This window comes from Pseudoscardovia suis, from assembly GCF_002797875.1.
GTDB classification, from domain to species: Bacteria; Actinomycetota; Actinomycetes; order Actinomycetales; family Bifidobacteriaceae; genus Pseudoscardovia; species Pseudoscardovia suis.
Window position 1 is genome coordinate 115,344 of the sequence record NZ_PGFC01000005.1, and the last position, 57,671, is coordinate 173,014.

The 57,671-nt window shown below is 57.9% G+C and carries 41 protein-coding genes and 2 pseudogenes (2 of these 43 cut by a window edge); 22 read left to right on the forward strand and 21 right to left on the reverse strand.

Going from position 1 to position 57,671, the window contains the following annotated elements; all coding sequences use genetic code 11:
- Together CLV65_RS06725 and trxB are read left to right on the forward strand one after the other, a co-directional pair.
- Positions 1-567 carry the final stretch of a protein kinase family protein gene (locus CLV65_RS06725; RefSeq protein ID WP_094690411.1) on the forward strand. The gene continues 1,995 nt to the left of window position 1, outside the view, so only the last 567 of its 2,562 coding nucleotides appear in the window; its start codon lies off the left edge, out of view; its stop codon occupies positions 565-567.
- Between the two features lie 698 nt (positions 568-1,265).
- The gene (gene trxB, locus CLV65_RS06730; RefSeq protein WP_094690410.1) at positions 1,266-2,408 is read left to right on the forward strand and encodes a thioredoxin-disulfide reductase; all 1,143 of its coding nucleotides are present in this window, start codon (positions 1,266-1,268) and stop codon (positions 2,406-2,408) included.
- 2,063 nt (positions 2,409-4,471) lie between these two features.
- Here trxB and CLV65_RS06735 read toward each other — a convergent pair.
- The 4 genes from CLV65_RS06735 to CLV65_RS06750 form a co-directional block, all read right to left on the reverse strand.
- A complete protein-coding gene (locus CLV65_RS06735; protein ID WP_425319301.1) occupies positions 4,472-6,370 on the reverse strand; it encodes an ABC transporter ATP-binding protein in 1,899 nt (632 codons plus the stop codon).
- Positions 6,371-6,464: 94 nt separating this feature from the next.
- Positions 6,465-8,360, reverse strand: a complete 1,896-nt coding sequence (locus tag CLV65_RS06740; RefSeq protein WP_094690408.1) for an ABC transporter ATP-binding protein — start codon at positions 8,358-8,360, stop codon at positions 6,465-6,467.
- Complete coding sequence (locus CLV65_RS06745) at positions 8,357-9,160, reverse strand: MarR family winged helix-turn-helix transcriptional regulator (protein ID WP_157847243.1); 804 nt, start codon at positions 9,158-9,160, stop codon at positions 8,357-8,359. Before CLV65_RS06745 ends, CLV65_RS06740 begins: the two co-directional genes overlap by 4 nt.
- Positions 9,161-9,626: 466 nt before the next feature.
- Positions 9,627-9,992: a winged helix-turn-helix transcriptional regulator gene (locus CLV65_RS06750; RefSeq protein ID WP_094690406.1), complete on the reverse strand. Its 366-nt coding sequence runs from the start codon at positions 9,990-9,992 to the stop codon at positions 9,627-9,629.
- A gap of 210 nt (positions 9,993-10,202) precedes the next feature.
- Here CLV65_RS06750 and CLV65_RS06755 point away from each other — a divergent pair, with 210 nt between their 5' ends.
- On the forward strand, positions 10,203-10,778 hold the full coding sequence (locus CLV65_RS06755; protein WP_094690405.1) for an NADPH-dependent F420 reductase: 576 nt from the start codon (positions 10,203-10,205) through the stop codon (positions 10,776-10,778).
- A 344-nt stretch (positions 10,779-11,122) separates the two neighbouring features.
- Here CLV65_RS06755 and CLV65_RS06760 read toward each other — a convergent pair whose 3' ends face one another.
- From CLV65_RS06760 to rpmH, 8 genes are all read right to left on the reverse strand, one after another.
- The gene (locus CLV65_RS06760; protein WP_244902349.1) at positions 11,123-12,250 is read right to left on the reverse strand and encodes a ParB/RepB/Spo0J family partition protein; all 1,128 of its coding nucleotides are present in this window, start codon (positions 12,248-12,250) and stop codon (positions 11,123-11,125) included.
- A 418-nt stretch (positions 12,251-12,668) separates the two neighbouring features.
- On the reverse strand, positions 12,669-13,640 hold the full coding sequence (locus CLV65_RS06765) for a ParA family protein (protein WP_094690403.1): 972 nt from the start codon (positions 13,638-13,640) through the stop codon (positions 12,669-12,671).
- A 637-nt stretch (positions 13,641-14,277) separates the two neighbouring features.
- Positions 14,278-14,940 carry a 16S rRNA (guanine(527)-N(7))-methyltransferase RsmG gene (gene rsmG / locus CLV65_RS06770; protein ID WP_094690480.1) on the reverse strand — a complete coding sequence of 221 codons (663 nt, stop codon included), beginning with the start codon at positions 14,938-14,940 and terminating at the stop codon, positions 14,278-14,280.
- A 942-nt stretch (positions 14,941-15,882) separates the two neighbouring features.
- On the reverse strand, positions 15,883-16,635 hold the full coding sequence (locus tag CLV65_RS09215) for a Jag family protein (protein ID WP_094690402.1): 753 nt from the start codon (positions 16,633-16,635) through the stop codon (positions 15,883-15,885).
- Between the two features lie 155 nt (positions 16,636-16,790).
- Complete coding sequence (yidC, locus tag CLV65_RS06780; protein WP_094690401.1) at positions 16,791-17,786, reverse strand: membrane protein insertase YidC; 996 nt, start codon at positions 17,784-17,786, stop codon at positions 16,791-16,793.
- A complete protein-coding gene (gene yidD / locus CLV65_RS06785; RefSeq protein WP_211278386.1) occupies positions 17,783-18,145 on the reverse strand; it encodes a membrane protein insertion efficiency factor YidD in 363 nt (120 codons plus the stop codon). Before yidD ends, yidC begins: the two co-directional genes overlap by 4 nt.
- Before the next feature lie 49 nt (positions 18,146-18,194).
- On the reverse strand, positions 18,195-18,602 hold the full coding sequence (gene rnpA / locus CLV65_RS06790; RefSeq protein ID WP_094690400.1) for a ribonuclease P protein component: 408 nt from the start codon (positions 18,600-18,602) through the stop codon (positions 18,195-18,197).
- Positions 18,603-18,621: 19 nt separating this feature from the next.
- Positions 18,622-18,756: a 50S ribosomal protein L34 gene (gene rpmH, locus CLV65_RS06795; RefSeq protein WP_094690399.1), complete on the reverse strand. Its 135-nt coding sequence runs from the start codon at positions 18,754-18,756 to the stop codon at positions 18,622-18,624.
- 528 nt (positions 18,757-19,284) lie between these two features.
- On the opposite strand from rpmH, the gene dnaA reads away from it, so the two are divergent.
- The 8 genes from dnaA to CLV65_RS06835 all read left to right on the forward strand — a co-directional run bounded on the left by dnaA (position 19,285) and on the right by CLV65_RS06835 (position 33,053).
- A complete protein-coding gene (gene dnaA / locus CLV65_RS06800) occupies positions 19,285-21,378 on the forward strand; it encodes a chromosomal replication initiator protein DnaA (protein ID WP_094690398.1) in 2,094 nt (697 codons plus the stop codon).
- Between the two features lie 1,022 nt (positions 21,379-22,400).
- Positions 22,401-23,525 (forward strand): DNA polymerase III subunit beta, encoded by a 1,125-nt coding sequence (dnaN, locus tag CLV65_RS06805; RefSeq protein ID WP_094690397.1) that lies wholly within the window; start codon positions 22,401-22,403, stop codon positions 23,523-23,525.
- Between the two features lie 21 nt (positions 23,526-23,546).
- Positions 23,547-24,782 (forward strand): DNA replication/repair protein RecF, encoded by a 1,236-nt coding sequence (gene recF, locus CLV65_RS06810; protein ID WP_094690396.1) that lies wholly within the window; start codon positions 23,547-23,549, stop codon positions 24,780-24,782.
- On the forward strand, positions 24,766-25,299 hold the full coding sequence (locus tag CLV65_RS06815; protein ID WP_157847244.1) for a DciA family protein: 534 nt from the start codon (positions 24,766-24,768) through the stop codon (positions 25,297-25,299). Before recF ends, CLV65_RS06815 begins: the two co-directional genes overlap by 17 nt.
- A gap of 346 nt (positions 25,300-25,645) precedes the next feature.
- Complete coding sequence (gene gyrB, locus CLV65_RS06820) at positions 25,646-27,805, forward strand: DNA topoisomerase (ATP-hydrolyzing) subunit B (protein WP_094690478.1); 2,160 nt, start codon at positions 25,646-25,648, stop codon at positions 27,803-27,805.
- A gap of 168 nt (positions 27,806-27,973) precedes the next feature.
- Complete coding sequence (gene gyrA / locus CLV65_RS06825) at positions 27,974-30,760, forward strand: DNA gyrase subunit A (protein WP_094690394.1); 2,787 nt, start codon at positions 27,974-27,976, stop codon at positions 30,758-30,760.
- A 149-nt stretch (positions 30,761-30,909) separates the two neighbouring features.
- On the forward strand, positions 30,910-31,680 hold the full coding sequence (locus CLV65_RS06830; protein ID WP_157847245.1) for a DUF3566 domain-containing protein: 771 nt from the start codon (positions 30,910-30,912) through the stop codon (positions 31,678-31,680).
- Positions 31,681-31,721: 41 nt separating this feature from the next.
- A complete protein-coding gene (locus tag CLV65_RS06835) occupies positions 31,722-33,053 on the forward strand; it encodes an alpha/beta hydrolase (RefSeq protein ID WP_094690392.1) in 1,332 nt (443 codons plus the stop codon).
- 116 nt (positions 33,054-33,169) lie between these two features.
- Here CLV65_RS06835 and trhA read toward each other — a convergent pair whose 3' ends face one another.
- From trhA to CLV65_RS06850, 3 genes are all read right to left on the reverse strand, one after another.
- The gene (gene trhA, locus CLV65_RS06840; protein ID WP_244569062.1) at positions 33,170-34,228 is read right to left on the reverse strand and encodes a PAQR family membrane homeostasis protein TrhA; all 1,059 of its coding nucleotides are present in this window, start codon (positions 34,226-34,228) and stop codon (positions 33,170-33,172) included.
- Positions 34,229-34,599: 371 nt separating this feature from the next.
- Positions 34,600-35,919 carry an O-acetylhomoserine aminocarboxypropyltransferase/cysteine synthase family protein gene (locus tag CLV65_RS06845; RefSeq protein ID WP_094690391.1) on the reverse strand — a complete coding sequence of 440 codons (1,320 nt, stop codon included), beginning with the start codon at positions 35,917-35,919 and terminating at the stop codon, positions 34,600-34,602.
- Positions 35,920-36,138: 219 nt separating this feature from the next.
- Positions 36,139-36,444, reverse strand: a complete 306-nt coding sequence (locus tag CLV65_RS06850) for a YhbY family RNA-binding protein (RefSeq protein ID WP_094690390.1) — start codon at positions 36,442-36,444, stop codon at positions 36,139-36,141.
- 502 nt (positions 36,445-36,946) lie between these two features.
- On the opposite strand from CLV65_RS06850, the gene CLV65_RS06855 reads away from it, so the two are divergent.
- Entirely contained in the window at positions 36,947-38,437 is a 1,491-nt protein-coding gene (locus CLV65_RS06855) for an amino acid permease (protein WP_094690389.1), read from the forward strand.
- Between the two features lie 159 nt (positions 38,438-38,596).
- Here the strand turns inward: CLV65_RS06855 and CLV65_RS06860 are convergent, their stop codons facing one another.
- Positions 38,597-39,694, reverse strand: a complete 1,098-nt coding sequence (locus CLV65_RS06860) for an alpha/beta fold hydrolase (protein WP_157847246.1) — start codon at positions 39,692-39,694, stop codon at positions 38,597-38,599.
- Positions 39,695-40,002: 308 nt separating this feature from the next.
- On the opposite strand from CLV65_RS06860, the gene CLV65_RS06865 reads away from it, so the two are divergent.
- The 8 genes and pseudogenes from CLV65_RS06865 to pknB all read left to right on the forward strand — a co-directional run bounded on the left by CLV65_RS06865 (position 40,003) and on the right by pknB (position 50,758).
- Positions 40,003-40,584 (forward strand): NUDIX hydrolase, encoded by a 582-nt coding sequence (locus CLV65_RS06865; RefSeq protein ID WP_157847247.1) that lies wholly within the window; start codon positions 40,003-40,005, stop codon positions 40,582-40,584.
- Positions 40,585-40,765: 181 nt separating this feature from the next.
- On the forward strand, positions 40,766-41,485 hold the full coding sequence (locus CLV65_RS06870; protein ID WP_094690386.1) for an FHA domain-containing protein: 720 nt from the start codon (positions 40,766-40,768) through the stop codon (positions 41,483-41,485).
- Positions 41,486-41,522: 37 nt separating this feature from the next.
- Positions 41,523-42,083, forward strand: coding sequence for an FHA domain-containing protein FhaB/FipA (locus CLV65_RS06875; RefSeq protein ID WP_094690385.1), 561 nt, complete (start codon positions 41,523-41,525; stop codon positions 42,081-42,083).
- A 9-nt stretch (positions 42,084-42,092) separates the two neighbouring features.
- Positions 42,093-43,748: pseudogene (locus CLV65_RS08755) on the forward strand (PP2C family protein-serine/threonine phosphatase); the annotation flags it as partial.
- A gap of 260 nt (positions 43,749-44,008) precedes the next feature.
- Positions 44,009-45,652, forward strand: a complete 1,644-nt coding sequence (locus CLV65_RS06885; protein ID WP_094690476.1) for an FtsW/RodA/SpoVE family cell cycle protein — start codon at positions 44,009-44,011, stop codon at positions 45,650-45,652.
- A complete protein-coding gene (locus CLV65_RS06890) occupies positions 45,649-47,115 on the forward strand; it encodes a peptidoglycan D,D-transpeptidase FtsI family protein (protein ID WP_094690383.1) in 1,467 nt (488 codons plus the stop codon). Before CLV65_RS06885 ends, CLV65_RS06890 begins: the two co-directional genes overlap by 4 nt.
- Positions 47,112-47,951 (forward strand): annotated as a pseudogene (locus CLV65_RS06895) (serine/threonine-protein kinase); the annotation flags it as partial. The gene CLV65_RS06890 and the pseudogene CLV65_RS06895, both read left to right, overlap by 4 nt.
- Positions 47,952-48,646: 695 nt before the next feature.
- Positions 48,647-50,758 carry a Stk1 family PASTA domain-containing Ser/Thr kinase gene (gene pknB / locus CLV65_RS06900; protein WP_094690382.1) on the forward strand — a complete coding sequence of 704 codons (2,112 nt, stop codon included), beginning with the start codon at positions 48,647-48,649 and terminating at the stop codon, positions 50,756-50,758.
- A 155-nt stretch (positions 50,759-50,913) separates the two neighbouring features.
- Here the strand turns inward: pknB and CLV65_RS06905 are convergent, their stop codons facing one another.
- From CLV65_RS06905 to CLV65_RS06915, 3 genes are all read right to left on the reverse strand, one after another.
- A complete protein-coding gene (locus tag CLV65_RS06905) occupies positions 50,914-51,579 on the reverse strand; it encodes an anthranilate synthase component II (protein WP_094690381.1) in 666 nt (221 codons plus the stop codon).
- A gap of 186 nt (positions 51,580-51,765) precedes the next feature.
- On the reverse strand, positions 51,766-52,914 hold the full coding sequence (locus tag CLV65_RS06910) for a class E sortase (RefSeq protein WP_094690380.1): 1,149 nt from the start codon (positions 52,912-52,914) through the stop codon (positions 51,766-51,768).
- Positions 52,915-53,017: 103 nt separating this feature from the next.
- On the reverse strand, positions 53,018-54,070 hold the full coding sequence (locus CLV65_RS06915) for a DUF881 domain-containing protein (protein WP_244569060.1): 1,053 nt from the start codon (positions 54,068-54,070) through the stop codon (positions 53,018-53,020).
- Between the two features lie 56 nt (positions 54,071-54,126).
- On the opposite strand from CLV65_RS06915, the gene crgA reads away from it, so the two are divergent.
- Positions 54,127-54,717 (forward strand): cell division protein CrgA, encoded by a 591-nt coding sequence (gene crgA / locus CLV65_RS06920; protein WP_094690379.1) that lies wholly within the window; start codon positions 54,127-54,129, stop codon positions 54,715-54,717.
- Positions 54,718-54,926: 209 nt separating this feature from the next.
- On the opposite strand, the gene CLV65_RS06925 is transcribed toward crgA, so the two are convergent.
- Positions 54,927-55,163, reverse strand: a complete 237-nt coding sequence (locus CLV65_RS06925) for a hypothetical protein (protein ID WP_094690378.1) — start codon at positions 55,161-55,163, stop codon at positions 54,927-54,929.
- A 325-nt stretch (positions 55,164-55,488) separates the two neighbouring features.
- Here CLV65_RS06925 and CLV65_RS06930 point away from each other — a divergent pair, with 325 nt between their 5' ends.
- Complete coding sequence (locus CLV65_RS06930; protein WP_157847248.1) at positions 55,489-56,226, forward strand: rhomboid family intramembrane serine protease; 738 nt, start codon at positions 55,489-55,491, stop codon at positions 56,224-56,226.
- 783 nt (positions 56,227-57,009) lie between these two features.
- Here the strand turns inward: CLV65_RS06930 and CLV65_RS06935 are convergent.
- Positions 57,010-57,671, reverse strand: the 3' end of a protein-coding gene (locus CLV65_RS06935) for a glycogen/starch/alpha-glucan phosphorylase (RefSeq protein ID WP_094690376.1). 1,804 nt of this gene lie beyond the right edge of the window; 662 of the gene's 2,466 nt are visible here — the last part of the coding sequence; its start codon lies off the right edge, out of view; its stop codon occupies positions 57,010-57,012.

Genomic DNA, 57,671 nt, shown 5'->3' on the forward strand with positions numbered 1-57,671 from the left:
AAAGGAGGACGTCGCGTCGCAATCATCTCACTCATTATCGTGCTGGTGCTTATTGTGGCGTTGACGGTATCGGCGATTTCTGGTGCGTTCCAAAACATTCTGCTCAACAAGAACGACCACTCCACGTGGCCTTCTGATCTGGCGGCCGCCACGTCATCAACTGCCACTGAGTCGGAATCCTCGTCGAGCAGCAGCGCATCATCATCCAGCGCCACGCCCAGTCCGACCAATACCACGCCTTACACCGTCACGAGCATTAATTTCGTGAGCAATCCCAATGGTTTGAAGGGATATGCGTTCCCTGTGACGCTCTCGCAAGAGGAGCCGGTTTCGCGCATCGTCATTTCATCGCCTTCTTCAGGCGGCACGCTCTCGATTTACGCAAATTCCGACGCCAGCAATCCGCAAAACGGCGCGGCTGTGGGAAGCGCATCATTCGATTCCAGCGGCACCACCACGGTGACGCTTACGAAGACAACCAATATGTCGAAGTTCGTCATCTGGGTCAATAGCTCCGATATGCCTACGAATGGTACGCTGCGTATCAACAATGTGACCGCATACTGATGTAAATGTAACGCGATTTGTATATCGCGGTATCAACAAACACTGGCGCCCATACTGTAGTTAACGGTATGGGCGCCAGTGTTTATGGACGTGTTGGCGCTACGCCGTGCCGCAGACCCACGAAATCCAGTGATTCAGCATCTGATACTTCAAACACCATCCTATGGGAAACCGCTAGGACTTCCTGCGCCAACACCGTACCGTCGAGCCCCGATACTTCAAACCACACCCAAGGAAACTCGGCACATTCATCCGCCGCGATACTCAGCTGTCTGACTGCCTAGCATCCGATACTTCAATCTACATTCCATGGGAATCCACCACAATTATCTTTACTGGCACCAGACTGGCGGTCTACCCTACTGCTGATACCCTGATCCACATTCCATGGATACCTCACTGACACGATTTCCATACCTCAAACTACATGTTGACTGATTCTTCATTCGTACCTATGCAGCCCTGCGCATTCTTTGGATCCTTGCCCGCCACGGCTTTCATGCACCGAGATGCCAGTACCCGAATCTCCAATTCTCGATGAAAAACTCAGGGCGCCACGTGCAGTCCGTACAGTACCCTCAACACTTTCTGAGGGTGACCGCTCAGACACCGGTCACAAGACCCCACAATGACAACGGTTCCTCTGTGAGCGCAACACGGTATGCAATAATGAAGCAAACAATCGTCCCGGAGGTCATATGGCTGGCAATCTGTTCGCTTCTCACAGTCAATCAGGCATCTCGCTCTCAGGCGCAAACAGCCAACGGATATCATTCAAACCCGCTCAGGGCGTTAGTCTCGCCACGACGGGACTTTCCTTGACTTCACCTGCTCGAGACGCTTCTCAGGCATCCGCCTCGGTGTCTCCTCAGACGCCTTCTCAAGCGAACGAAACGTATGATGTCGTTATCATAGGTTCCGGTCCTGCAGGCTACACCGCTGCCATTTATCTGGGACGCGCTGGTTATCGACCGCATATTTTTGGCGGGGAGCTCTCACCTGGAGGCCAGCTCACCACAACCACTGAAGTCGAGAACTTCCCAGGTTTTCCCGATGGCATCCAAGGACCTGAACTCATGGATCGCATGAAACAACAGGCTCTCCGTTTTGGAGCCACCATCGAAAACGTCGATGTGACAACGTTGGCGCGTGATTCTGATTCTGGCTCAAACTCAACTCCTGACAGCTTCATAATCAACACCAGCACTGGCGCCGCTCATCGCAGCAAGGCGGTGATTGTGAGCACTGGTTCGCATCATCGCACGCTTGGCGTACCAGGTGAAAAGGAATATTCCGGGCATGGTGTGAGCTACTGCGCGACCTGCGATGGATTCTTCTTCAAAGACAAGCCGATCGCCGTCATCGGCGGTGGAGACTCCGCACTTACCGAAGCGCTGTTTTTGGCGAAGTTTGGCTCCCATGTCACGATTGTGCATCGCCGCGATGCATTCAGAGCTTCCCAATCCCTTGTCGATAAGGTGATGGCGAATCCAAAGATTTCTGTGGAATGGAGCAGTGTCACAAAGCAAATCAATGGTGACGGCACGGCAGCTACAAGCATCACATTGGAACGGGTGGATTCGGAAAACACACGTGAACTTGCAGCCAACGGCATTTTTGTAGCCATTGGAACCGAGCCCAATTCCGCCTTCCTTAATGGTGTGGTTAATACCGATTCACACGGCTATATCACTGTGGATGGCGCTTCAACCCGTACTTCGTTGCCTGGCGTCTTCGCAGCAGGTGATGTCGTCGATCCGATTTACCAGCAAGCCATTTCAGCTGCAGGAATGGGATGCCGCGCCGCCCTCGATGCCCAAGATTGGCTTGAATCCCTGTGACGCTTGTTATGCAGTGACCACAAAACAACTACACAGTAACTACACAGTGGCGATGTTTCACGTGAAACATCGCCACTGTTGCATTCTGCTTTTGTGCACTATCTGATAGCCGACAATCACAATAACCACCTCACAGAAATGCTTCCCGGACTTCACTCCCACAGCAGCTCATGATGTTTCACGTGAAACATCACGGCGCTAAAGATCAGAGCGCCAAAGATCAGAACTCACACCAACACCTAGGCACCTCCACTTCCCACAATCCTCATATTCCCTATTACGCGCACCAATTCCTCCAATGTTTCACGTGAAACATCGCCACTTTTGCATTCTGCTTTTGTGCACTATCCGATGCGATGTCCGACCACCACCCAGCGACCACCTGGCAGATAACCACCCTGCAGATAACCACCTTGCAGAAATGCTCCCCAGGCTTCATTCCCACAACAGCACCTAGGCACGTCCGCTTCCCGCGATCTCCATATTTCCTATTACGCGCGCCAATTCCTCCAATGTTTCACGTGAAACATCGCCACTTTTGCATTCTGCTTTTGTGCACTATCCGATGCGATGTCCGACCACCACAGCAACCACCTCTGGATAAGCATCCTGCGGATAACCACCTTGCAGAAATGCTTCCCTGCTTCATTCCCACAACAATTCGTGATGTTTCACGTGAAACATCACCGCGTAAAGGTCGGATCTCACCCCGGCACGCCTGCTTCCCGCAATCCGCATATCCCTTATTACGCGCGCCAATTCCTCCGATGTTTCACGCGAAACATCGATGTGTAATCCACCCCCAACGCCGAAGAATGCAACACGAAAAGTACACGGAACACCGCTCAGCCGCTGACGCATCATGAATCACAGCGTCACAAACTATCACGGTGATCAACATCGCAAGCAACGATAGGCGCGACATTCGGCAATGTTTCACGTGAAACATCGACGTGTAATCAACTTCCCCAACGTCGAGAGCTGCTGCATAAAACGCACGCGACATGCCTTCCCGATAGGCTGCCGCTTCACGGGCATCTTTACGCCAACAGCCTTCCTGATATCACGCACCGCAAGCAAAGATAGAGGTCTCCTTCAGCGATGTTTCACGTGAAACATCGCTGGGATCAAATATCAGGACTATCTTTCCCCGCTATTCCCCGCGCCAATCCAAGCCACAGCACTTTCGACGAAGAAACAGCACTGCCGAATAACGCGACATTACCCCAGCCTATCTTTATGCAATCCCACATTACCGCAGCCCCATCCGCACTCCCATCAGCTGATATCTCATGCGAACATCGCCTGTTATCGAAGCCAACACCACCGTTCTACTCAACCCCGCTAGAAGCCCTCCCCCTCGTTATAAACGACTGTCACAAAAACCTTCGATAGCTCTGCCCGATCGTCAATGTTTCACGTGAAACATCTTATTGTTGACCTCCATTCCTCTGCCCCATCGTCGACAGGATTTCATCCCCAGCCGCCGCTCACATCCCACATCCCACATCCCACATCCCACATCCCACATCCCACATCCCACATCCAGCGTCCAATGTTTCACGTGAAACATCGCTCACTCTTGAAGCTCACACCACAGCCCCACCCATCTCGATCGCGCTACTTCGTTTTGACCTTGACGCTCCACGCCTTCGACATGCCCCTTCCTTGGTCACCAATGTTTCACGTGAAACCTCTCATTGTTGGCCGCCACTCCTCTGCCCCATCTTCGCCAGGATTTCACTCCACACCCTCGCATCTCACACCCAGTGTCCAATGTTTCACGTGAAACATCTCATCTTTACCCACGCACCCCTCTCACCCCGCGCCTTCACATTTTCCAATGTTTCACGGAAACACCGGTTCTTCCCCAAGAATGCAAAAGGGCGGCGGCATCACCCCGGAAGGTGACACCGCCGCCCATGCCAGGCAACGCCCAGGCTGACACTGCCGGCAAGCAGCCCATACCGGCACCGCCCGCGCGAGCAACGCACCAGCCGCGTTAGCGTCAGCTGACTCGCCGAGCACATCTCAGCGAGCGCCAGCAAACGCTGAACCAGGCATCACGCCACGAGAGACGCGAACTGGCTGTTATACAGGTTCGCATAGAACCCATTAGCATCAAGCAGCTGCTCGTGCGTACCACGCTCGATGATCTCGCCGTGATTCATCACAAGAATCTGGTCAGCATTGCGAATCGTGCTGAGCCGGTGAGCAATCACGATGCTGGTACGCCCCTGCGAGAGCTTATCCATAGCAATCTGGATAAGCTCCTCGGTGCGAGTATCAACAGATGAGGTAGCCTCGTCGAGAATCAGAATCGGCGCATCCTGCACCATCGCTCGGGCAATGGTCAACAACTGCTTCTGCCCGGCCGACAAGGCAGCCTTGTCATCCAGCACAGTGTCATATCCATTGGGCAGAGATTCGATGAACTTATCAAGGCCCACTGCCTTGCAGGCATTGCGCACCTGCTCGTCGGTCACGCCTTGCTTGTCGTAGATGACGTTTTCTTTGACCGTGCCTTGGAACACCCAGGTGTCTTGAAGCACCATGGCGAATTGCTTATGCACTTCGCTCCGCGGAATCTCAGTGGTCGGCACACCATCGATGCGAATCTGACCTCCATCGAGCTCATAGAAACGCATGAGCAAATTCACCATCGTCGTCTTGCCAGCGCCAGTCGGCCCCACAAGAGCGATCTTCTGCCCCGCAGATGCATGGGCGGTGAAATCGCGAATGATGGGCTTGCCAGGCTTATAGCTGAAGTCCACATGGTCGAAGTCGACATCGCCGCGCGCACGATCACCCAACGCATCGCTCTCATGCGCATGGCCTGCTGCGGCCTCGATTTCAGCGCGCTTCTGAGCGAAAGTTCCCTGGGCGTCGGTGCTCATCTCCTGCTGCTCCAAGAAGCCGAAGACGCGTTCCGACGCAGCCGCGCAACGCTGCAGATTTTGCAATGCCTGCGCGAACTGTGCAAGGGGCTGCGTGAACAGTCGGATGTACATCATGAACGCCACGATCACACCGAACTCGATTTTGCCATCCATCGCCAAGGCAGCGCCGACAACGCACACCGCCACGTAACCCAGGTTGCCGATGAACGTCATGAGAGGCATCATCAGGCCCGACAGGAACTGGGACTTCCATCCCGACTGATACAGGCTGTCGTTGTATTTCTCAAACTGCCTGATTGAATCAGCCTCACCGGAATACGCCTTGACGATCACGTGTCCGGCATACATTTCTTCCACGTGACCGTTGGTCTGGCCGAGGGCGACCTGCTGCTGCGTGAAGTACTTCTGCGACACCATCATGATCACTGACATCAGAATCATGCCGATGACGCTCACGCCGATTGCGGTGAGGGTCATCGTGACATTGTTGGCGAACATCATGATGAGCGCGCCAATGAACAGCGTGACCGACGTGACCAAAGCGCCCAGCGACTGACCAAGCGTCTGGCCAATGGCATCCACATCATTGGTGATGAGACTCAGCACATCGCCATTGCTTGTGTTGTCGAAGTAGCGAAGCGGCAACCTATTGATTTTCTTCGACACATCATCGCGCAGCGACTGAGCGGCTTTCTGGCTGACAGTCGCCATGATCCAGCTCTGCATATAGCTAAGCAGCGCGTAACCCGCATAGAGCGCAATCAGCGTGAAGGCGATACGATTCACAGCGGCGAAATCAATGCTTCGAAGCACCGGCTTGCCTTCCACGATGGCGGGCAGGCCGTTGACGATTTCGTTCGTGATGTCTTTGATTTTGTTCGGACCAATGATCTGGCACACGGTGCCGACAGCGCCGAGCACCACAGCCACCACCACCGCAGGTACATACTTCTTGCAGTAGGCGATGAGTTTGTTCATCGTGGCTTTGAAATCCTGCGGCTTCTCCACCACTCCCCCGCGCATGGGCCCATGCCCACCAGGACGACGTGTCCCTCGGGGCATCGGCCGCGATTGCGACCTTGACTGAGATTGAGTTTCAGACATTTCCAACGTTCCTTTCACATGTTCGCGATATTTCGCGAGAGCGTCCACACACTCAGGACGCGAGTTCGGCTTCCGTCAGCTGACTCTCAGCGATCTGACGGTACACATCGCAGTTCTTCAACAGTTCCTTATGCGTGCCCTTGCCAACCACTCGACCTTGATCAAGCACAACGATCTGGTCGGCATCCATGATGGTGCCGATTCGCTGGGCGACAATGAGCTTCGTGGAATCATGAGCCTGCTTCGCCAAAGCCTGGCGCACATCATGGTCGGTCTGGAAATCAAGCGCCGAGAACGAATCATCGAAAACAAGAATCTCGGGATGACGCCATACTGCGCGTGCGATGGACAGACGCTGCTTCTGACCTCCGGAAATATTCGTGCCGCCTTGGGCGATGGAAGCGTCGTACGTACCATCCATGCGCGTGACAAAATCATCTGCCTGTGCAACGTCGACCGCCTGGCGCACATCATCCATTTGCGCATCGGTCAGCGCCCTGGCAGAGGCGGCCGACATGCGCATCTTCTGGACTTCCTTCAGACCTTGCGCAGTGGAGGTATCAATGAGCTTGACATCGCTCGCCCTCTCGCCCGCGATCGTCTTGCCGTTCTGGCTTCGGTCGCCGAACGCGACATTCGAGGCAACCGTGCCCTTGAACATCACCGCCTGCTGCGGCACATAACCGATTTTGTCGCGCAGCGACTGCACGTCGTAATCGCGCACATCCACGCCGTCCACCAGCACAGCGCCATCGGTCACGTCATACATACGCGGCACCAGGTTCACCAACGTGGTCTTGCCGGAACCGGTGGAACCAATGAAAGCCACGGTCTGGCCCTTCTGCGCAGTGAAGCTCACGTGCTCGAGCATTGGTTCGCGGGAATCCGGATACGCAAAGCTCACGTCGCGGAATTCCACCTGCCCGCGAATCGGTTCGCCACTAGCATCGTTCACACCATCGCGGCGAGCGCCGTCCGTGATGCGCGGCGTGGTGTCGAGCACCTCCAGGATTCGCTTGGCGGAAACGTCAGCACGTGGCCACAGCACGAACACCATGCTCATCATCAGGAAGCTCATGATGATCTGGATTGCGTAGCTGGAGAACACAACCATGTTCGAGAAAAGCGTGAGCTTGTCCATGAGCCCCGCAGCATCGATGAGATACGCGCCGATCCAATAAATCGCCAGCGTCAGGCCATTCATCACCGTGTTCATCAATGGCATCATGATGGACATTGCGCGGTTCGTATACAGCTGCGTGTTGGTGAGGTCGTCATTGGCTTTGTCGAATTTCTTCTGCTGGTAGTTCTCGGCATTGTATGCACGCACCACTCGCAAACCGGTGAGGTTTTCGCGGGCAACACGGTTGATGTTGTCGGTGAGCGTCTGCATGCTGCGGAATTTCGGCATGACCTTGACCATGATGATTCCCACCGCTCCCAGCACAAGCACGGTCGAGACCGCGGTGGCGATGGACCAGTCAACGCCCTTACCGGCAATCTTGACGATTGCCCATACCGCCATGATCGGTGATTGCACGAGCATCAGCAAACCCATGGTGATGAACTGCTGGATTTGCGTCACGTCGTTGGTTGATCGCGTGATGAGGCTGGCGGTCGAGAATTTGCCGATTTCTTCAAGCCCGAAGGATTCCACGCGGCGGAATTCAAGCGAGCGCAGCCTCTGTGTGAATGACGCCGCCACGCGTGCCGTGATGAATCCCACCGCCACCGTGGTGATCATTGCTGCGAATGCAACGCCGAGCATCTTGCCGCCGGCAACCCACACATCATGCATTTTGCTGCCAGGGGTTTCCACAAGCGTCGTGATGTCTGCCATGTAATCGGGAAGCTTGAGCTGCAGGTAGACGCCCGCCACAATGAATATCAATCCTAGGAATAGTTGGAACCACTCGGATTTCGAGAGGTATTTGCAAATTTTGATCACGATTCGTTGCCTTTCTGATCGTCGGATTCGACCACTGGTTCAGCTGCAGTTGTTGTCGTTTCTGCGGGTGCCACAGATTCCGAGGATGCTGCAAAAGTCGGGGATGGTTTGGATTCCGAAGAAGCCTTGGATGTTGAGCCGGCCGCGGTTGCCGAAGACGCCGCGGAGGATTGCGCGCTCCCCTCTGTTATGAATTCCTGATACCGCTGTGCAAAAAGCGCAGCCACGTCTTTTTCTTCGGGGAATGGTTTGCATGGCCGCAGCAGGCTCAGATACGACATGAATTCTGCAAGCAACTGCAAGAAGCGCTCGGTATCTTCATCACCCATGTGGTCGAATACCCATGCTGTGCACGCATCAATCATCTTGCGATGCTCTTCGATGGCTTCTGTTCCGGAATCGGTGAGCGACACCAGCACCCTGCGGCGATTGCTTGGATCGATTGTACGCACAATCCAGCCTTTGCGCTCCAGGGCGCTGAGGATTGCAGAGATTCGACCAGGCGTATTGCCAGTGTTTTCGGCAAGCTTGCTTGGCGTCAGTTGCGCACCATCGGTCAGCTGTCGCATCACCGCCACTTCACCGCGTCGGCTGATGGAAACGTGTTCCATCGCCATCGGCCGGCACTTGCGCATAATGCGGAATATGAGTTCCACATCTTCTTGTCGAGCCAATAAACGTTCTCCTTCCGTATTCCGTTCGCCAGATTCGATCTTTGAGGTCTCGGGTTGCATCGACACCATGGGATGAAGTCCGGGAAGCGCCGTGACCGCGACCGCAACAGTCTGTGCAACGACCACCAGTAATGACTAGCCGCAGAGTTGCGGATATCTGATTGCCGATACCAGTGGCGGTATCAATAAGTCGACGGGCAGTAACCAGGTCAGTGGAAACCACAGCACCTGATAACCAAGAAGCCGAGGCCTCAAGACGATTGGTAAGACTGCTGGCGATTCCGCCAAAGGAAATGATTTTTAACGTTTATTATTCATAGTATGAATTATTTTCAGTGTCAAATCTAAATACTGAAAATAACTGAGCAAGTCAAAAACTAAGGCAAACAAAGCATAAACGTGACAAGCCCACACCGCGCGCGAACCATTCCCCACCGCGCGCCAAACCGCCCCTAGACAGCGCATGCCGCCCCGTCACCCCAGGACCACAGGCATGCCCGCACAACAAAACATCAACAACCCCACTGCCCAAACTCACTGACGGCACCACTGTATCCGTCACCCAAGGCCGTAGTTGCCACCGCCCACCAATTCACGCCTGCCGAGCAGCCATCAAACTATCGAGGGCCACATACAGGGAATCCAGCAGACGACGACTCTCCGACGCAACCTTCTTCCCGGGTGCCGTCAGGGAATATTCACCGCTTTTTTCATCATGCAGCATCAGGCCATCGTCGACCAACGCCCGAAGGGTCATCGAAAGCATGCGATCGCTGATTCCCCCGATGCGATCCGAGAACTGTCCAAAGTGCATGTTCCCGTCAAGCAACGCAACAAGGACCAGGATGCTCCATCGTTTCGTCACGTCGTTAAGGAGTTTGCGGGACAGACACTGTGCGGAAAAGACATCAAAATGATGCGGATTGGCATAGTCCTCGGTTGTCTGGGTTTCTGGCATGTTCTTAATTGTAACCGCAACACGCCGATTGTACTTACATGATGTTAGTGATATATTGAACTCAACGCTTACAAATTGTTAGCCCTTCTGGCTGAATTGAGTATCACGCCACATTCGTCGTGTGATTGATTCGATACTGGCAGATTCAGAAGATCAGCAATCTGAGAGCGACAGCAACCGAATCAGCACCCCACAATTAAGGAGCACAATATGTCTGCTGTGACCATTTTCGGCAAGGGCAACATGGGTACCGCCATCAAGAGCGTTTTCGAGGATGCCGGCGCCACCATTCAGGCCCTTGATTCCCACGACGAGAATCCAACCATCCAGGGTGACATCGTTGTGCTCGCTGTGCCGTATCCCGCGCTGGCTTCCATCGCCAAGCAGTATGGCGATCAGCTTGCAGGCAAGACGGTCGTTGACATCACGAATCCGTTGGATTTCTCCACCTTCGATTCGCTTGTCGTGCCGGCCGACTCCTCCGCAGCTGCCGAGCTTCAGAAGCTGCTTCCCCAGTCCCACGTGCTCAAGGCATTCAATACCGTGTTTGCCGCCAACATCGCCTCCAAGAAGACTGGCGACGCGCAGTCCACCGTGCTCGTTGCCGGCGATGACGCAAACGCAAAGGACGCATTCATCGACCTGGTTAAGGCCGGCGGACTCAACGCCATCGACGCAGGAACCCTGAAGCGTGCTCGCGAACTCGAAGCTGTAGGATTCCTGCAGCTCGCCCTCGCCGTCCAGAAGAAGATCAGCTTCACCGCAGGCTTCGCAATCTATCAGTGAGCTTATAGTGTGAGCGGAGCCTATCGGTGAACGCAACTTACCGGTAAGCACAACTTTTACCGGTAAGCACAAGCACCTTCGTGCTTCTGTCTTTGGTTGCCAATAACGGCAAACCGTCAATACAAAGGCAACCTCAATACAAAGGCAACCTCAATATCTAGACAGAACGATAGAAGCGTCAGATTAGACGAGCCGAAGACTTAGCAGCCACCCACACATAGCAATCACCCATAAATAGCAATCACCTATAAATACTGATGGCAGGCGCCAGCACTATGGCGCCTGCCATCATCATTTATGAGATCTTTCCTGTCTATAGACCTGACTCAGGTCATGTCAAGTTGTCACACCCAGCCATTGTCGGAGCCGGCACCCGACTCATCTTGCGCACCTATGAGATTCATGATGCGCGCAAGATCCTCTTCCGACGAGAAGGTGATTTCAATCTTGCCTTTCTTGCGGGTACCGCGAATATCGACCTTCGTCTCGAAGCGATCTTCCAGGCGCTTGAGCTCATCGGACCCTTGCCAAATAGAAGGCTTCGCCTGACGGTGTTGCTTGGTCTCGGCGCCGTTCTTCATCGCCACGATTTCTTCAGTGCTGCGCACTGACAATCCTTCAGCAATGATGCGATTCGCCAACGGCTCCATCTGCTTGACATCAGTCAGCGCCAGCAATGCGCGGGCATGGCCTGCCGATAACACACCTGCCGCGACTTTCTTCTGCACAGTTGCAGGAAGCTGAAGCAAGCGCAGCGTGTTCGTGATTTGAGAACGAGACTTTGATACCGACTGGGCCAACTCCGCCTGGGTGATGTGGAAGTCATCAATCATCTGCTGATAGGCAGCTGCCTCTTCCAACGGGTTCAATGCCACACGATGCAGATTCTCCAACACCGCGTCACGAAGCATATCCTCGTCAGACGTGGTGCGAATCAATGCAGGAATGGCGTCGATGCCGGCGATCTTGGCAGCGCGCAGCCGACGCTCCCCCATGATTAATTCATAAGGGGCTGTCCAGTTTTCACGCTTGCGCACTACAACCGGTTCGAGCACGCCGACTTCCTTGATGGAATCCGCAAGTTCGCGCAGCTCATCCTCGTCGAAGATGGTGCGGGGCTGATGCTCGTTCGGCGCGATGCTATCAAGCGGAAGCTCGGTGTAATACGCACCGTCCAACGGCTTGAATTCATCCTCAGCTGCAGGCGATGATGAATGCACTGCCACCTGATCATCTTGCCCAGATGCAGCTTGTTCGTTATCGGCCGATTCGCCCTCTGCGGTTCCGACGTGAGACGCATCGGTAACCGTTGCCTTGGCACTATCTCCCACGACCTTATCGACAGCCGCCCCTACTGTCTTCTCGTCAGATGTCGAGGACTTCGCCGGCGCCCCTGCACCGCCATCCCTCGTACCACGGTGCACCGGCGGTTCATCATCCCCAAGATCGAAGAACAGATCTGCCGGATGCAAGGAATCCATCAGCGAAGGTATCTTCGGGCGGGCTGACTTCTGATGACCTTTCTCAAAAGCACTTCTGCTGCCTTGGGCGTTTCCAGCCAATGTTTCACGTGAAACATCGCTCCGCTTATCTCGCGCATTATCCGCAGCACCCGACACAGCACCCTGAGAGTTACCGACGGATGTTTCACGTGAAACATCCGTGGAAGCACTGGCGGAAACGGTCTTCACAGCTTCTGGTTCTTGAGAGGCAACAGCCTTCTCGGTAGATGCCGTCGCTGATGATGTTTCACGTGAAACATCGCCTGCAAGTGGAATTGTAGGAAAGAGGGAATTCGGCTTCGGCTTGGCCTGATCTTGTTGAAGCGTGGGGAACAGTGTGCCAAGGCCCTTTCCCAGACGCGAATGTGAACTCACTCCATCCTCCTTATCAGTTTTCAAGCATCTTCAGGACTTTATCGGAACGCTTGGTGATTTCAAGCGCAGCCTTGCGATATGAAACAGCACCGATTCCCTTAGGATCATACGTGATAACCGTTTCACCATGGCTAGGAGCCTCAGCCAATTTGACTGCCGAGGGAATGACCGTCTTCAGCACGACTTCCGGATAATGCTGCGCGACCTGGTCGTAGACCTCTTTGCTGAGGATGGTTCGACGGTCATACATCGTGGCAAGCATTGCCGAAATGATCAGATGAGGATTCATGCTGTCCTGCACCTTCTGGATGCTATCGAGCAGCTGGGAAAGACCTTCGATGGCGTAGTACTGGGTCTGAACCGGAATCAGCACCTCATGCACCGCAGTCAGGGCGTTGAGCACCAGCAGACCGATGCTCGGCGGGCAATCAATCACAACATAGTCATAATGCTTGGGGCTTGCCTCAAGGTATGCGTTCAATGCATCGCGGAGCAAGAACCAGCGGTCATCCAGATCAGCAATTTCAAGCTCAGTGCCACTGAGGGCCAGAGTGCTAGGCACCACGTCAAGGTCATCAAAGTCGGCGCACTTCTGCACAGCGTCTTGCAATGCAATGCGCTTCTCGATGGCGTCATAGACAGAAGGCGTGCCAACCGCATGCTGAATGCCAAAAGCGGAGGATGCATTGCCCTGAGGATCCATATCGATGAAGAGCACGCTCATGCCGGCCTCAGCCCAAGCGGCGGCAAGATTCACGGCAGTCGTTGTCTTACCAACTCCGCCCTTCTGATTGGCGACCGCAATCAAGCGTGTGCGAGCAGGCTTCGGAAAGTCGGTCTTGTCGAGCTTGTCCTGCGCAAGGTGACTTTGCGCCAGCTCTCCCCCAACGCCCGAGGAGGAATTACCGAAGATACGGTTCAACACTTCAGTTGCTGTCTCGAAATGTTCTTCGTCGCCCAATGTTTCACGTGAAACTTCTGCCATCAATCCTCCCTGATCAGCAGTAGTGGAGTTGCCAATAACCATAATCCATAATCGTCGACCAGCGACTCACTTTGCAAACTGAAAAAGCATTTGTGGATAACCTTTTCCGCAAAAGTCACTTATCCACAGTCAGTGTAGTCGCCACCCCGCCATAACAACGATGCACAAACAACTGGCTCACATCAACAAAGAAAAAGCCCGGAAAGAGATTCCGGGCTTTTCAGAGAGATGAAGAAGAAAAAGGGGATTCATTTATGAGAAGGGAGATATCTTCTCGGCCAGCTTAGCTGGCTGATTCACAGTAAACGCATCAAACCTTAGTGTTCGCACGGCGTTTCGCTGAGAATAACCTTAAAGTTTGAACTCGCTGCTGCTTCGTGCTGGCATCTATGGCCTCAGCACCTCCTTCTTCACATGGCACCTTCACATGGCACCCCGCATCGAGCCTTCTTCCACGGTCTTTCTGCAGCGTTTCCCGCGATACCCTTCCACGACTCCTTCTTCCACGGTGTCTATTTCCAGGGTATCTGCTTCATGATGCCTGCTCTTGTGTGCATCATCGGCAGCACGGACCACGCACACCACATGCGCACCGTGTGCAGCCCAGAGCGTACCTGCTGCGAATCCGCCTCGATAATTAGCGCTTGTCCACGATCACCACGTGGGTAGATTCCAGCCCTGGCGCCACCGGCGCTTCGACAACGCGCGGATTGACGCCACCATGCTTGCGAATTTCCTTCGCCGCCTTGTCAATCTCAGCTTGGGCTGAACGACCCTTCAACGCTACAAGACGACCATGCGAACGCACCAAAGGCAACGCCCAGCCAGAAAGCTTGGTCATCGGTGCCACTGCACGGCACGTCACCACGTCAAATCCTGGATGAATCGGAACCTCCTCGGCACGCGCACGAAGCACGGTGACGTTGCTCAGGCCCATGAGCTCCACGCACTCATTGAGCCATTCCACGCGGCGTTCCATGGGTTCAATCAACGTGACAGGGATGTTAGGCAGCATCGACGCCACAATCAGCCCCGGGAATCCGCCGCCCGAACCAATATCCGCCACAGACGCCTTCTTGCGACCGGCGAGACGGTCCTCCCCCAACGCTTCTTTGATGAAGGGCACGATTGCAGCGCTGTTAAGAATATGGCGCTCCCAAATGATTGACACATCACGGGGACCGATGAGACCACGCGGCTCCCCTTCGTTTTCAAGCTTGGTGTGGAACAGCGTAAGCGGCTCCAAGGCATCGCCCAACACATCCGCCACGATGGGAGATCCGTTCAGTTCATCCACCATGTCCATCCTCCTGTCCATATTCCTTCCAGCCATTCCTGTAGGGAATCCTCAGGGAACTCCCCGATTATCCCCGTGGGAATTCTTGGGAACCGCCTTTACATCACGGAACTTGCAACAACCACCGTCTGATATCAAGCCTTGGCGTCAAACAATGGGGGCACAGCGCCAACCGACCGCATCATTTTGGGCATAAGAAAAGGGTTGCGCCTAGCATTATAAGCTCACTAGACACAACCCCCGAGAAATCACAATTATTCACCCGGAAGGGCGCTGGAAAAGTTACCTTGTAGTAGCCTTTCCGATTTCTAAGATACCATGATTCGTCGCGACACGCCGGGCGTTCGAGAAATATTGGTGATTCCTTTTTCACTCTCCCAGCTTTTGTGCACAGTTTTCACAAAACTGTAGATTTGTTGGAATACCAACGTTTTTCAACACTTATTGTTCATCTTCGCTTCTCCTTACAGTAACTTATGTGTTCATTATGTGAAAATATGAAACAATCGCTGCGTTCAACAACATCGAAAATGATTGGCAGACGTGCATGTTCGATATCTGTTCGATACCCGAATACACCACTTCTTTACGCCTCATCATGCATGGCACCAATCACAGCGCCCGCAAATCACAGACGCTTGCACGCAACTGCCTCATACACATAACCGGTGCATACACGACTGACGCCCACAAAGCGGTGGGCGGATGCCGTATGACATCCGCCCACTGACCTTTAAGAATCTGCCACCAGAAACCTGTTGCCGAGAACCCTCGCCGGGAGTCATCCATCAGAAATGCCAAGCCGCCAACCCAGCCAGACTGCCGAGCCAGCTAAGTTCCGAGCCTACCAAGTTCGGAGCCAGCCAAGCTCCACGCCAGCTAAGTTCCGAGCCAGCCAACCTCTACCTGCGAACCAAGCTCCACGCCAGCCAGGTTCCCACGCCGCTACTCAGAATCCGCCAGATCCTCTTCGTCGACATCGTCCGCATCGGGATCCTCTTCATCCGGATCCTCAGCGTCCGTATCGTCGACGATATCCTCATCTGCGACATCCGCGGCATCCGCATCGACACCCGCATCAGCACCAGCCTCAACCTCGTCATCGGCATCGCGCACATCAGGCTCGTCGGCGGGGCGCAGACCGGTGATGAAATCACCATCGTCGTAATTGCCGTCTTCGCCGTCATCTTCTTCATCATCCGAAGACTGAGACCTGAGGTAAATCGTCACGTAACGCTGGGGTTCCGCGCCATGAGAACGCGAGCGCAGGCCTTCTTCACGCACAATATCGTGCACGATCTTGCGCTCGAAGGAATTCATTGCATCCAGGCTCACAGGCTCGCCGGTCTCGCGCACCTCGTCAATCGCATCAAGCACTTCCTCGCGAATGTGCTTGCGCTTGCGGGTAAGAAAACCGTCCACATCAAGGATGAGGCGGGACCGCTCCCCTGTGCGCTGCTGCACGGCCAGGCGGGTGAGCTGCTGCAAGGCATTGACGACTTCGCCATCCTTGCCAATCAAATGCTTGATGTCGGAATCATCATCAGCCACGATCTGCACCACGGGGCGCCCATTGCGGATGCCCATCTCGATGTCGCCTTCGTAGTCGACGATATCCAACAGTCCTTCCAGGTAATCGGCCGCAATGTCAGCCTCATCATTGAGCTGGTCGACGGTCTTGTCCTCGTCTTCAGACATAGGGATTTCTCCTTACTTACACACGTAATCTCCTAGTCTACCGAACAATGGGCGGTGACGCGACCGTCAACGCCGCACAGCAGGCATAAAAAAATCCGTTGACGCGGCGTCGGACCCTCGTCAACGGATTGCAGTGTGCAGCAAGCAGCTTGGGTTTACTTCTTCTTGCGGCGGTTCTTGCGGGTGGGCTGGTAGCGCTGCCCCTGCCCCTTGTTTTCGGCAGCAGCCTCCTTGGCCTTGGCAAGCTCCTCCTCTTCGATGCTGGGCAGGCCTTCACGCTTGCGGCGGGACTCCTCGCGCTTGTAATCACGCTTCTGCTTGTCCTCTGCGGCCGGGGAGCCAGGGGTCGGCATGCTGTGCACCTGCCAGAACGTCTGCGCCAAGGTCCAGCAGTTGTTGGTGAGCCAGTAGATGAGCACAGCGAACGGGAACGCCAAGCCAGAGAAGATGTACATGAACGGGAAGGTGAGCGCCATGATCATCTGGGAGCGATACGCCTGGCCTTGCTGGGCGGCCTTGGGGGTGTTGCGCCTGATGTTGTGGAACTGCGAGTAGAACATCGTGAAGCACATGAGCGCGATGAAGATACCAATCGTCACCTTACCGCCGGCATCGACTTCCGTGAACATGGAGCTCAGGTGGATGTTGAACACCGGGGTGTTCTGGATGTCTTCCGCAGTGCTGACGTTGAACGCACCGTAGGGCGTGCGCTGTCCATTGGCGACATAGCGCACGGACGACAGCACGTAGAACATAGTCATGAAGACAGGCGACTGGATGAGCGCCGGCAGGCACGACCCCATCGGGTTGGCGCCGTTCTCTTGGTAGAGCTTCATCGTTTCGCGGCTCATCGCCTCGCGGCTGGCCGGATCGTTCTTGCCCTTGTACTTCTGCTGGATGTGCTGGAGCTTGGGCTGGATCGCCTGCATGCGGCGCATGGACTTCATCTGCTTGATGAACAGCGGCAGAATGCACAGTCGCACGAGAACCACGAGCATCACGATCGACAGCACCCAGGCGATTCCCGGACCATCGCTCATGCCAAGGAACACGAAGCCTTTGTGGAAGGCATCGAGCAAATAGGTCATCAGCCATTCCAGGGGATAGAGAAGTCGGTAAAAGAATCCCCAAAAACCACTGTCGAGCGTCATGCGACGGTCTCCTTACCTGTAGTCGTGTTGGTGGATGCGGTCACATTTGATTCGGTGCTGCCACAATCCGCAATGGGATCATCGGAGGAATCAGCATCATTGGCCTCATGGGCCTTGGACCACGTGAATCTGTAAAAAAGCGAAAAAGTGGCGGGCACATCATCGATGCCGCCAGTATTCCACGGCTGGCAGCGCAATAATCGTGCCGCCGCCAAGGCTACGCCCCGGATTACGCCAAATCGTTCAATGGCGGTAAGCGCGTAGGAAGAGCAAGTCGGATAGTATTTGCACCGCGCGGGGAAGCACGGTGAAATCACACGCTGATACCAACGGATGGCAGCGACGCAGACACCCGACATTGCAGTGGCGAACGACCGGCGTTGATGCCGTGCCAAGCCTGCGCTGTCGTTACTCACCATGATGCGCGTCACAGGATCCGTGAGGGGATTCATGAGAATCGGCTGCATTCTGTGAAGCAGCCAAACGCTTAGCGACCTTGGCGAAAGACGATGCCACCTGTGCATCCAACGATTGGAAGGCAGCATGCGCCGCCGACGGCTTTGCCCGCATGACAATGTCACATCCTGCGGGCAGAGCCTGCTCATGCGCACGGGCAAGCACGCGGAAGCGCCTTTTGACCGCATTACGGGTTACGGCGTGTCCGACATTCTTGGAAACTGCAAGTCCCATGCGCACCCCTGCCGGGTGGCTGCCTGATTCACGTATGCAAAAATGCACAACAAGGTCACGGCTGGTGACCTTGGTGCGCTGCTTCACAACATGGACGAAATCGCGGTGGCTTTTCAGTCGCTCCACTTGTCGCCCGCGGTCGCTCTTAGGCGGACAGGGTCTTGCGGCCCTTGGCGCGGCGACGGTTGATGGTCGCGCGGCCGGAACGCGTACGCATGCGCACGCGGAAACCATGCTTCATGTGACGACGGCGGTTATTGGGCTGGAATGTCCTCTTCATAATCAATGCTCCTGGTTACAGGCCACGCTTGCGCGCGGCTCCTCATGAGTCAAGCTCTACCAAATTACTCTGAGGGGTGGAATTAGTCAAAAGAGCGAGCGCGACACGCGGGGATTGCCCTGCAGGCGGCAGGCATCCCAAGACCCGCTGAAAAAATCATCCACATCGCATCCACAGCCCTTCCACCGCGCGCGGCAAGTTGTGCACAGATTGTTCACATGTGCACCCGTCAGTTACCCACATCCTTCGATAACCGCCAACGCAAGTATTTTCAACGTTTTTCCATTGCCCTATTCCATCCACACCGACGAAGTTATCCACAAATAACATCTATGTTATTCACAATCAAACTCATTGCAACACGCTACGATGTGGATAACTTTCAAAACGTGGAGTATAACTATTAGGTCGTCACTAGCCTTGAATACAACCGACTCCGCAGCCGGCACATCCAACGGCATATTCAACATCCAAGGCGCCCTCAAAAAACGAGGCACCCCCAACACCCCATACAGGAAGGAAGCACCCATGGCAGACACAGATGAAGCCGCAGCAATCTGGTCGCGGGCCAAGGAACTGCTTCTGTCCAACAATTCGCTGTCGGAGCGCTACAAGAGCTGCATCAGCGAAATCACACCTTTCCGTTGCTTCGACAACATGATCGTTCTCGAAGCGACCAATGAATTCACCCGCCTCACCATCGAAAACAATATTTCGAACGAGGTGATCCAGGCGTTGAAAATCGCCGCGGGCAAGGACATGACGTTCCTCATCCACCTGGTGAGTTCCAACAGTCCGGCAGCCTCGACGAACTCCACTTCCGCAGACGATCCCAATGATGCGATCGCCATTGCCTCCCAGGCACACCAGCGCAATGCGGTGCCCACCCCCGCCACGATGGCACGGCAGACCACGCAACCGCAGAACCCCACATTCCGCGGCGTGCAAAATCAGCGTCCTGGTGCACAACATCCCGGCGTACAGCGCCACCAGCACAGGGAGAAACCGCACAACCCTCAGCAAGGCACGCTTTTCGACCTGGATGCGTTCCCCCGTTCGAATGCCGGTGCACAGCCAACCAACGCGCAGCAGAATTTCCAATCCACCGCCCAAGGTTTCGCGGCAGCGCAGGGAACACAGATGCCACAGCAAGGCGCGAATAACGCCAACGGGACGACCATGCCGGGCGGCCAGAACGTTCCTGGAACGCAAACCAACCCTTACGGCACGAATCCGTATGACGACTACTCGGCATATCCCGACGCCGACATGCCATCCACAACGTATGACGCGAATCAAGGCGCACCCGGGCAGGACTCCCATGGTTTCGCGCCCCTTCCGACGAATCCCGCGAATGGCGGTTATGAGGGGCCGGCGCAATCTGCGCAACAACCTGGCGCAGGTGTGACCCCTGCCCAAGTCGCTTACCGCAATGGCGCACAAGGGAATCCGCGCCAAATGCCGGCGCCCCGACGCGGCAACCAGATGATGGGACCGGCTTCCCCCGCCGCATATGCGTCCGGGTATCAGCAGCACGGCGATATGCAGATGTCCACGCCGCGCATGAACCGCGACGAAGAGACCCATCTCAACAAGCTGGCGACATTCGACACCTTCGTTGCCGGTGATTCCAACCGTTTCGCCCACGCCGTGGCGCTTGCCGTGGCGGAGACGCCTGGCAAGCTGTATAACCCGCTGTGCATCTACGGCGGTCCGGGACTGGGCAAGACGCATCTTCTCAATGCAATCGGCAACGAGGCGTTGCGCGAAAACCCGTCGCTCAAGGTGCGATATGCGAATTCCGAGGAGTTTACCAACGAATTCATCGAAGCCTTGCGCACGTCGTCAACGGATCCCAATGGCGTCACGAACTTCAACAGGCGTTACCGTGAGGTCGACATCCTGCTCATCGACGACATCCAGTTCCTGCGCGGCGAAGAGACGATGCGCCAGTTCTTCCACACCTTCAACGCACTGCACCAGGCCAACAAGCAGATCGTGATCGCGTCCGACGTTGCGCCCAAGAATCTCAAGGGATTCGAGCAGCGCCTGATTTCGCGCTTCGACTCCGGCCTGTCGGTGGATGTGCGCCCGCCGGACCTGGAGACGCGTATTGCGATTCTGCGCATGAAGGCGCAGACCAGCGGCATGGAAGTGCCCAACGACGTGCTGAACCTGATCGCCGAACAGGTGACGGACAACGTGCGCGAGCTGGAGGGCGCGCTGACGCGCGTGCATGCCATGGCGTCGCTGAACAAGCAGCCCCTCACCCGTGCCTTGGCGGAACAAACGCTGCAGGACTTCTTCTCGTCGGATGTGGAGATCACCCCTACGGACATCATCACGACGACGGCGCAGTACTTCCAGCTGACCTTCGACGACCTGGTGGGTACCAGCCGCACGAAAAACATTGCAATGGCGCGGCAAATCGCCATGTACATGGCACGTGAAATGACCAGCCTGTCGCTGGTCGACATCGGCGAGATCTTCGGAGGGCGCGACCATTCCACAGTCATGCACGCCTGCCGCAAGATTTCATCGGAAATGTCGGAAAAGCGCGAAGTCTACAACTACGTGACCGAACTGACGGTGCTCATCAAGCGCAAGGATTCCACAAAATAAGCCATCGCTGCCGCACATTGGGTCGCACAGTGGCAGGAAGATACAGTGGTAAGAGGCTTGTGAGAGGCTCATGCGACGCTTCGTAACGCTGGCGGAGCGCCGCAAACCAGCGCAATGGCGCACGTGGGACGGCGCTCTGCGCTGCTCTTCACGCCATGCTTCGTGAATCATCGGGGTAGCATGCTCAGGGGTGGAGTGTACAATTTTCGAGGTGAAAACCGCCTCGAAATCGAGAAGTTATCCACACGGTTATCCACATTTGGCGAATTTTTGAGTGAATAAGCGGCTTTTTCTTGTGGAAAAGTCGTGGAGGATCCAGTGGAAAATCCCGAAAAGTTGGGGATAAATTTTGACGTTTTTGCGTCGGTGGATAAGTCCGCCGGCCATCAACAAGTTATCCACAGTGAATCCACATCTGTGGGCAACTCGGAAGGCTTCGCGCCAGCGTCGACCGCATAGTTTTCCACAAATCCACCGACACTATTACGACGACTAATGAATACGTAAAGGTAGTGATCATAAAGATAACAGCGAGATGCATAAACTTCGCATATTTTTATGTTTGAGGGTTGCATATATGCAGGGCGTTGTGCATAACAGTTTGCGCAAAAAACGTTCGAATACGCAACAAATAACAACAACGAGAACAAGGGAAGCGGCCGCAGAGGCTATATGTTTAGTAAACGTTTACTTATGCAGAGGGTTGCACATTCCCCTTGTGCTCCGGTTTTGTGATTCTCAATAAGGGCGACGTCCGTTCGAGATTTTCGGATATGGATTTTCTCAATAAGGCGCACCCGCATGGCGTGCCGTTATGAGGATTTTCATTGCCCTGCCCGTCGGCGTGCCGAAAAATGTAGAATGGATGCGGAAGCAGGATTAGACTTGAGTTCCTTGTGGATTTGGGCGCGTGGGTTTTGTCGCTCCCGCGTCATGGATTATCCAAGGTGGGCGGTTGCCATGCTCCGCCCTTCCGGAAGTGCCGACACATTACAAATCACCGACAGAAAGCAGGGTCAGTCATGAAGGTCGAGGTAAATTCCTCCGATTTCGCTGAAGCGGTCAACTGGACCACGCACATCATCGCGCAGAGGCCAGCGTCGCCGATTCTGCAGGGCGTCAAGATCGATGCTGCCGATGGTGTGATGGATCTTTCTGCGTTCGACTATGAGGTGACCGACAGGCATCATATCGAGGCGACGGTTGACGAGCCGGGCACGATTGTGGTGCTGGGGCGTCTGCTTGCCGACATCTCCAAGAACCTTCCTGCCGAGAAGACGACGCTTGCCACCGACGGCACCCGTCTGATGATCCGAAGCGGCAAGGCGCGCTTCTCATTGCAGCTCATGCCTGATTCCGACTACCCGCAGCTGCCCCAGGTGCCTCCGGTGCTGGGACGCGTGGATGGCGAGACCTTCGCTCATGCCGTGACGCAGGCGGCGGTGTCCGTGGCGAGGGAAGACAGCAGGCCGATCCTTACGTCGATCCTCATGGAATTCAACGGGGACCAGGTCACGATGACATCCACCGACCGCTTCCGCCTCAGCCAGATCACATTCTCCTGGACACCTCAGGATCCCCAGGTTGAAGCCAAGGCACAGGTGCGTGGCAAGCTGCTGTCCGACATCGCCCGATTCCTTGACACCACTCAGAACGTGACCTTGGACTTCGATCCGGAGAACGCGCGTCTGATGGGCATTGAGAACGCCGGCCGTGTGTCGACAACGCAGCTGATCGAAGGCGACTTCCCCGCCGTGCATTCCCTGTTCCGCGATGAATACCCGATCCAGGTGGTGCTCAATCGCCAGGAACTGCTGGGGGCCTTGCATCGCGTGTCCTTGGTGGCCGAACGCAATTCGACGGTGCGGTGCCGTTTCACGCAGGATGAGCTGACGTTGTCTGCCGGTGCTGCGGACGAATCGCAGGCTTCTGAATCCATCGCCGCTGATCTTGACGGCGGCGACATCACCGTGGCTTTCAACCCGTCGTATCTTGTGGAAGGCCTCAAGGCATTCGATGAGCCGTATGTGCGCATCAAGATGACCGACGCTCTCAAGGCTGTGGAGATTGATGGACAGCAGGAGGCCGATTCCGATGAATCCCTGGACTTCCGCTATCTGATGGTGCCGGTGCGTTTCAGTGAGTGACCTGTTGCCGAGTGATGTGCTATGCATGTGACGCGGTTGGTGCTTGACCATTACCGTTCCTGGAAACACTGCTTGGTGGATTTTGAACCGGGCGTCAACGTGCTTTACGGCAGGAACGGCCTTGGCAAGACGAACATTGTCGAAGCCGTGGAAGTGTTGGCGACGGGCGGCTCCCATCGCACATCCGCGACGGTGCCGCTTGTGGAACGTGGCAAGAAGACGGCCACCATCCGAGCGAATGTGGTCGACGGTATCAACGATGATGGCAATTCTTCTCTTGATACCGCAAACACCACCACGTATGCCGTGACATTGCCTGTGCGAGGAGGCAACAAGGCTCGGGTGAACGGCGGCGCCAGCCAGCCGTTGCGCTCGGTGGTGGGGCAGGTGCGCGCCGTTGTGTTCGCGCCGGACGACCAGCTGCTCGTATCGATGGATCCTGCCAGGCGACGTGCGTTTCTCGATTCCGCCGGTGCACAGCTCGTCCCGGGCTACTACGAACTGGCGCAGGAATTTGCCCGCATCGCCAAGCAGCGTGCGAAACTGCTGCGGCAGATAGGACAGGAACGCTCTCTCGGGCATGGCGTGGGTCCCCTGCTGGATGCCTTGGAGGCATGGACCGGCAGCTTCATAGACCGTGGATTGCGGTTGACGCAGGCGAGGTCGAAGGTATGCGCGTTGCTTGAGAAGCCCTTTGTGTCGATCTGCGCCGATCTTTCGGGCGGTGGCGCGGCGTCGATGCTGTATGCACCGGGTTTCGCCGAAGCCGAGGCTGTGTGCGAGGCGCCCGTGGCGCGACAGGACTGGCAATCCGAACCGCAGGTCGGCGTGTCTGTGCTGGAGGCCATCAGTGGGCATTTTCAGCGAATCTTCGATGGCGAGGTGGCGCAGTCGCGCAATCTGATAGGGCCTCATCGTGATGACGTGATGTTCATGCTGGACGGCGCTCCCGCCAAGGATTATGCGAGCAACGGTGAGATGTGGACAATCGCCCTGGCTCTCAAGATGGCGCTGTTCACGGTGCTTGAAGGCAGGTCGGCGCAGGATGGCTCGCCCACAGGGGCGCCCGTGTTGATTCTCGACGATGTGTTTTCGCAGCTGGACGCGGCGCGACGGTTGCAGATCGTGGAATTCGCCTCCCGCCAGGAGCAGACACTCATCACGGTGGCCGCTCCCGGTGATGTTCCGGAAGGGATAGAGGCGCACATGATCGATGTGCACAAGATCGAGGAGGATTCCGATGCCTCGGCATGGTGAAGCGGGCGCGGAGCAGCCGACGCCCGGCATGCCGGTGGCGCAGGCCCTGCGGCTCGACCCCACGCTGCTGCCCGAGCAGATCTTTGCCGTGTATTGCTCCGATGCCGCGCTGGACGATGATGAACGACGCCAGAAGGCGCATGACAGCTTCGGCAAGCCCGGGCGCGATCCAATCACGATTTCCACAGCGCTGATGCCGATGATGGACGATCCGGTGTGGCGCCGCGGCATGGCGGTCGCCCAGCTCTCGCAGAACTGGGAGCAGATCGTGGGCGCTGCCATTGCGGCGAACTGCCGACCGGTGTCATACAAGGACGGTGTGCTGACGATCCGACCGCTGAGCACCGTGTGGGGGCAGCAGCTGACCTTCATGGCGCCCCAGATCAAGCAGGCATTGAATTCGCGCGTGAAGGGGCTGGATGTGACCGAAGTGAAGGTGACGGCGGCGAGTTCCATCACGTTCCGAAGGGGCAAGTGGGACGTCAAGGGACGAGGCGTGCGAGATACGTATTTCTAGCGCTTTGAGTCCCCCGGTCCTAGTAGGATTACGCACAGAGATATATTCGTGCCTTGGTGGGTCGTTTTTGTGGCTCTCAGGGCATGTTTAATCGTGATCCAATGACGGTGCAGCATGGCAAACCCCACTGTGGGTCGTCTGCCAAGGCGTTTGCCGGGTCGCTGTGGCGGTTCAGGGCTGCCTCGGCGTGCCCGGGATGCGCGCCAGTGATGGTGAGCCGTCGCGGGCGGCACGGAAAACCCGCATGGATCGCGGCAACATGAAAAACACTAGGAAGGAAGCTTTGGTGGCCGATTCCAACGACGAACAGCCCGTGGGCATTCCCGAAGAAACGCATGCCGAAGGCATGGTGGATTCCAACGCAACCCAATCATCATCAACCCAATCAGTGACCAACGGGGAGCAAGCCGGTCAGGCAGGCGCGAACGGCGAAACCGTCAACGCGCATGCGCAGGCCAATGAGGCCGTGCAGAACGACGAACTGACCGATGCGCAGCTCGACGATTCCTTGGCGCCGCACCACTATGATGCGTCCGACCTCAAGGTGCTGGAAGGCCTTGAGGCGGTCCGCGTGAGGCCGGGCATGTACATCGGCTCCACCGGTCCGCGCGGCCTGCACCACCTGGTCTACGAGATCGTCGACAATTCCGTGGACGAGGCGTTGGCCGGTTTCGCCACGCACATCGAAGTGACGATCCTGCCGGACAATGGCATCACCGTCGTCGATGACGGCCGCGGCATCCCTGTGGACGAAGTGCCGGGCGAACACAAGTCCGGCGTCGAAGTCGTCATGACGAAGCTGCACGCCGGCGGCAAGTTCGGAGGCGGCGGTTACGCGGTCTCCGGCGGTCTGCACGGCGTGGGCATCTCCGTGGTGAACGCACTGTCCACGCGCATGCACATCGAGGTGCGCCGCCAAGGCTTCCACTGGACCCAGGATTACGTGAACCAGAAGCCGGTGGCGCCGCTTGCCAAGGGCGAGCCGATGGCGGAAGGCGAGTCGACGGGAACGTCCGTCACGTTTTGGGCGGACCCCGCGATTTTCGAAACGACCGTGTATGACTTCGAGACGCTGCGCAGCCGCTTCCAGCAGATGGCATTCCTCAACAAGGGCCTGCGCATCTCCCTCACCGACTTGCGCCAGATCGACCAGGCGGGAGACGAAGTCGCCGGCGACGGTGACAACGTGGCCGAGGAGCTTCACGAAAGCGTGAGCTACCAGTATGTCAACGGCATCCGCGACTACGTGGACTTCCTGGTGAAGGCCAAGCACGCCGTGCCTGTCGAGAACGACATCATCGATTTCGAATCCGAGGACCTCACGGTCGGCATCTCGGCGGAAATCGCCTTGCAGTGGACGAACGCCTACTCCGAATCCGTGCATACCTTCGCCAACACAATCACCACGACGGAAGGCGGCACGCACGAGGAAGGTTTCCGCGCCGCGCTCACCGGCCTGGTGAACCGCTACGCGCGTGAGAAAAACATCCTCAAGGACAAGGATGAGAACCTATCGGGCGACGACGTGCGCGAAGGCCTCGTGGCCGTCGTATCCGTCAAGCTCACGAACCCGCAGTTCGAAGGCCAGACGAAGACGAAGCTGGGAAATTCCGAAGCCAAGACCTTCGTGCAGCGCGTCATGACCGAGAAGCTCTCCGACTGGTTTGACTCCCACCCCGCCGAAGCCAAGTCCATCGTGCTCAAGGGCATGGAGGCGTCCCGCGCTCGTATCGCCGCCAAGAAGGCGCGCGAATCCACGCGTCGCAAGTCCATCTTCGAATCCGCCGGCATGCCGGACAAGCTCAAGGACTGCCAGTCCAACGATCCGGCCGAATGCGAGCTGTTCATCGTCGAGGGTGATTCTGCAGGCGGCTCCGCCATTCAGGGGCGCAACCCGATCACCCAGGCGATCCTGCCGCTGCGAGGCAAGATCTTGAACACGGAGCGCGCCTCGCTCGACCGCATGATGAAGTCCGACACGATCGAGTCGCTGATCACCGCCATCGGCGGCGGTTATGGCGAGAACTTCGACGTGAACAAGGTGCGGTACCACAAGATCATCATCATGGCCGATGCCGATGTGGACGGTGCGCATATCGCCACGCTGAACCTTACGCTGTTCTTCCGCTACATGCGCCCGATGATCACCGCCGGCTACGTGTATGTCGCCATGCCGCCGCTGTATCGAATCAAGTGGACGAAGGGCCCGCACGACTTCGTGTACACGGACGCCGAACGCGACCGCGTGCTTGCCGAAGGCAAGGCGGAAGGCAAGCAGCTTCCCAAGGGCGAAGGCATCCAGCGTTACAAGGGTCTGGGCGAGATGACGTACCAGGAGCTGTGGGAGACGACCATGGATCCTGAGCACCGCATCCTCAAGCAGATTCACATCGAGGACGCTGCCCAGGCTGACGAGACGTTCTCCATGCTCATGGGTGACGACGTGGAGCCCCGCCGCCTGTTCATCCAGCGCAACGCACACGACGCCCGATTCATCGATGCATGATCCAAACTGTGTGGTGTGCGGTATTGCATGATGTGCCCTGTGATACCGCAAACCACACGGATGCCGGATACCGCAGACCACACACATGTGGCGTCTGCATGACACTTACGAATCACGTGCCGAACCACGTGCAGCCAAGAACTTCACCAATCCAAGGAACCCAAGGCAATGGCAGATGATAACTTCACCGGCGACGAGCCGGACAACGAGGACCAGATCCACGGCCTCGACAACAACAGCGAACCGCTGAGCCCCCAAGAGGCCGACACCACTGATTACGGCCTGCTCAAGGGCCAGCGCGTGCAGCCTATCGACCTGCAGCAGGAGATGCGCGAATCGTACCTGGCGTATGCGCTGTCCGTGATCGTGGAGCGTGCGCTCCCCGATGTGCGCGACGGTATGAAGCCGGTGCACCGCCGCGTGATCTACGCGATGTATGACGGCGGCTACCGTCCCGACCGCGGCTACAACAAGTGCTCCCGCGTCGTGGGTGATGTGATGGGCAAGTACCATCCGCACGGCGATGCCGCCATCTACGACACCCTCGTGCGCATGGCGCAGCCGTGGAGCATGCGCTACCTGCTCGTGGACGGACAAGGCAACTTCGGCTCCCCGGGCGACGATCCCGCGGCCGCCATGCGTTACACGGAGTGCCGCATGGCACCGCTCGCCATGGAAATGGTGCGCGACATCGATAAGGACACCGTTGACTTCCAGCCCAACTACGACGGCAAGACGCAGGAGCCCGTCGTGCTGCCCAGCCGCTTCCCCAACCTGCTGGTCAACGGTTCCAGCGGCATCGCCGTGGGCATGGCCACCAACATTCCGCCTCACAACATGCGCGAGGTCGCCGATGGCGTGCACTGGGCGCTGGAACACCCCGAGGCAAGCCGCGAAGAGCTGCTCAACGCGCTCATCGCCCGCATCAAGGGTCCTGACTTCCCGACCGGCGCCACAATCCTGGGGCACAAGGGCATCGAACAGGCCTACCGCACCGGACGCGGCCTCATCACGATGCGTGCAGTCGTCAACACCGAGGAAATCCGCGGACGCATGTGCCTTGTCGTCACGGAACTGCCTTATCAGGTCAATCCCGATCGCCTTGTCGTGTCGATCCGCGAAGCGGTGCGCGACGGCAAGATCAGCGGCATCGCCGACATGCGCGACGAAACCTCTGGCCGCACCGGCCAGCGCCTCGTGCTGGTGCTCAAGCGCGACGCCGTGCCGAAGGTCGTGCTCAACAACCTGTACAAGCACACGCAGCTGCAGCAGACGTTCGGCGCCAACATGCTCGCCCTCGTGGACGGCGTGCCGCGCACGCTCAGCCTCGACGCGTTCGTCAAGCACTGGGTGGACCATCAGCTCGAAGTCGTCGAACGCCGCACCCGCTACCTCAAGCGCGAAGCGGAGGAACGCGACCACATTCTGCAGGGCTATCTGAAGGCCCTCGACATGATCGACGAGGTGATCGCCCTCATCCGCCGCTCCCCCACTGTGGATGCCGCGCGCACAGGCCTTATGGACCTGCTTGACGTGGACGATGTGCAAGCGGACGCCATCCTCGCCATGCAGCTGCGCCGTCTCGCAGCCCTCGAACGCCAGAAGATCCTGGACGAGCACGAGGAACTGCAGCGCAAGATCGCCGATTACAACGACATCCTTGCCAGCAAGGAACGCCAGCGCACGATCGTGGGTGACGAACTCGACGAAATTGTCGAAAAGTACGGTGATGACCGCCGCACCCGCATCCTGCCGTATTCCGGCGAAGTCAACATGGAAGACCTCATCGCCGATGAGAACGTCGTCGTCACGGTGACGCACAGCGGCTTCATCAAGCGCACGAAGGTCGACGAATACCGCGCGCAGCATCGCGGTGGCAAGGGAATCAAGGGCGCTCGTCTGCGCGAAGACGACGTGGTGGACCACTTCTTCCTCACCAGCACGCACAACTGGCTGCTGTTCTTCACCAACAAGGGTCGCGTCTACCGTCTGAAGGCCTACGAGGTGCCGGAGGGCGGACGTGATGCCAAGGGCCAGCATGTGGCGAACCTGCTGCAGCTCGAACCTGGCGAAAACATCCAGCAGGTGCTGTCGATCCACGATTACGACGATGCGCAGTACCTGGTGCTCGCCACCCGCAGTGGCAAGGTCAAGAAGACCGAGCTGTCGGAGTACGACTCCCCGCGCCAAGGCGGCCTCATCGCCATTCGCCTCACGCAGATCGAAGGCGCCACGACGACGGACGAGGATGGCAACGAAGTGCCGATCATCGACGAACTGATCGGTGCCGCGCTGTGCAATGCACAGGACAACATCATCGTTGTCTCGGAGCACGGCATGTCGGTGAGGTTCTCCGCCGATGACAGCACGCTGCGCCCGATGGGCCGTCAGACTGCCGGTGTGCAGGCCATGAAGTTCAAGGGCGAGCCGGGCGAGGACCTGCTGCTCAGCATGGACGTGGTGCCTGCCGATTCCGATTCCGACCTGCTGCTCGTGACGAGCGAAGGCTACGGCAAGCGCACGGCGCTCAGCGAATACCGCTTGCAGGGCCGCAACGGATACGGCGTGAAGGCCATCAACCTGGTCGAGGGGCGTGGCGATCTCGTCGGTGCTTTGGTGGTGAACGAAGACGACCAGATCATGGCGATCATGAAGTCCGGCAAGGTGATTCGCTCCGATGTGTCCGAAATCAACCGCACTGGCCGCACCACCCAAGGTGTGACGCTCGCCAAGCCGGACGAAGGCGACGAGATCATCTCCATCGCGCGCAATGCGGAGACCGATGATGGCACGGATGGCGGCGAGGAGGCGGAGGCTGCGGCATCTGCGGAGCCTGCGGTCCCTGCGGCATCCGTTGCCGGCAATGGTGAAAATACTGCAAAGATTGGCGCGGAAGGCGGTCAAGCAGCCTCTGAAGCGGCGGGTACGTCGCAAGACGCTGATAATGTCGCATAACAGACAGAGAGATGGCGTGTGCGGTCAGCCGTGCACGCCATCGCCGCACTACGCCCTTGCTGCACTCTGTGCAGCAAGCAATGCGATGCGGTGAGTAAATGCACGTAGCAAATATGCACAGGTCAATCATGGAAGTGCAAGGTGAAGGCATGAGCGATAACAACATCACGCCGAACGTGAACTCGGAACCCGGCTATGCAAATGCCGGCTACACACACCCGGGGCCGGAGCAAGGCAATCGTGGTGGCGTTGGCTCCGCTGAATCGTTCGCACCGGCGTCGACCGATGCAGCGCCACGCGTGATGCGCTCGGCCTCATCCTCCGTCTTCCCTGACGCTTCCGCCGGCGCCGCTGCGGCATCCGTCGCTCCCTCGGGAGAATTTGCAGCCTCCGCTCGCGCGCCTCGGTCTGCGCATTCCGACGCGCCTCGAATCGTAGGCGTGTCCGCTTCCGCTCCGGTACATTCCTCCCTGGAAAGCGTGCCCGCCGCACCTCGCAACGCCCATCACCCGCAAGAGGGTGGCGCCGCTGATGGACAGCGTCGCCACAAGACCCCGCGCGCACGCCGCATGAAGCTCTCGCTCACGCGCATTGATCCGTGGTCCGCCACCAAGGTCGGCTTCATGCTGTCCGTGGCGATTTCACTCATTCTCATCATCGCGCTCAGCGTGGCATGGGCCGTGTTCATGGGCTCGAATGCCATGACGTCCATCAACTCGCTCGTTTCCAGCAGTGGACTGGACTCCGTGACAACAGGCCTGACAAGCATTTTCTCGCTGTCCCATGTGATCAGCGTGCTGGTGATTCTGGGCGTGTTCAACACCGTGCTGTTCACACTGCTCGCCGCCATCAACGCATTCCTCTACAACCTCACCGCACGCCTCGTCGGCGGTCTGCGCGTGACGCTGGGCGACGACTGAGCCGCTAGCCGACATTGCCTTTGCAGTATTGAAGGTTCCTCATGACAGGCGCATCAACCCAATCCAGCGAGATGGGCAATGATGCGCCTGCTTTTCTCTCACGATGGGAGGCTGATCGCTGGCTGCCCGGATACCAGCAGTGCACCGCCTACTTCATGCAGACCGACGACGAAGGTCAGGTCATAGCCACGTTCGTGCGCAAGAACCCGCAGACGCTTCTGCCGGACGCGCAATGGCGGCGGTTTGCGCGTACAGTGCTGCGGCGCTCCCCTGCGGCAATCCTGTATGTGCATGGATGGAACGACCATTTCTACCGCCGGCATGCGTCGGAATTCTGGGAGAAAATGGGCGTGCACTTCTACGCCGTGGACCTGCCCAAGTTCGGACGCAGCTACCGCAGCGGGCAGACCCCGGGGTACACCGAGGACCTGCATGGATACTTCCCTGTGCTGGATGCTTTACGTGACCTCATCGTTAAGGAATGCGGGCCTCGCGTGAAGATTCTCGCCATAGGGCATTCCATGGGCGGTTTGGTGGCCTCGCTGTGGATGCACCATCGCCAGCCGCATCACGTGACGGCACTGATGCTCAATTCCCCGTGGCTGGAGCTGCAACTGACGCGTTTCGGGCGCTGGTTGACCACTCCGGTGGTGCGCGGCGTCACGATGATGGGTGGCAAGACCGCCATGCCGCTCAACGACCCTGGCTTCTATTCACGCACGCTGTACAAGTCCCAAGGCGGACTATGGAACTACGAACGCTACCAGCTGCCCGACGATGTGCAATTCCAGCCGCGTGCCGGATGGATGAACGCCATCTACAACGGACAGGACGAGGTCGCCAAGGGACTCGATATTCGCGTGCCGGTGCTGGTGTGCACGTCCGATCGGTCCATGCTGCAGACGCGCTGGGACCCGTTGATGGCGCGGGCAGACACCGTGCTCGATGTGCAGTCGGTGCGCCAGGCTGCGGTGAATCTGGGGCCGTTTGTGACGCTGGTGACGATTCCCGGTGCGTTGCATGATATTTCGATGTCAGCTCCCGATGCGAGGCGCGAGTACTTCCGGATCGGTTTGGAATGGGCAGGGCTATTGGCATGGGGATCTTATCGAGTGAGTCGCCATGCCGAGAGAGCTGCGCTTGATGCTGTGTGCGCAGCCGATGGGAACGAAGGGTGGGCGACATCTGACTCTGAGACGAGTCGGGGCGCAGACCCCGATCAGACTTCGGGTGATGGTGATGAAAACACTGCCGACGATAGCAATACTTCAAACCACAATGGTGATGTGGTTCAGGGTATCAGTGTTAAATTGGAAGGCGATACCTTAAACTACAATAATCATGAAGACATTGAAAACAGTAGTCAAACGTAAGATAATACCTAAAACAACAAACAATTTGTAGTTTGTGGTATTAATGGTGGATACCGTAAACCACACAGCGAACTGTTAACAATTAACATGCTTGTGCGCGCACTCAATACCGTGAACTACAACGCCGGTGATAGCATCACCAGATACACGGCAACACAGTGGCATGACCATCCGAGCAGCGTGCCCAAATGAAAGACTTCGTGGTATTCAAACCAACCAGGTGCAAGAATCGGCTTGCGCAGTGCAAAGCACACGGCGCCAGCGATGTAGCATGCGCCGCCTGCCATGAGCAGCCAGCACACCGCGGGGCCTGCGGCAGGTGCATGCCATAGCAGCGGAAGCAGCACTGAAACGGCGAGGCCGAGCACGCAGTAGATGATGGTGAAGAACCAGTCCGGCCCCTTCTTCCACACGGCGTGGGTGACTATTCCGACGATGCATAGCCCCCATATGATGCCTAGGTACGGCCAGATGAGCTGCCTGGGCAAGGCGAGGGCGATGGGCGTGTTGGTGCCTGCGATTGTGAGAAAAATGTTCGAATAGTCGATGGCGCACATCGCGTCATGTTTGCGGCGCGAATGCCAGTGGATCAGATGCAGGCAGGCACTGATGCCAAACAGCATCATGGATGTGGCGGCATACAGGCTGCAGGCGAGCTTGGGCACGCCGGCGGGTGCCAGGCATATGAGTGTGACCGTTGCGCCGATGCACAAAGGAAACATGATGGCGTGCAGCCAGCCGCGCAACCGAGGATGGTGCTCGCCCAGATAATCGGTGGGTTCGATGGCGAGACCGCGGCGAATGGCTTCGCGCTTGGCTTGTTTGAGTTCTTTGCGTGCAGTGCGCCGGCGCTTGCGGGCTTGGTCAAGGTCGCGCACTGATGCCCTGTCGCTGTGCGTGGCGCTGCCCAGGCGTTTCATGGCGGTGAGGTCTGCGGCGCGCCGGTCAGCGGTGGATTCGCGACGCACGGCGGGGTCTGCGTGGTCGAGGTCGCGGCGGTATTGGTGCGGCTGCTGCTTGGCGGAGATCATTGGCTTGTCTTGCGCCGGGGCTGTGTTGGTTGCGACGGTTGCGGTTATGGCAGTGGTTGTGGCTGCCGTGGGCATCGATGCCGTTGCGGTTTGTGAGGTTCGCGGTGCGGTCCGCCCTGAGGTCGGTGTTGAATTCACTGGCATGATCGCCCCTTCCCTGCTTGTTTCTTGCGCTTGTTGCTTGGGTTTATCTGTTGCTTCCGTCTGTTTTTCTGCCGATTATTGTCTTTCTATGTGTAACTTACTACGAAGTAAGTTCGTTGTCTGACGGTGCGATTTCACAGCGTGGAATCTCGAAAAAATAAAACCACTGCGGAGCATAAAACCGGAGCATAAAAACCGCTGCAGAACGTAGACCCACATATGCAAAAGCGGTTCCCATGAACGAATTCATGGGAACCGCCTGCTGTCCATTGTCAAGTCAATGGCGTTGTTGGAGTTGAGCGACAGGGAACGCCGCGAGCTGATTCCAGACATCGGAAGATGGTCGCGGCTTCACAGCGCTTCGCGCCGCCTTACAGCGTGGCGTCCATCGCCTGCTTGAGGTCGGCGATGATGTCATCGGCGTCTTCGAGTCCGCAGCTCAGACGCACCAGGTCGATGCCCACGCCGGCTTCCTCAAGCTGCGCTTCCGTCAGCTGGCGGTGTGTGGTGCCAGCGGGATACAGGATGCACGAACGGGAATCCGCCACATGCGTGGCAATGGACACCAGCTTGAGGTGGTCAAGGAACGACGAGACCTTGTCACGGCCGCCAGGCACGCCGAAAGCGATGACGCCGCAGGTGCCGTTAGGCATGTATTTCTGCGCTCGCTCATAATACTTGTCGCCTTCCAGACCCGGATGATTCACCCACGAGATGCGCGGATCGGAAGCGAGGAATTTCGCCACCTTATAGCCGTTCTTCACATGCTGGCGCATGCGCAGTCCCAGATCCTCGAGGTTCTGGCCCAAAATCCACGAATTCACCGGCGAAGGAATGGAGCCGAAGTCACGCATGAGCTGCGCCACGCACTTCGTGATGAACGCGCCACCCTTGCCAAACTGCTGGGCGTACACAACACCGTGGTAGGAGTCATCCGGCGTGGTCAGTCCCGGGAACTTGTCGGCATGCGCCATCCAGTCGAAGTTGCCTGAATCCACGATGGCGCCGCCCACGGTGGAGCCATGGCCATCCATGTACTTCGTGGTGGAGTGCGTCACGATGTCAACGCCGTATTCGAACGGACGGCAGTTGACGGGTGTGGGGAACGTGTTGTCGACGATGAGCGGCACGCCATGGCGGTGCGCGGCGGCTGCGAATTTGTCGAAATCGAACACCATCAGCGACGGATTGGCGATGGACTCGCCGAACACCGCCTTCGTGTTGGGCTTGAACGCCGCCTCGAGCTCTTCCTCGGAGCAATCCGGGTGCACGAACGTGCAATCGATGCCCATGCGGCGCATGGTGACGTTGATGAGGTTGTAGGTGCCGCCGTAGATGGCGTTCGATGCAACGATGTGGTCGCCCGCCGAGCAGATGTTGAACAACGCGAAGAAGTTCGCGGCCTGGCCGGAACTGGTCAGAATTGCCGCGGTGCCACCTTCGAGCTGGCAGATTTTTTGCGCCACCACGTCATTGGTGGGGTTGGAGAGGCGGGTGTAGAAATAGCCGGATTCCGATAGGTCGAACAGTCGCGACATCTGTTCGCTGCTGGTGTATTTGAAGGTGGTCGATTCCACAATGGGAGGTGTGCGGGGCTCGCCGTTCTTCGGCTGCCAGCCGGACTGCACGCACGTGGTGTCGAGGGGATGCTTGCAATTGCAGGCATGCCTGTTTTCCGATGATTCAGACATGGGGAACTTGCCTTTCGATTGCTGATGTGATTGTTTTCAATTATGAAAAGTTGGGAATCAAGCCATTCGGTGGATCAATTTCGGGTCCCGATGGTTTGATTGATGGCGGTCGAACTGCCGGGTGGTCGATCGCCGGCTGAATTGGCTGTGCCGCACGGGTCTCGGTGTGCTGCACAGCCAGCGTGGTGGCGCAACGTCGCGCTATGTGCGTCAGTCGCGCTATTCGCGTACCAGACGAATCTTCTCGATGTCGTCGCGGTGCGATTCGCGGTAAATCACGAAACGGTTGCCAATGACCTGCACGACTTCCGCGTGCAGCTTGTCGCACAGCTCCTGCGCTGCTTCCTTCGCGTCCACGCCGATGTCAGGCAGGACCTGGCATTTGATGAGCTCGCGCTTCTCGATCGTTTCATCCGCCTGCTTGATCGTGGCATCGGTGATGCCGTTCTTTCCGATGATGAGCAGCGGGCTGAGCTTCTGCCCCAGGGCGCGCAGTTGCTTCGTTTGCTTCTTGGTAAGGGTCATTGCTCCTCGTTTCCGTAGATGATTCCAAGGGTATCGTATGGGCGCGATTCAGCGCAGGAATCATGGGGAACCGCGACGCTGATGACGCCAAGAACGATTGCTAGGCAATGTTGCCAAGCAATGAAAAAGCCCGGCGATTAGGGGGGGCGCCGGGCATTCATCAGAGAGAAGGAGAGAAGAAGGGATTCAGTTATCAGAAGCCTGTAAGAGGCTTCCGTCGGAAGCTTTCGCTTTCGATGCTTTTATATAACGGCGCGAAACTGAATGGAACGGGGTGTTTTCCATGGGAATTGCGTGGGAAACCCATCGGAATGTGTGTAGAGTCGAGGTTTGCGCGACAATGATGCATGTCGAAGGCAATGCAGCTGCATGGCGCGCAACCAGAGCATCCGAATTATTGCAGCACGGAAACGCGTAGAAACGCGCCAACAATTGCCAACAATTACAGTGCATACAGTGCACGCAGGCACACGTGCAGTGCACACAGCTCGAAGGAGGCCGCATGGCACAAGAGGACAAAGCCGATGCCGGCTATGCCAAGGAACTCAAGCCACGACATATCAGGATGATCGCAATCGGCGGGTCCATTGGCACCGGCCTGTTCCTCGGCACCGGCGGGCGCCTGGCGCAAGGCGGCCCCGGACTCATGATCGCCTATGCGATCTGTGGAGTGTTCGCGTTCCTCATGGTGCGGGCATTGGGTGAGCTCGCCATCCGCCGTCCGTCATCGGGCGCGATCGTGTCGTATGCGCGTGAATTCTTCGGCGAGAAGGGCGCGTATTTCACCGGCTGGCTCTACTACATCGTGTGGGCGACCGTGCTGATGGCTGATTCCACGGCATCGGCGCTGTATCTCAAGTATTGGTCCGTGTTCGATGCCGTGCCGCAATGGGTGCTTGCCTTCGCCGTGCTTGCGGTCGTGTTCGTTATCAACATGCTGAGCGTCAAAATGTTTGGTGAAGCGGAATTTTGGTTCTCCGCCATCAAAGTCGCGATGATCATGCTGTTCATTGTCGTGGGCATCTGGGCGGCATGCACCGGCGCGCACGTGGGAGACTACACCGCCGGCGTGCACAACATCACCGACAACGGCGGCCTGTTCCCGCAAGGAATGGGCGTGGTGCTGACCCTGACGCTCGGCGTCATTTACGCGTTCGGTGGCACGGAAATGGTGGGCGTGGCGTCCGGCGAGGCGAAGGACGCTCAGAAAGTGCTCCCCCATGCCATCAATTCGATGATCTTCCGAATCCTCGTGTTTTACGTGGGCTCCGTGGCGGTCATGACGCTGGTGATGCCATACACCGCGTATTCGGCGAACGAATCGCCATTCGTCACGTTCTTCGCGGGGCTTGGCGTGCCGCATGCCGGTGACGTGGTGCAGTTCGTGGTGCTCACCGCTGCATTGTCGGCATTGAACTCCGGGCTGTATGCGAGCGGGCGCACGCTGCGGTCGCTGGCGCTCGCCGGTTCCGCGCCGAAGATGGCGCGCAAGCTCAGCAAACACAAGGTGCCTTCGGGCGCCATCCCCATGACGATGTGCGTGGCGATGATCGGCGTGGTGCTCAATGCGATTGTGCCCAGCGCGGCGTTCAACATCGTTATGAACCTTGCGGGCATTGGCATCGCCACCGTATGGTGCCTCATCATGGTGATCCATCTGGCGTTCATGCGTCGCGTGCGCAAGGGATTGGAGCCGCGCCCCGCGTATCACTTGCCTGGCGCGCCGGTGACGGATTGGGTGACGCTCGTCTTCTTTGTGGTCGTGGTGTTCTCGAACTTCTTCACCGTCGAGGGACGCCAGACGATCGCCGTGTTTGCCGTGGTGGTCGTGGCGCTGATTATCGGCTGGTTCGCTGTGAGGGGCCGTATCAACGGCACGATGCTTGACAACATGCTCGATATCAACGATGACGCGCTGGGCGTGCCCGATGAGGAACGCGCCGTTGAATCCCCTGACATGGGCGATGACGAGCGGGTGCCGCTCATCAAATAAGCGCGAATAAGCCCGGCCTGCGTCACGGCACGGCGGCATAACAAAGGCGGACCAATGGCTCACATGTGATGCCATCGGTCCGCCTTCTGTGTATGCCTGCAGGTTCCATGCGCGTGTTTCATTCCGGCGGTGGAACCTGCCCTGGAATCTGCTCCGGACTTATGCTCCGAATTTGTCAGCGCTCTCCCACTCGGCGGGGCTTGAATAATAGTCGAAGAAATCAAGGGATTCCCCGATGACCTGTCCCAGGAGTTCGTTGGGCAGGCTGCCCTGCTCATGTGGAGCGCCGTCCAGACGGATGAGAGACGCCTCGCCGCCATCCTGCGTCACATGCATCACGAATTCATCCTGTGCCTGAAGCGACACCTGGACGTCGTTGCCGGACTGAATGAGCAGGATGGGCGTGGTGATGCGGCCGACGGCGCTGTCGCGGCGGATGCTCTTGGAAAGCCGCACCATTTCGCGCACCCAGCCGTTCGTCGCCTCGAAATTCTGGTAATGGCCGTCTTCGGCGCGCACGTCATACAGCCACTTGCCGCGGGCCATCGACAGACCGGGCGTCACCAAATCCTCGCTCCATGCAGGGAAAGGCTTCTGCCCTGGAGCCGGGGCTTCGCCGCCGCGTCCGACACACAGCGCATCCAAGGCCGCTGGAGCCACCTGTTCCGGCACGCTCAGGATGGGATCGATCATCGGCGCTGACAGCACCAGTGCGTCAAGGGTGGATGGATACTGCTCCGTGAGCGCCACGGCAATGCCGCCGCCCATCGAATGCCCATACATGCACAATGCGGCGGTGGGGGCCATCGGGCGTGCGACCACTTCGCAGAACTTCTTCAAATCAACGATGTAACGGCGCCAATCGTCAATCCACACGCGGTCGAAATCGCCCAGGTCGCGCGGCGAATAACCATGGCCGCGGTCCTCGAGGATCGCCACGTTGTATCCGCCGGCAAGGAAGTAATAGGCGATTTCGTCATAGCGACCATAGAACTCCGAAAAACCGTGGGCGATGACGACGGTGCCTTGGGCATCGGCGGGGGCTTCGGCGTCGCGGTTGCCCTGAGGGAAGTCCGCGTAACGGTACGTGACGTAGCGCAGTTCGCCGTTATGGGAGTCTTGCGGAATCGCCAGCTCCGTGAGTCCCGGATGCGTGGCGGGCGCCATCCAGCCCTCCGTGGCGCATGCGGCGAGGGCGGGCTGCACCACATCGGTCATAGCTGATGCGTAATTGTTCTCATCGATGAGCGTGACCATTGTTCCTCGATTCCTGATCTCTGTTCCTGCTTCTGCTCTTGTTCCGGTGCTCTGGTGAGTGCAGTTCCCCATGGGGCAACGGTGACGGTGCATGGGCACGGCATCGTGCCCGTCCGCAGATGTGCCATCATCATACTCATGGTGATTTGCCCATGCCAAGGTGACACGCGTGCGACACACCGGGCATCCGCGGCGTGTTTGCGTGTCGGGATGGTGCCGGACGCCAATGGTGTCACGCCACTCGCCTATCGCTGCGCGCAGCGGGGCAACGGTTTACGATGGGAAGAGCGCGAGACTTAAGGAGCATCATGAGCACAAAACAGCTTGATATGTCGGTTACACCACGCATCGTCAGCAGCACGGATGTGTTCTCCGGTCCGATTTTCACCGTGAAGGACGTGCGCATTGCACTGCGCACCAAGGATGGCGATGATGTGACGATCCGCCGTCAGCTCATTGACCATGCGCCGGCGGTAATCCTGCTCCCCCACGACACCGAGCGCGATCTGTATCTCGTGGAGAAGGAATATCGCGTTGGGCGCAATGGTTATGTAATGGGAGTGCCCGCCGGTCTTATCGATGCGGAAGAGGATCCGCGCCATGCGATGCTGCGCGAGTTGCGCGAAGAAACCTCCGTGGTGGCAGACGACTATGACGTCATAGAAGCGGCGCAATGCTATTCCTCCGAGGGCATGACGAACGAAATGGCCTACACCTATGTGCTTGACTTGCACAAATGGCATTACGAACAGCAAGATCTCGACCCCGACGAGTACGTGTCATACCGGTGGGTCGATTGGGATGAGCTGACGACGTGCGGAATCCGCGAAGCCCATTCGTTCATCGCAATCCAATGCGAGCAGATGCGTCGTATGCGCGCAGGCAGGTGAGATGGCGAAATATCACAGTATTGTGATGATTTGAGTGATGACAGAACGAAAGTGCTGAACTTCTTTATATAATGACTGAGAACTACTAGGTTCCATGCAAGCATGCCCGTGCGGTCCAAGATTGCCCAACTAGTGCGAATGCGCAGCGTTCGTATGCTTCATTGGACGGAGAAAGGTGACTATGAGCGTTCTCGACAAGTTTGAGAAAGGAGTCGAAGGTGCCGTCAACGGCGTCTTCAACAAGTTCGGCTCCAAGGATCTCCAGCCTGTTGATCTTTCCAGCGCCTTGGAGAAAGAAATCGATGCTCAGGCCATGCCGGTCGGACGCGACCGCACCGTGGCGCCGAACGAGTACCGTTTCGCACTGTCTACACCGGATTTCGACCACATCGAAAAGTGGGGCGCGGAGGCGCTCGCCAATGAGCTTGCGGCGAATCTGACCAAGTATGCGAAGAGCCAGAATTACGCTTTCGTGGGTCCTGTTGTTGTTGTTTTCGAAGAGGATTACGACCTGCAGCGCGGCAACTTCCGTCTGTCCAGCGAATCCGTGCAAGGCAACGCGGCGCCCGTCACGTCCAAGAGCGAGACGAAGGACTGCCCCGTCCTTGAGATCAACGGTCGTCAATACATGCTCACGGCTCCAGAAACGCTGGTGGGGCGCGGCTCCGATTGCGACATCATCATCGACGATCCCGGCGTATCGCGTCACCATCTGACGATTTCCATCACTCCGCAGGGCGTCATCATGAAGGAAGTCCTCAATAGCAAGGGGCAGCCTCCGGTCAACGGCACCTATGTGGAAGGCCATCGCGTGCCTGCTGCGACGTTGCTTGACGGTAACACCATCACGATTGGCCGCACGCGAATCCTGTATTGGGCATCCTCCGAGACGCAGGCTTGATTTTCCGCGAGAAGGAGGAGATAAGAAGGCGTTCGATATGACCGACCTGACATTCGCGATTCTCAAATACGCGTTCCTCGCATTGCTGTGGGTGTTCGTGTTTTTTGTCGTACGCTCATTGGGGCGTGACGTCTCAAGCCGTAGCCCACGCGATTCCCGAAAACGCCGTCAAAAGGATCGTCAGGTGCGGGCGTCTTCCGCTACCCCGGTCGTGGCAGCAGCCGCTGCTCCTCATTCTCATAATTCCGGTGCTCCGGCGCGCTCTGCGCGTGCTGGTGCGCACTCGCCTGCATCCGGTAAATCTCAGCCCACGGTGTTGGTGATTGTGGATGGTCCCCTCGCGGGCACGACAGTGACATTGACGGCGCAGCCCATCACGCTGGGACGTGCGCCTGACAATGCAATCATTCTTGACGACGAGTTCGTTTCAGCTCACCATGCCCGTGTATTCCGCGATCCAGCCACGGGTTCCTGGGCCGTGGAGGACCTGAACAGCACAAACGGCACTGTGGTCAACGGCCAACGCATTCGAGGCGCGGTGATGCTGCCGGTTGGCGTGCTGGTGCGTATCGGCGCCACGACTTTCGAATTGAGGTGACGTAGTCGCATGACATCACGCAACACCCTCTTCTTGTATTCCACTACGGTGTCCGACACCGGCTATGTGCGAAGCAACAACCAGGATTCCTCGTTCGCCGGCGAACGGCTCATCGCCATCTGCGACGGCATGGGCGGCCATGCAGGCGGCGATACGGCGTCCACCATCGCGGTGCGCTCCTTGGCACACATCGAAAAAGATCCTGGAAGTCCGCAAAGCGTGGGTGACGTGGCGTCGCTCATGGAAACATCAGTCATAGCCGCGCATGATGCGATCGTGGGCAAGGCGAAGCACGAGCACAAGCTGGCGGGCATGGGCACGACGGTGACCGCCGTGACCTTGGTGGAAGACCATTGGGTGTTGGCTCATATCGGCGACTCTCGCGCGTATCTGCTGCGCAACGGGCGCATCATTCGCGCCACGAAGGACCATTCCTACGTGCAGCATCTCATCGATACAGGCCGCATCACGCCTGCCGAAGCGAAGAACCATCCGCAGCGCAATGTGGTGATGCGCGTGCTGGGCGATTTCGACATTGATCCGCGGCCGGACATCTCTGTGCGCAAGGCGCAGGCAGGCGACCGCTGGATGCTGTGCTCCGACGGTGTATGCGGTGTTCTCTCCGACGAGACGATCCGTGAAACCTTGGAGACCGTGACGAATCCGCAGGATTGCGCCCAGCGGCTGGTGGGAATGGCGCTCAAGGCTGGAAGCACCGATAATTGCACGGCCGTGATTGCCGATGCCAACATTCCTCTTGATCCCGGCGAGCCGGGGCAGCGGCACCAGATTCCGCTGGTGGCAGGCGCAGTGAGCGCTGATCTGGCGCCTTTGGCGGGAATTCTGGGCACGACGGTGGCGCAGGCTCCGAAACTGCGAGATGAGTATGCGAAGTCCCCGGCGCAAAAGGCCGCGGAACTGGCGGCGGCGCAATCGGGCGCCGATGCTGCCGATTCCCGTGCGAATGCGGCAAGCAATGCCGCCAACGGCTATGGCAGCGACGCCGAGGCTTCCGGCAACACCGCAGGCGGCGGCGGATATGCTGCCTCGGATTCCGCCGACATGGGGGAGTCCGATGACAGCGATTCATTAGACGGGCATGCACACGTTGTTGACAAGTCTGTCAATGGTGCTGATGTGGACGGCGGATCCGATGCGCCGACGGATGGCGCGGATGGTCAGTCCGGCGACGAACCAGAGGAAACCCCCAACATCGCGGTTCCCCAGTCCAAGGATCCGGCTGCTGCAGATGAAATAATGCCTGACACCAGTGAGATTCCCATCGTCAAGAAGCGTGACGGAACCGTGGTGTCCGATCCGCGCGATCCAGTGGTCGCCGTGGCATTGGCCCATAAGAAGGCACAGGATCATGAACGCCACCGCAAGCGCCTTCACATGAAGCGTGGCGTGGTCATCGCGACGATCATTGTGATTGTCGGCATCATTGCCGGCGTGGTGTATGGGGCGTGGCACTGGTCGCAATCGCAGTATTACATCGGTGAATCCGACGGGTATGTGGCGGTGTACCAAGGTGTCAATACGAATGTGTTTGGCATGGAGATGTCGCATATTGTGCGCAGCACGAAGATCAGCGTCTCCAATCTTTCGGAAAACACGCAGCAGCAGCTTCAGCGTGGCGTGACGATGTCCAGCCAGCAGGAGGCTGAGCAGCATCTGGCCATCCTCATCACCGAAAGCAACGAGAATCGCACGCAGAAAGAAAGGGAAGCGGCGGCATCTGCTTCGCCCAGTGCTTCGGCTTCGCCGTCATCTACGGCTTCCGCATCTGCCGCCAATAGCGCTAACGTGTCGGCGTCCCCGTCCGCCAGTGCCTCGGCATCCCCGTCCGCCAGCGCGTCCGGCCAGGGGGCGGCACAGTGAAAGCCGCTGCAAGAATCCGTCAGATCCTTCTGCTTCTTTTTGGCATGGCGGTTGGATTCCTGGCGATGTTCCAGATGTTCATGCATGTCACTGGTGAGCTCCCTCACGAATACCTCGTGTTGTGCGTGGCGCTCATCGTCGTGATTGCCGTGGATGTCGCTGTGGTGCTCTACTTCCAGCGTCATGCCGACTTGACGCCGCTGTCGATTGTCACGACATTGGCGCTCATAGGCATCACGATGATTGCGCGCATCGACTTGGAATCGCAGGCCAATGGCGTGGCGTCCAACGTGGGCGGGCGCCAATTCATGTGGTTCCTCATGGGCTTGGGCGTGTTTGCGGTCATGATGATATGCATCCGTGATTACCGCATTTTCCGCCGCTTCTCATATGTGTGCATGGTGATTGGCCTGGTGCTGTTGCTCTCCCCGATGATTCCTCATCTGGGCATGACGCTCAACGGGGCACGCATCTGGATTCACTTTGGCTCGCACACCATCCAGCCTGCGGAATTCGCCAAGCTGTTCCTCGCCGTGTTCTTCGCCTCATACCTGTTCGACCACCGCGACCAGCTGGCGGTGGGTGGTAAGAAATTCGCAGGCATTCGCTTCCCTCGTCTGAAAGACCTCGGTCCGATTCTCGTGGTCTGGGGCATTTCGATGGGCGTGCTGGTGGTGCAGAAGGACTTGGGCACCGGCCTCATGTTTTTCGCGATGTTCGTGTGCATGCTGTATCTGGCGACAGGCCAGAAAAGCTGGGCGATCATCGGTCTCGTGTTTTTCTGCGGCAGCGCATACGCTGCCTACACCTTGTTCACGCATGTGCAGGGGCGCGTGGAATCATGGCTGCACCCGTTCGACGCAGTGGTGTATCAGGCGCAGGGAGGATCTGAACAGCTGGTGACCGGTGTGTTCGGTCTGTCGTCCGGCGGGCTTTTCGGCACCGGACTCGGCCAAGGCATGCCTGGACTCACGCCACTGGGCAATTCCGATTTCATTTATGATTCCCTGGGCGAAGAACTGGGGCTCATGGGTGCGCTCGCAATCCTCATGCTGTATCTGTGCCTGGTGGTGTTCGGCATCCTCACGGCGCTCAAATCAAAGGACGGTTTCGGCAAACTGCTGGCGGCAGGCCTCATGTTTTCGATGGCGTTCCAAGTGTTCACTGTCGTGGGCGGCAACACGCTGCTCATTCCGCTGACAGGCCTCACGCTGCCTTACATGGCTGCCGGTGGCTCCAGCATGATGGCAAACCTCATGCTCGCCGCGCTCATCGTCATTGTGAACAACGGCGCCAACACTCCGCAGGTGGATGCGTCCGACACCGAGTTCCAGCAGGAAGCCCTGCAGGTGATCCGCAACGCTCAGAAAGAAGCGGCGGCAGCAGCGCAACGCGGGCAGGCGGCGCGGCATTCCCAGAAGAGCGCGCAGACGACCGCCGTGGTTCCGCCTCCTTCCGCCAAGCCTGAAGGGGAGCCGGAATACGACGACCCGATTTTTGCGCAAACAGCCCGTGTGCCTGTGGTTCCGCGCAATGAAGGCGCGCGCGGCATGAGATACGATGAGGAGACGGGAGAAGACCCGGCATTGCTGGATTTGGGGTTTGACTACGATAACTATGACAATCCTCAAGGCTCCGGCGACGGTTCCGATGATTCGTCCGATGATTTGAAGGAGGCACAACGATGAACAAGTCTTTGCGTCATCTTTTCTATGTCATCGTGGTGCTGTTCATACTCCTTGGACTGAGCACGTCGATGATTCAGTCGGTATTCGCTGCCAAGCTCAACGCTGACCCGCGCAACTCCCGCATGCTCTATGAGGAGTTCAGCGTGCCCCGCGGATCCATCCTCGCGTCAGACGGCACAGTGATCGCGCAATCCGACGCGGTCAACGATCCGTTCAGCTACCAGCGCTCCTACACGAACGGCGCATTGTATGCCCCGGTGACCGGATTCTATTCCATCACGATCAACGCGGACCGTGGCATCGAAGCGTCGCGCAATTCACTGCTTTCCGGCAATGCGAACAGCCTGTGGTGGAGCAGGGTGAAGAATTTGTTCACCGGCACTGAGAACGCCGGAGCCACCATTCGCACGTCCATCAACCCCAAGCTGCAGCAAGCGGCATACGATGCTTTGTCATCCACGGGTTGCGAGGGCGCGGTCGTGGCGATCGAACCTAAGACCGGGCGCATTCTGGCGATGGTGAGCACGCCGAGCTATGACCCCAACCAGCTCGCATCCCACGATACGTCCGCGGTGAATTCCGTATACCAGTCTCTCGTGCAGGATTCCAGCAACCCCATGCTCAACAAGGGCGTTTCCGAGTTGTATCCGCCGGGGTCCACGTTCAAGATCGTCGTGGCGGCAGCCGCGCTGGAATCCGGCAAATACCAAGCCGATTCGCAGATTCCAGCGGGAGCGAGTTACACGCTTCCCGGCACGAATACGCAGCTGACCAATGCGTCATCAGCGGGAGCAGGCTCCAACGGCCAGATTTCACTGGAGGATGCGTTTGCGTATTCGTCCAATACCGCTTTTGCGCAGCTTGGCGTTGCGCTGGGGGCGCAGACGGTGGGCAGCATGGCGCAAGCGTTGGGATTCGGCAGTTCCATCACCGTTGATTCTGGTTCAAATGAAGACCAGGCGATGAAGTCGGTGGCGGCGCAATTCCCCACTGATGTGTCGGACGACAAGCTGGCATTGCAAAGCATCGGCCAGGGCGACACTACGGAAACGGCTTTGCAGAACGCCATGATCGCCGCGACGGTCGCCAACGGTGGCAAGGAGATGCAGCCCACTTTGGTGGATGGCGTGCAAAGCGCCGACCTGACGACCATTTCCACGACGAAAGCCAGCGTGCTCAACACTCCATTCAGCTCTTCCACGGCGGATGCCCTCAAGCAGCTGATGAAGACAATGGTCAACAAAGAGTACCCTTCCTTGAACTTCAACAATGTGCAAGTCGCCGCCAAGACTGGCACTGCGCAGAACGGACAGGGGCTCATCGACGCATGGATCACGGGATTCGCACCGGCTGATGATCCGCAGATCGCCATTGCAGTCGTTGTTCACAACACCACGGATTTCGGTTACAAGACCGCCGGTCCGGTGATGAAGACAGTGCTGGAGGAGGCGATTTCGCAATGAGGCTCGTGCCAGGGCAGTTGATGCACCATCGGTACCGCCTGGACAAGCGCCTTGCCCAAGGCGGCATGGGAGAAGTATGGAAAGGCTACGACATCGAATTGAACCGCCCAGTCGCCATCAAGGCGCTGCGCAGCGATCTCGATGACCCCAACAGCAGCAGGCTTCGGCGTTTGCGTGCCGAAGCCCATAATTCCGCTGACCTGGCGCACCCCAATATCGCGGCGCTTTTCGACTATTACGAAAACGACGGCGTGGGGTTCCTCGTGATGGAATACGTCGACAGTCCCTCCCTTGCCCAGATTTACAAGGAACGCGCGCCCATGCCCGCCGTGGAATTGCTGCCGATCCTCATCCAAGTGGCACGAGGGCTGTATGTGGCGCACTCCCATGGCGTCATTCACCGCGACGTGAAGCCGGCGAACATCATGGTCTCCGCTGACGGGCAGGTGAAGATCACGGATTTTGGCGTGAGCTATTCCACGAACCAGGCGCAGATCACGCAGGATGGCATGGTCGTAGGCACCGCCCAATACATTTCGCCTGAGCAAGCACAAGGCGAGCAGGCGACGCCGCAATCCGACATCTATTCGCTCGGAGTGGTGGCATACGAAGGTCTGTGCGGGCATCGGCCGTTCACTGGCAAGACGAGCGTCGACATCGCGGCAGCGCACGTGAATGAGCCCGTGCCGCCCTTGCCGGAGGACATTGACTGGCGTCTGCGTGAATATGTGATGGGCATGCTTGCCAAGAATCCGAAGGACAGGCCGCGTGACGCCCTTGAAGTGTCTCGCAACCTTCAGGCGATTCTTGACCACCTGTGGGATGAACAGACGGCGAACATTCCGCCCATTCATGTGCATCGCGATAAGCCGCATGGCCGCACGATCTACAGCGATCCGTACGAGCCGCCGGCGTGGATGGTCGATTTGACCGACCGTGCGGCGGTCAAACGCGACGATATCGCCCGGCAGGAGAATGCGACGCATGCGACTGCCACGGATTTTGCGCCGCTGAGCCAGCAGACGACTGGACGGATCGTTGACATGCATTTCGACGCCAACAGTGCTGCAATGCCGGCGGCATCCAGCCCCGTGGTCGACAATCCGGTCACTGGTGCGGCTGCAGCGGCCGCTGCGCAATCCACGGCATCTGCATTCGCCTCCACCAGTGCCGCGCGGTCAGGTGCTGCGTCATCCGCAATGCCTACGTATTATGCGCCGAAAGACACAAGCGTGGGCATAAGCATCAACAGCGTCAACATAGGCACAAGCCTGAGCAAAGCCATTGACGCCGCATTGGCGCACAGGACCGCAGCCACGGATCAACCGCCTATGAAACCGCCGTCGGAACCGGTTCCCAAGCCGAAACCGACGCAGCAGGATTCGCAGCCGCAGCCAGCGCCCCAGAAACCGCCGACGGAATATCCGCGCGAAGCTCAGCAGGCTCAGCAACGAAACGTAGAAGAACCACAGACTCAACAACCACAGACTCTCAACAGAGCAGACGAGCAGCAACCTAAGGATGGTGCGCAATGAGCATGTACATTCCCCAGGCGCTCGCGGGCGGCAGATATTCCGTCGGCGACCTCATCGGGCATGGAGGCATGGCGGAGGTGCACATCGGCACAGACACACGTCTCGGCCGCACCGTCGCCATCAAGATCATGCGCTCCGACTTGGCGACTGACCAGATCTTCTTGCGCAGATTCCACCGTGAAGCGCTCGCAGTCGCCAAACTCAACAACCCGAACATCGTGGCCATCTATGATTCGGGCGATGAGGAATTCTCTGACGAAGGCGGGCACACGGTGCGAGTGCCGTACATCGTCATGGAATACATCAAAGGTCAGACGCTGCGCGACATTCTTAAGATCAACGGCGCACTCAGCGAACACGACACTGCGCAGGTCATGATTGGCGTGCTGTCCGCATTGGAGTATTCGCATCGCGAAGGCATCATCCACCGCGACATCAAGCCTGGAAACATCATGATTTCCAACGAAGGCATCGTCAAGGTCATGGATTTCGGCATCGCCCGCGCGTTGGATGATTCCCAGACCACGATGACGCAATCGCAAGGCGTGGTGGGCACAGCCCAGTACCTCAGCCCCGAGCAGGCTCGCGGCGAACAGGTGGACATGCGCTCCGACCTGTATTCAGCAGGCTGCGTGCTGTATGAAATGCTGACCGGCCGCCCGCCGTTCGTCGGCGACTCCGCCGTGGCCATCGCCTACCAGCATGTGAGCGAAACCGCCACGCCGCCCAGCGCCATTGTGCCGGGACTGCCCAAGGAATGGGACGCCATCGTGGCGAAGGCAATGGCGAAGAACCGCGCCAATCGTTACTCCACCGCCGGTGAATTCCGCGATGACATTGTGCGCTTGATGAACGGCGTGGAGCCTCTCGCGTCCAACTCCGTGGCGCCGATGGTCGCCGATAAGCTGCAAGACACCCCGCCATACAGCATTCCGCCGGTCGAACAGGATTACTCCGCATACCCTCCGGCGACTGCGGCATCCGACGGCATGGGCGCCACTGGTGTGATGACCAGCCCGTACGCCACGTCCGCCGGCAATGGTGCAGCAACCGCGGTGAAGACGAAAGGCTCGAAGAGCAAGAAGAAGGTCATCGCCGTTGTTGCCGTGCTTGTGGTCGTGGCGCTTGCTGTGGCGGCTTTCGTGGTGATTCGCATGAACTCCCAAGGCACGGCCGTCGAGCAGGTCACGGTGCCCACCATCACGGCGGGCACGTCCCGCGATCGCGCCAAGGAGCAGATTGAGGCCGCCGGACTCGTGTTCCAATACAAGGAAGACACCGATTCCACTGAGGACGCCGGCACGTTCACGAAGCAGGACCCTGCCGGCGGCACATCCGTCGACAAGGGAAGCACGGTGACCGTCTGGTTCTCCGCCGGTCCGCAGTCGGCCAAGGTGCCGGATGTGTCTGACTCCACGCAGTCGGAGGCACAGAGCCAGCTGGAAGCCGCCGGTTTCAAGGTGGGCAGCATCTACACCGAAAACAGCGCATCCGTTGCGAAGGACAACGTGACCCGCACTGACCCTGCCAGTGGCGAAAGCGCCAAGAAAGGCAGCAGCGTGGATCTGTATATCTCCAACGGCATGACCGTTGTGCCGGATGGCCTCGTGGGCGCAACCCAATCCGCGGCACAGTCCACACTGTCCCAGCAGGGTCTGCAGGTTGTCGTTGAGCAGGAGAGCTCGGATTCCGTGGCGCAGGGCGTTGTGATTCGCACGTCGCCTGAATCCGGTGATTCTGTGGCGCAGGGTGCCCAGGTCACGATTTACGTGTCCACCGGCCCCAAGACGGTTGGCCTGCCTTCGGTTATCGGCATGACATACGACAATGCCGCCGCCACGCTTAAATCAATGGGCTTGACCGCGGCACGCAGCGGATCGTCTTCCGATTCCGCAACCGTGACCGCCATGTCGGTGAATGGCAAGGAGAGTTCGGCTGGCGACCAAGTGGCGCAGGGGGCCACGGTGACGCTGACGATGAGCGGCGGTAGCTCGTCCAGTTCGTCCAGTTCATCGGGTTCATCAGATACGTCCAGTTCGTCTGATCCGAGCGCGCAAAATCCGTCGCAATCCGACTCATCAGGAAGTTCGTCGAAGAGACAATCCTAGGTCGATAGCCGGAGCGATACCCAGGATTAATACCCCGGATTGACGTTGCCTCAAGCCATTGCAGCATTGCTGGCTTGAGGCAACGTGTTTATTAAGACGCCATCATGCCGGTCACAAGCCGTCATGATGGCGATGAGAGGTTAGAGAGGTGCGCCTCAAGCCACTGCAGGCTGTTCACGCAATGTGGCGCTCACGTTCGGACGCAGCCCTGCGGACTTGGCGACGGCATTCGTCTGGCCGCATGACGCAAGCCAATTGGCAAGCAGACGATATCCGCCTTCGGTCATCACTGACTCCGGGTGGAACTGCACGGCATACATCGGCTTGCCTACGACGCGCACAGCCTGAATCGTGCCATCGTCAGTGGCGTGGGCGGTCGCGTGCAGTGTATCGGGTAGGCTTTCCGGGTCGATGCACAGCGAATGGTAGCGGGTGGCGGTCATGGGGTTCGGCACGCCGGCGAAAATCTCGTCATCCTCATGTTCGATGGGGCTTGTCTTGCCATGGCGAATCGTGGGCGCATGCACGATCGTTGCGCCATACACCTCGGCGAGTGCCTGCAATCCCAGGCATACGCCGAACATCGGCGTGTTCGTCTCAGCGCACAGCCGAATCACATCCTCGCTCGCGCCTGCCTGCGACGGCTGTCCCGGGCCGGGAGAGATGAGCACGCCGTTGAACACGCGCACATCGAGATGCCGGGGATCCACCGCGTCATTGCGCACCACCTTCGTGGTGGCTCCCAGCGTCTGCAGGTATCCCACGATCGTATAGACGAAAGAATCATAATTATCGATGACCAGGATGCGTGCGGAATCCATGCGTCCTCCTTGTATGAGTGCCTACCTTGTGGAATTATACGGTCGCTGCATTGCGTGCGGCTGACGGTGTCCGTGTAGCGTGTGCCGGGGCGTGTGGCTGCTGGGGCAGGCCGGACGGGGCATAACGGTGGCTGAGATGTCGCGCGGCCGGCAGGGGCATCACACCGGCCGATGCACGCTACGAGGTCATTGCACCGCCACGTAATTCGATGCCAATTGCAAATACGGTATGTTGAGCGCCGCCCATGGGAACACCCAAGCGAACATCGCCGCCACCGCTGCCGCCGCCAGCAGCACTGCCAGGCACGCCCTTACCGGCAGCACGCCGGGCTGCAACCGCACGTACCAGCCACACAGGCTGAACGATTTGTAATCGGAGTTTTGCCGGCGCTTGCGGATGTCCGGCCACTGCCATGCAATGGCGGCCGACAGCCATACGGCTGCGTAGGCGAGCAGCAGCGCGATGCACATGCGGGATGGCGATGGCAGCGAGCTGGCTGTGACCTGTGCGTTGCTGTTGCCTGTGCGTGTGAATAGCGTGCCTTGCGAGGATTGCGCGGCGCCGGCCAGCTCCTGCGGGATGCCGTCCGACACTTTTGCCCAGTATTTCAACTCTCCGTATGCGATCCAACGGTGCGTGGGGTTTTGCAGTCGCGGATGGCATGTGGTCATGGTGATGAGGCGCTGCGTGGGCGTGGCGCTGGCATCATGCGGCACCGGATATAACACTTCCACTTGGTTGGGCAGCACGAGTTCGGATGATGTGAATTCGTAGACATACCAGTAATCCTCGGTGCGCACGATGATGGCGTCGCCGGCCTGCAGTTTGTCAATGTCGCCCAGCGGGTCGCCGTAGCCGGCGCGATGGCCAGCTATGGCGAAATTGCCTAGCGCGCCAGGCATCCCGGTTTCCGTATAGTGCCCCAGGCCGCCGGTGTTGAGCTCACGCAGTTGTGTGCCTTGCACAATGGTGCGCGACCATGCGGAGCCGAAACGCGGAATGTAGATTTGCCCGATGAGGCTGCCTTCCGCGGGCGTGGTGGTCGACGCGGGTGCAGTGTCGGGGGATTGTTCGGGGGCGATGGCATAGCTACCATCCGAGGCGCTGGCGGGCGCCGACCACGAGGCTTCGCTGAGCGTATCGTTTTGGCTTTTCGTGGATTCCACGCCCGTCCACCACAGTTGCCATGCGACGTACAAGGCGCAGATAATGGCGCACAGCACAAGGATTTCGCCAATGACGCCTGCCACCGTGGCAACCGGGTGGCGCTGTGTGCGCCGCTGACCGCCTGTGCGGGTGTCTGGGGTGCGGAGTGCGTTTCGTGCGTCGTTCATGATGCCTTCTTGTGCCCGTTGTCTGTGGGGCGTTGTCTGTGGGGCGTTGTGGGGCTGCTGGGGGTGGTCTATTGGGCTGGGGCTGCTGGGCTTGTGCGGATTCTCAGAAACTGCCGGAATCGTCGGAGCTTTGCGAATCATCGGGTTTTGCCGAATCATCAGAGTCTGATGAATCATCAGAGCTTGACGAATCGTCGGTACTCGATAAGGAATTTTGCGAGGCGGTCGCTTGCAGCTGGCTTTGATCCGTCATCTTGGCAAAATGCAAGGACTGCAGGGAGCTCGCCACTTTCTCGAACACGAGGTCGTCCTCCTTCGTCACTTTCCATCCCAAACCATCCTGCTTCACATATTCGAGATACAGCTGGATCGCCTTGGAATCCTGCAGCGCCTGATGCATCGCATCATACGAGCCGATGGCCTGCACCGTGTACGGCGGCGAGTACGTATGGCCGTTGAGCAGCAGCACATTGCCCACGCAGCGCACTGCCGTCGTGTTTTCCACGCGCACTCCTTGGATCGTCATCGCCTCGGCACCGCCGGCCCACAGAGCATTCACCACGGCTTCAATGTCCTGTTGGTGCACCACGTAATCGTTGACGTCATTGCCGCTGGTGCTCGACAGGGCGGATGCATACGACGAATCGTTGAGTTGCACGGAAATCCCCGGCCCCTCGACCTTGGGCAGCATCGTGTCGGAACCAGTGTCTTGCACGGTGGGGGTCACGTTCCATTCGGTGATGTTCCCGCTGAGCTCTTTGGCAGCGTCGAGTTTTGTGGAAAGCGCAGTGATGTCATCCGTGAGCTCGTCGGCACGTTCTTGGCGCTTTTCGATAAGCTCGCGTGTGTTTGTGGTGATTGTCGTCTTGCGATTGAGGTTCACGTTGGCAACAAGCATGTAGCCGGCCAAGGCGGTGATCATGAGGGCGGCGATTTTGGAAATGACGCTGCGGCGGCGTATGTGCCTGTGGCTGTGACCGGGCTCGGTGCCTGCAGGATTGTCGTGCCAAGTATTGCCATGCGTGGATTCCAATATGACAGTGCTATGCTCTGCTGCGCCGGCGCGTCCGCCGTGTTTTGAGGCATGCCGGCGCTCGCGGCCAGAGCCTTCGGCAGTGGTTGCCTGGGCTTGACGAGAGGCGGCGTTTGTTGTCATATTTCCACTCTAATCACTACTATGTTCTAGTAGCTTAATCCAAAGGAGATTTTCCCATGGCCGACACGGACGAGAAACTCGAAAACGCTATCGAAGACGATACGCCTGACTTCGAGGACACCCCGCAGACCGATTCAGACGATTCACAGGCGCAGGCAGCGGAAGACGGCGCAGAGACCGACGGCGATGCCGCGGTTGACGATTCCGCTGAGGCGGATTCGGATTCCACTGAGGATTCCGACAGCACCGCCGACGATAAGGACGCGGATAAGGGCTCGGACACCGAAGACGCGGATGCTGAGGATGCCGACGCCGAGGATTCGGAAAAGTCCGACGAAATCTCCCGTAAGATTGATGAACTTCTTGCTGAAGACAACGAAAAGAACCTCACGCCGCAGATGCGCCGTCTCCTTCAGCGTGAAAAGGAGCAGAGCCGTCGAGTCGAGAAGTCCATTGAAGGCACGAAGACCAATCCCACGTGGTTCCTGTGGATCATGTGCGGCCTCATGATTCTCGGCCTGGTGTGGATCGTGGTCTATTACCTGACCGGAGCTTCATGGCCTATTCCGAAGATCGGCAACTGGAATCTGCTCATCGGCTTTGGCATCATGCTCGTTGGCTTCCTCATGACAATGTGGTGGCACTGATAATTGGCGCTGACCATTTGATTGCAGGTTGCTGCTGCGGTTGACGCTTTCAGAGCCTTTTGTATTGCCCTCGTTTTGCGCATCATGCGTAGGCGAGGGCGAATTTTTAGCTGTCCCGCACCATAGCAAAATGCCTGGTGGGCATGCTCAAGTGCACTGCCCGCCAGGCATTTCGTTATGCTTACAAAAGCTGTGAATCAGTTGGGGAATCAGGCCTTTTCGCTCTCGGCTTCAGCTGCCGGAGCTGCGTCCTCATCCTCAGCTTCGTCGTCATCTGCGTCGTCAAGACCCAGGTCGACAGGCGAAGAGCTGTTTTCCCAAGGCTCTTCCCACGGATCGTATTCAGGATTCTGCTGCTTGTAGATGTAGAACCCGACTGCACCCGCGAGCAAGGCGCCGAAGAGGATGGCGAAAAACTTCCAGCCGTTACCAGACTTGTTCTCCATTGAAGTCTCCTTTCAGGAAAGCTCGGGCTTGCTCTTCCAAGCCGTTGAATATATTGTATTGCCTCTTGTGAAATGTGGTGTCCAGATTCAAGAAACGCCGCAAAACACAGGCATGTCGCACGTGTCGGTGTGTTGTTCCACGGCGGGACAATGCAGGCGTGTGACGCGTAGTGCGTCATGGCGACGGGCGCGGAGCCAGTGCAATGGATTATATGGAATCCGTCTCAATAAACCGATGCCGGAAACCGACGTCGCTGCGGACGCCACTCGTGTGCATTAGAGTTGAACCATGACTTCTCCAATCAGATTTTCTCCCAGACGTTGGATGCATCGACTGCGATATGAGTGGAGGCATCGTGGTCCGGTCATCACTGGCATCATCATCGCTTTGTGCGTGCTCATGTGGTTGGTGGAGCAAATCGCTTACTATTCCAGCAGCAATGCGTTCGCATCCATGGTCTACGACATGGCATTCATCCCGGCGCTCACGAAATCGCAGCCGTGGATATTCCTCACATCGATGTTTATGCACGCTCCTGGCGTCGATGTGTGGCACATTCTGGGCAATATGATCACCCTGTGGTTCATCGCTCCCTCGCTGGAGAAGCTGCTGGGGCATTGGCAATTCCTGGCTTTGTATCTGCTCAGCGGGCTGGGTGGCGATGCGGGCAACATGGTGTATGCGCGTGTGCTTGACGATCCGCAGTCATGGTTTCAATCCTCCTACGGCGCCTCCGGTGCGATTTTCGGTCTGTTCGGTGCATTGCTGGTCGCATATTCGCGCATGCATCTTGATATCCGTTCGTTGATTGTGCTGGTGGTGATCAACCTCGCCATGCCGTTCTTCGTGCCGAACATCGCGTGGCAGGCGCATGTCGGCGGTCTGTTGACGGGCGCAGGCACATCAAGCATGTTGATTGGCACCACCGCCATACGGCGCGTCTTGAATTACACGCAGCGCACGATTATCACCGTGCTGGTTGTGGTTGCTGTGATTGTGGGCATTGTGCTGCTGTGCCGATACACCAGCGTATGGAATTCGGTGCTATCTCTGAGAGGTTGATGTTAAAGGGGAGCAGACTGGTGCCGGGGCGCTGCATGGTAGGTGTAGCGTCCCGGCGCTCTCTTTCCACCAATGTGGATAACTTTGTGGAAAGGTGGGGATAGGGGTGGATAACAATGCCGATTGCTGTGGGGTCAATCGGTGCGTTACATGCTTAACAAACGGTGAAATTCGAACGAAAAACGATGTTCGAGACCCGTAATCTGATTTGTTGTGCACAGCTAAAAACGTTGCAATTGCAGGGCTCAGATGGGTTATCCACAAAATTGTCCACTATTGTGACTTTTCCCTGTGCATAGCTGGGGATTAAAGAGGATTGATGGTGTGAATCGGGAGCAATTCAAGAATCACAAGCGTGTAAGTTGTGAACTGCTGTGGACATCTTTGTGGATAACTATTAATTGAGATGTTCACGAACCTTGATTTTTACAGGCATCTGTGACCTGCGCAGGAAAGCAATAACCCTTTAATAACCCTTTTCACCCTGGACCTTGAGTCTGGGGCATCTTGCTCAATGCAGGCGCTGGCGGCCGTCTCTGAGGTGGAGGATGAGGATGTCGTAATTTTGGGCTTCACGCGTGCATTGGAGCCCCACAGCGGCGTTCTCTGCCGTCTTAGCGGGGAGGTGGCGAACCCTGTCCGCAAATAAACAATGAGGGGATGCCTCGCGTTTGCGAAGCATCCCCCTGAACCGCGGCAAACAGCCGGCTAGCCGGTCAACGGTTTGGTATCAGCCAGCCTTAGCCGACCACACGCCAACCGTTGACTGCAGCGGCGCCGGTGTTACGCCCGGTGAGCCGGCATCGGGCCGGTCATCCACACGCGCTCGAGGTAATCCTCGATGGAGCGGTCGGAGCTGAAGTAGCCGGAGTTGGCCACGTTGAGCACAGCCATGCGAGCCCACTTCTGCTCGTCGCGGTAGGTCTCCTCGATCTTGGACTGGATGTCCATGTAGGAGCGGAAGTCGGCGAGGGTCATGAAGTAATCCTTCGTGAGCCAATCGTTGACCAGATCCTTGTAGGTGTCCTTGTCACCATCGGAGAACGTGCCGTCAGCAACCAGGTCAATGGCCTGCTTGAGGTCGGGGTCGGACTCGTAGTAGTCGTGGGACAGACCCTTGGTGTCGTAACCCTTGGCATACAGGTCGGTGACTTCGTCCACGTTCATGCCGAACAGGAAGAAGTTCTCAGCGCCCACGAGGTTGCGGATCTCGACGTTTGCACCGTCGAGCGTGCCGACGGTGAGAGCGCCGTTGAGAGCGAACTTCATGTTGCCGGTACCGGATGCTTCCTTGCCAGCCTGGGAGATCTGCTCATCGAGATCGGTTGCCGGGATGAGGTTCTCGGCGAGCTCGATGTTGTAGTTCCACGGGAAGTAGACAGCCAGCTTGCCCTTGACGGCCGGGTCATTGTTGATGACGCGGGAGACGTTGTTGATCAGCTGGA

What these genes read in the sequence shown, in the direction of transcription:
- CLV65_RS06860 (WP_157847246.1), bottom strand. Translation starts at nt 39,694, where the DNA reads ATGGTCACGCTCATCGATGAGAACAATTACGCATCAGCTATGACCGAT.
- CLV65_RS06835 (WP_094690392.1), top strand. Translation starts at nt 31,722, where the DNA reads ATGACAGGCGCATCAACCCAATCCAGCGAGATGGGCAATGATGCGCCT.
- CLV65_RS06830 (WP_157847245.1), top strand. Translation starts at nt 30,910, where the DNA reads ATGAGCGATAACAACATCACGCCGAACGTGAACTCGGAACCCGGCTAT.
- trxB (WP_094690410.1), top strand. Translation starts at nt 1,266, where the DNA reads ATGGCTGGCAATCTGTTCGCTTCTCACAGTCAATCAGGCATCTCGCTC.
- CLV65_RS06925 (WP_094690378.1), bottom strand. Translation starts at nt 55,163, where the DNA reads ATGGAGAACAAGTCTGGTAACGGCTGGAAGTTTTTCGCCATCCTCTTC.
- yidC (WP_094690401.1), bottom strand. Translation starts at nt 17,786, where the DNA reads ATGACGCTCGACAGTGGTTTTTGGGGATTCTTTTACCGACTTCTCTAT.
- trhA (WP_244569062.1), bottom strand. Translation starts at nt 34,228, where the DNA reads ATGCCAGTGAATTCAACACCGACCTCAGGGCGGACCGCACCGCGAACC.
- CLV65_RS06845 (WP_094690391.1), bottom strand. Translation starts at nt 35,919, where the DNA reads ATGTCTGAATCATCGGAAAACAGGCATGCCTGCAATTGCAAGCATCCC.
- CLV65_RS06870 (WP_094690386.1), top strand. Translation starts at nt 40,766, where the DNA reads ATGAGCGTTCTCGACAAGTTTGAGAAAGGAGTCGAAGGTGCCGTCAAC.
- CLV65_RS06915 (WP_244569060.1), bottom strand. Translation starts at nt 54,070, where the DNA reads ATGACAACAAACGCCGCCTCTCGTCAAGCCCAGGCAACCACTGCCGAA.
- CLV65_RS06755 (WP_094690405.1), top strand. Translation starts at nt 10,203, where the DNA reads ATGTCTGCTGTGACCATTTTCGGCAAGGGCAACATGGGTACCGCCATC.
- CLV65_RS09215 (WP_094690402.1), bottom strand. Translation starts at nt 16,635, where the DNA reads ATGTCTGAAGACGAGGACAAGACCGTCGACCAGCTCAATGATGAGGCT.
- CLV65_RS06890 (WP_094690383.1), top strand. Translation starts at nt 45,649, where the DNA reads ATGAACAAGTCTTTGCGTCATCTTTTCTATGTCATCGTGGTGCTGTTC.
- rpmH (WP_094690399.1), bottom strand. Translation starts at nt 18,756, where the DNA reads ATGAAGAGGACATTCCAGCCCAATAACCGCCGTCGTCACATGAAGCAT.
- CLV65_RS06850 (WP_094690390.1), bottom strand. Translation starts at nt 36,444, where the DNA reads ATGACCCTTACCAAGAAGCAAACGAAGCAACTGCGCGCCCTGGGGCAG.
- CLV65_RS06765 (WP_094690403.1), bottom strand. Translation starts at nt 13,640, where the DNA reads ATGGCAGAAGTTTCACGTGAAACATTGGGCGACGAAGAACATTTCGAG.
- CLV65_RS06815 (WP_157847244.1), top strand. Translation starts at nt 24,766, where the DNA reads ATGCCTCGGCATGGTGAAGCGGGCGCGGAGCAGCCGACGCCCGGCATG.
- CLV65_RS06905 (WP_094690381.1), bottom strand. Translation starts at nt 51,579, where the DNA reads ATGGATTCCGCACGCATCCTGGTCATCGATAATTATGATTCTTTCGTC.
- rsmG (WP_094690480.1), bottom strand. Translation starts at nt 14,940, where the DNA reads ATGGTGGATGAACTGAACGGATCTCCCATCGTGGCGGATGTGTTGGGC.
- CLV65_RS06885 (WP_094690476.1), top strand. Translation starts at nt 44,009, where the DNA reads ATGGCGGTTGGATTCCTGGCGATGTTCCAGATGTTCATGCATGTCACT.
- CLV65_RS06750 (WP_094690406.1), bottom strand. Translation starts at nt 9,992, where the DNA reads ATGCCAGAAACCCAGACAACCGAGGACTATGCCAATCCGCATCATTTT.
- recF (WP_094690396.1), top strand. Translation starts at nt 23,547, where the DNA reads ATGCATGTGACGCGGTTGGTGCTTGACCATTACCGTTCCTGGAAACAC.
- dnaN (WP_094690397.1), top strand. Translation starts at nt 22,401, where the DNA reads ATGAAGGTCGAGGTAAATTCCTCCGATTTCGCTGAAGCGGTCAACTGG.
- gyrB (WP_094690478.1), top strand. Translation starts at nt 25,646, where the DNA reads ATGGTGGATTCCAACGCAACCCAATCATCATCAACCCAATCAGTGACC.
- pknB (WP_094690382.1), top strand. Translation starts at nt 48,647, where the DNA reads ATGAGCATGTACATTCCCCAGGCGCTCGCGGGCGGCAGATATTCCGTC.
- crgA (WP_094690379.1), top strand. Translation starts at nt 54,127, where the DNA reads ATGGCCGACACGGACGAGAAACTCGAAAACGCTATCGAAGACGATACG.
- dnaA (WP_094690398.1), top strand. Translation starts at nt 19,285, where the DNA reads ATGGCAGACACAGATGAAGCCGCAGCAATCTGGTCGCGGGCCAAGGAA.
- CLV65_RS06855 (WP_094690389.1), top strand. Translation starts at nt 36,947, where the DNA reads ATGGCACAAGAGGACAAAGCCGATGCCGGCTATGCCAAGGAACTCAAG.
- CLV65_RS06930 (WP_157847248.1), top strand. Translation starts at nt 55,489, where the DNA reads ATGCATCGACTGCGATATGAGTGGAGGCATCGTGGTCCGGTCATCACT.
- gyrA (WP_094690394.1), top strand. Translation starts at nt 27,974, where the DNA reads ATGGCAGATGATAACTTCACCGGCGACGAGCCGGACAACGAGGACCAG.
- yidD (WP_211278386.1), bottom strand. Translation starts at nt 18,145, where the DNA reads ATGTCGGGTGTCTGCGTCGCTGCCATCCGTTGGTATCAGCGTGTGATT.
- CLV65_RS06910 (WP_094690380.1), bottom strand. Translation starts at nt 52,914, where the DNA reads ATGAACGACGCACGAAACGCACTCCGCACCCCAGACACCCGCACAGGC.
- CLV65_RS06865 (WP_157847247.1), top strand. Translation starts at nt 40,003, where the DNA reads ATGAGCACAAAACAGCTTGATATGTCGGTTACACCACGCATCGTCAGC.
- CLV65_RS06735 (WP_425319301.1), bottom strand. Translation starts at nt 6,370, where the DNA reads ATGCCCCGAGGGACACGTCGTCCTGGTGGGCATGGGCCCATGCGCGGG.
- CLV65_RS06875 (WP_094690385.1), top strand. Translation starts at nt 41,523, where the DNA reads ATGACCGACCTGACATTCGCGATTCTCAAATACGCGTTCCTCGCATTG.